The following is a 54,223-nucleotide window of genomic DNA, read 5'->3' as shown; positions in this document are numbered from 1 at the left end:
GCCGGTGACGGTGGCGTGCGCCGGGCTCGCCGCATGGGCCGTGCTGCGTGCGCTCCTGGACGGCTCGGTCGCCCGCTCCCTGCCCGCGGTCGCGGCCGTCGGCTGCCTGGCCGCGGCGGTGTCCGTGGTCCGGGGCGCGGACGCCAGGCAACGGGAGCTGTGCGCGTCGGTGCTGGTCGGGGTCGGTGCGCTGGTCGCGCTGACCGGCTGGGCAGCCGTCGTCTGGCGGATGCCGTCGTGGTCGGTGGTCGCCGACGGCCTGGCCCGCGCCGCCGCCACGCTCACCTACCCGAACGCCGCCGCGGCCCTGCTCGCCGCGCTCACCGTGCTGGCACTGGCCCTGCACACCGCCCGCCCGGACTCGGTGCCGCTCGCCGCCGCCGGGTACGCGCTGATCGTCGGGGTGGGCGCGACGCTCAGCCGCGCCGGTCTGCTCGCGTTGCTGGCGGGGCTGGTGGCGCTGGCCGTGTTCAACGGCGTCCGCGCCACGCTGCGGCACGCCGGGCCGGCCCTGGTCGGCGCGCTGATCGCCTTGGGCGCGCTTACGCCGTCGTTCCCGGCCGCCGAACCGGCCCACGTCGGCCTCGCCGTGGCCGGGCTCGTGGTCGGCCTCGCCGTCACCCTCGGCCTGAACCGGGTGCGATCTGTGTTCCGGCTGGTCGGCGTGGTGGCCGGGTTCGCCGCGGCCGTGCTCGGGGCGGTGCTGGTGCTCGACCTGGACCGGCTGCTCCACGGCCGGCTCTCGACCGGTTCGCCGGACCGCCACGGCGCGACGGGCGCGGCGCTGGACCTCGTCGCCGCGCGGCCGTTGACGGGCGTCGGACCCGGCAACGGGTGGTTCGCGTTCACCGGGCCCGCGGGCGAGTCCCGCGTGATGCGGTACGTGCACAACGAGTACCTGCAGGTGCTGGTCGAACTCGGCGCGATCGGGCTCGGCCTGGTGGTGCTGGTCCTGGCCGCGCTGGCCGTCACGGTGTGGCGTGGCCGCGCGGGGGCGCCGTGGCGTGGCCGCGCCGGGTCGCTGTGGGCGGGCGCCGCCGCCGGGCTGGTCGTGCTGCTCGTGCACAGCGGGTTCGACTTCCTGTGGCACCTGCCCGTGATCGTGCTGACCGCCGGGCTGCTCGCCGGCCTGGCCGCGCCCGAACCCGCGCCCGAACCCGCGACCGAACCCGCGCCCCAATTCGCGCCCACTCCCGAACCCGCTGCCGACACACCCGTGGACGCAGCAGCAGTCCCTACCGCAAAGGAGAACCCGTGAAGCTCCCATCGATCCGGAACGTGCGCCCGGCCAAGGCCGCGGCGGTGCTGGCCGTGGTGGCGGGCGCGATCTTCGCGTCCGTGCTGCCGTCCAGCGCCGACGTGAGCGCCCAGTCCCCGTCCCAGACGGGGATCCGCGTGCAGTCGCCCGCCGAGCGACTCGCGCGCGGCGCGGCCGTCAGAGTCGAGACCACGGTGACCTGTCCGGCCGGCTGGTCGAACTACGTCAACGTGCGGCTCACCCAGCGCGTCGGCCCGGCCATCGCCCACGGCCAGGGGTCCGCCTACATCACCTGCACGGGCGGGCTCCAGACCGTGGACGTCTTCGTGGCCGCGTACGAGGTTCCGTTCCGCGCGGGCACGGCGTTCGCGTCCGGTTCCATCAGCAGCGGCACCGGCACCCCGGCGTACGACGACCGCGAGATCGCGATCGTCAACCCGTGACGTGACGGGGGTGGGGTCTCACCTCGACGGGTGGGCCCCATCCCCGGGCACGGCCAGGCCGAACTCGTAGGCCGCGATCACGGCCTGCACCCGGTCCCGCAGGCCCAGCTTGCTCAGCACGTTGCTGACGTGCGTCTTCACCGTGTGCTCGGTGACCACCATGGCCCGCCCGATCTCCGCGTTGGACAGGCCGCGCGCGATCAGCGCCAACGTCTCCTGCTCCCGGGCCGTCAACGCCGGCACCCGCACCGGTGCGCGATCGGTCGACGTGAACCGGGCGATCAGCTTCCGCGTCACCGACGGCGCGAGCAGGGACTCGCCGGCCGCGATCACGCGGACCGCGTGCGCCAGGTCGTCCCGCCGCACGTCCTTGAGCAGGAAGCCGCTCGCGCCCGCGCGCAACGCGTCGTACACGTACTCGTCCACGTCGAACGTGGTCAGCATCAGCACCTTGGTCTCCCCGCTGACCTGCCGCGCGGCCTCGATGCCGTTCACCCCCGGCATGCGGATGTCCAGCAGCACCACGTCCGGCCGCAGCTCCCGCACCGCGGCGACGGCCGCCGCGCCGTCGCCGACCTCCCCGACCACCTCGATGTCCGGCTGGGCGTCGAGGATCATGGCGAACCCGGCGCGCACCAGCTCCTGGTCGTCGGCGACCACCACCCGGATGCTCATGCGGGCAGCCTGACCAGCACCTGGAACCCGGACCGGTCGGCACGCGGGCCTGCGCTCGCCGTGCCACCGCACGCGGCGGCGCGCTCGTGCACGCCGATCAGGCCGTGCCCGCCGCCGCGGGGCGCACCGCCGCGGCCGTCGTCGGTGATGCTGATCATGAGCGAGTCATCCTGCCAGTCGAGTCGGACGTCCACCCGGGCCGCGCCCGCGTGCTTGACGACGTTGGTCAGGGCTTCCTGGGTGATGCGGTAGGCGGCGACGGCCACGTCCGGTCGCAGCGCCAGCGGTTCGCCCGAGCCGGTGAAGCCGACGTCCAGCCCGGCGTTGCGCACCTGGTCGGCCAGACCGGGCAGGTCGTCGATCGTCGGCTGCGGGGCGTGCGGCCCGTCGTCGCTCTTCAGCACCGCGAGGATGCCCCGGAGCTGGACCATCGCGTCACGTCCCGCCGCCGCGATGGCGTCGAACGCGGCCTCGGCCCGCGCCGGGTCGGCCCGCAGCACCACCGGCCCGGCCTCGGCCTGCACCACCATCACGCTCACCGCATGGGACAGGATGTCGTGCATGTCCCGGGCGATCCGGGCGCGTTCGCGCTCGGCGGCGCGTTCGGCCTCGACCAGCCGCTCGCGTTCGAGCCGGGCGGCGCGCTCCTCGGACGCCGCGGTGGCCCGGCCGAGGCCGTAGGCGGCGGCGAACAGCACGACCGTCCGCAACGCCGTCTCCGACGACCCGACCAGCGCCAACGTGCCGCCGACCGACCCGACCAGCGCCACCGCCCGCGCCCGTCGGCCCGAGTGGGCGGCGACGGCGTGCAGCGCCACGATCCCGCCGTACCAGACGGGCTGGGCGGGCACGTCGCCGCCGAGGTCGTACAGGCCGGTCGCCACCAGGCTGGCCGCCAGCGCCGCCAACGGGGCCTCGCGCCGCCACAGCAGGGGCACGGCCGAGGCGATCACGACCGCGCAACCCCACCAGTGGTAGGAGTCGTCACGGGCCAGGAACGGCCACAGCTGCACCACCGCGACCAGCGCGGGCAGACCCAACCGGAGGAGCACGTGAGCCATCCTCACACGAGGGCCGTCTCGCGGGCCGGGCCGACTTCCCGCGCCCGGAGTGCCAGGGGCAGGAACGAGACGACCATCAGCACCGCGCCGACCGGAATGAGGTCCTTGTCGATGAACGGCATCGAGAGGTCGGCGAGCACCAGCACCGGCGTCCACGCCTTCACGTGCCGGTGCAGGGCGAGCTGGACGACCAGCACCAGTTGGCCGACGTAGAACAGGTACGGGCCGAAGTCGTAGATCACCGTCGCGACGCCGGGCAAGGTCCGGATCCCACGGGTCCACATCGCCATCGCTTCGTGGTCGTCGGCCACGAACCCGGCCACCACGTCCACCGAGAACTGCCCGAACAGCGCCAACGCGCCCAGCGTGGCGACCACGGCGGTGATCCGGGCCCGTGGCCCGATCAGCCGGCGCATGTGCCGGAAGATCACCACGAACAGGGCCAGCGCGGCCAGGAACGCGAGGTGCCCGATCGTCCAGGCCGGGCCGGGTCCGCGTTCGCCGTCGAACCCGTCGACGATCCGGCAGACGCCGTAGGTCAGGACGAGCAGCGGTGCGGCGACGAACTCCGGGTGCTTGATCGTTGTCATGCCGTGAATCCTGCGGATCCCGACGCCGGAACTGATCGCTCGCGCGAGCGGTCTTCCGCCTCCCTCTCAGGAGGGAGATGCCAGATAGGCCCGGGTCGAGGACTCCAGCGCGGTGACGCACGCGGCGACCACGGGATGGCCGCCCGAACCTCGGCGGTAGGCGATGCGGGTGCGGCGGTGGACGTCCAGCGGGACCAGGCGGACGTCGGCGGGCGGGCGCGTCGCGCCGAGTTCGGGCACGAGCGCGACACCTTGACCGGCGGCGACCAGGGCGAGCACGGCGGTGAAGTCGTCGGCGTGGTGGCGCACCCTGGCGGTGAACCCGGCCGCCTGGCAGACCCTCGTCGCCACGGTGTGGCACAGCGTGCCGGGGCTGCCGACGATCCACGCCGCGTCACGCGTGCTCGCGATCGTCGCGTCGGGCGGGCCGTCGGCGGGCACGGCGAGGAACACCTTCTCGTCCAGCAGCCGCACCGACTCGACGCCGGGATCGGGTTCGACCGGTGCGATGTCGTAGTCGTGCCACAGCGCCACGTCCAGCCGCCCGTCGCGCAACGCGTCCGGCATGTCGACCGGGTCCAACTCGGTGACCATGAGGTCGAGCGCCGGGTGGTCGCGGCCCAGCGCGACCAGCGCGGCGGGCAGCAGGGTCGGCACGGCGCTGGGGAACGCCCCGATCCGCACGGCGCCGGACAGGCCGGTGCGCGCGGCGGCCAGCGTGGCGGTCGCGGCTTCCAGGGCGGCGAGGATCGTCTCGGTGTGCTGGACGAGCGCGGTGGCGGCGGGCGTGAGGCTGACGCTGCGGCCGGTGTGCTCCAGCAGCGGCACGCCGGCTTCGCGTTGCAGGGCGGCGAGTTGCTGGGACACGGCGGACGGCGTGTAGGCGTGCGCCTGGGCGACGGCGGCGATCGTGCCCAGGTGGGCCAGGTCGCGCAGGAGCCGCAGGCGGCGGACGTCGAGCATCAGCTCAGCTTACGGTTGCGTTGAGGAACGCGGACTGGTCCTTCACGGTCCGGGCGGGCACCGTAGTGGTCATGACGCTCACCGGCTTGCACGTCCCGTTGATCACGCCGTTCGACCGGTCCGGCGCCGTGGCCCTGGACGCGCTGGAGGCCCTCGCCCACCAGGCGTTGGACGACGGCGCGCGTGGCCTGGTGGCGTTGGGCACGACGGCGGAGCCCTCGTCGCTCACGCCGGTCGAGCAGCAGGCGGTGCTGGGCGTGGTCACGCGGGTCAGCCGCGAGCGCCACGCGCCGCTGGTCGTGGGCGCGAACACGCCGCAGGCCCTTCAGGCCTTGGCCGACCACCCGGAGGTGGTGGCGTCGCTGACCGTGGTGCCGTCGTTCGTCCGCCCCGGCGAGGAAGGCGCGCTCGCCTACCTGACCCGGCTGGCCGCCGACAGCCCCGTGCCGCTGGTCGTCTACGACATCCCGTACCGGACGGGCCAGTACCTGTCCGCGGGCACGTTGCGGCGGTTGGCGGACGTGCCCGGTGTCGTGGGCCTGAAGTACGCGGCGGGCGGCATCAACGCGGACACGGTCGAGCTGTTCGCCGACCTGCCGGCCGACCTGGCGATCCTCGGCGGTGACGACGCGTTCATCTCGCCGCTGCTGGCGCTCGGCGCGCACGGCGGCATCCTGGCCTCGGCGCACGTCGCCACCGCCGAGTTCGCCCGCCTGATCGACGCTTGGCACGCCGGTGACGTGGCCGTGGCGCGGGCTCTGGGCGGGCGGCTGGGTCAGCTGTCGGCGGCGCTGTTCGCGGAGCCGAACCCGACCGTGGTCAAGGCCGTGCTGCACGCGCAGGGCCGCATCCCGACGCCGGACGTCCGCCTCCCGCTCCTGCCCGCCCACCCGGACAGCACGTCGGCCGCCCTCACCGCTGTCGAACGCCTGCCCGCCACACAGCGTGCGTGAGCGGGACACCCGGCCGGTACGCCAGGTGCGTGGCGGAGGGCGCGTCGAGCACGTGGACGTCGGCGCGGGCGCCCGGTGACAGGTGGCCGACATCGGTGCGCCGCAACGCCTTCGCGCCGTTCAGGGTGGCGGCGGTGACGGCTTCCTCGATGGTCATCCGCAGCTGGAGGACGGCCGTCGTGATGCAGTACGCCATCGAGGTGGTGTAGGAGCTGCCCGGGTTGCAGTTGCTGGCCAGGGCGACCGTCGCGCCCGCGTCGAGGAGGCGACGGGCGGGCGGCAGCGACTGGCGGGTCGACAGGTCGCACGCCGGGAGCAGCGTGGCGACGGTGTCGGAGCCGGCCAACGCGTCGACGTCGGCGTCCGAGAGGTAGGTGCAGTGGTCGACGCTCGCCGCGCCCAGCTCCACCGCCAGCCGCACGCCGGGGCCCTCCCCCAGCTGGTTGCCGTGCACCCGCAGCCCGAGGCCCTTGGCCTGGGCGGCCGTCAGCACGGCCCGCGACTGGTCGGCGTCGAACGCGCCCTGCTCGCAGAACACGTCCGCCCACCGCACGTGCGGCGCTACGGCGTCGAGCATCTCGCCGACCACCAGCGCCACGTACTCGTCCGCGTCGGCGCCCGGCGGCACGAGGTGCGCGCCCAGGAACGTGACCTCGTCGGCTTCGCGGGCCGCGATCCGCGCCGACCGCACCTCGTCGTCGACCGTCAACCCGTACCCGGTCTTGGTCTCGATCGTGGTCGTCCCCTGCGCCACGGCCTCGGCGACGTGCCGCCGAAGGTTCGCCGCGAGCGCGTCGTCGGACGCCGCCCGCGTCGCGTCGACCGTCACGGCGATGCCGCCGGCCGCGTACGCCTGACCGGCCATGCGCGCCTCGAACTCGGCCGTCCGGTCGCCCGCGAACACCAGGTGCGTGTGGCTGTCGACCCAGCCGGGGAGCACCGCCCGCCCCGCCACGTCGACCCGTTCGTCGGCGGCGGGCGCGGACGACGCGGGTCCGACCCACGCCACCCGGCCGTCGGCGAGGACGAGCGCGGCGTCGGCGAGGCGGCCCAGCTCGGGGTCGTTCGTGGTCAGCTCGCCGATGCCGGTGACGAGGGTGCTCATCGGTAGTACGCCCCGATCTGCTCGGTCAGCAGCTTCGCGACGTCGCCCAGCTGCTGGTGCACGCCGTCGCGCGCCACGACCTTCCCGCCCACCACGACGACGGCCACGTCGGACGCCGTGGCGGCCAGCACCACCTGCTCGGGCTCGGCGCCGGCGGTCCGGACCGAGTCCAGCCGGACGGCGACCAGGTCGGCCGGTGCGCCGACCTCCAGCCGACCGGCCTCGGGCCACCCGATCGAGGCGTGGTTCGTCAGCGCCCCGACGAGTTCCGCCGGGGTGAACCTGCCGCGTTGGCCCGTCCGCAGGCGTTCGTGGTGCTCCAGGGCGCGGGCTTCCGCCAACGGGTCGATCACCGCGTGCTGGTCGCTGCCCAACGACAACGGCGACCCCGCTTCCGCCAACTCCCGCGCCGGGCCGATGCCGTCCGCCAGGTCGGCCTCCGTCGTCGGGCAGAAGCAGACGCCGGTGCGCGTCGAGCCGAGCAGCCCGATGTCCTTTGTGGACAGGTGCGTCCCGTGCACGGCCGTCGTGCGCGGCGTGAGGGCGCCTGCCTCGGCCAGCAGCTCGGTCGGCGTGAGGCCGTACGACGCCAGGCACGCCTCGTTCTCGGCCGGCTGCTCCGACAGGTGCACGTGCAGCGGCCGATCCGGGAACGCGCCCGCCACCAGCGACAACGTCTCACGGGGCACCGCGCGGACCGAGTGGATCGCCGCGCCGATCCTGGTGTTCGCGTCACCGCGCAGCTCGGCGACCCGGTCCAGCCACCGGTCACCGGTGCCGTCGGAGAACCGCTCCTGCACCCCGCGCACGGGCTGCCCGATCCCGCCCGCGAGGTAGCAGGCGTCCAGCAGGGTGAGCCTGATCCCGGCGTCCCGGGCGGCCTGCCGGAGGGCCTCCGCCATCTCGTTGCCGCCGTGGTGCAGGTAGTGGAACTCGCCCACCGCCGTCACCCCCGCCACGGCCATCTCCGCGTACACCGCCGTGGCCAGCTTCAGGTACGAGTCGGGCGTCAACCGCTCCGCCACCGCGTACATCCGGTCGCGCCACGTCCAGAACGTGCCGCCGTCGGAGTTCGTGCGCCCGCGCAACGCCCGGTGGAACGCGTGCGAGTGCGCGTTCGCGAAACCCGGGAACACCAGGCCGTAGAGCCGTTCCACGCCAAGCGGGATGGTGTCCACAGTGGACACGGACGCGATGGCGCCCTGGTCCACGCGCACCAGCACCCGCGCCGCGATGCCGTCCGGCAACCACGCCCGCTCGCACCAGAAGCTCTTCATCGCGTCAAGTGCTCCAACGTCGTCGCCAGCGCCACCACGCCCGCCGCGCAGTCGTCCGCCTCGGCGAACTCCTCCGGCGCGTGGCTGATCCCGGTCGGGTTGCGCACGAACAGCATGGCGGTCGGCACGTGCGCCGCCAGGATCCCGGCGTCGTGACCGGCGCCGGTCGGCAACGCGGGCGTGTCCTCACCGAGCGCGGCCCGGACCCGGGACAGGAGACCCGGGTCGAAGTGCACCGTCCCGCCCCAGCTCTCCTCGGCCACGCGCACCTCGCAGCCCTCCTCCTCCGCCGCCTCACGGGCCGCCGACGTGATGTGCGAGACCACCTCACGGGTGCGCGGCTCGTCCTCGGCCCGCGCGTCCAGCCACACGTCCACCGACGACGCGATCACGTTGGTGCCGCCGGGGTTCGGCACGATCCGGCCGACCGTGGCCCGCGCGCCGGCCGTGGCCGCACGACGGGCGGCCAGCACCATCCGCGCGGCGGGCAGCATCGGGTCGCGCCGGTCCTCGATCAGCGTCGCCCCGGCGTGGTTGCCCTCGCCGCGGAACGTGTACCGCCACCGCCCGTGCGCCAGGATCGAGCTCGCCAGCCCCACCGGCACGTCCAGCCCGCGCCCCTGCTCGACGTGCAGCTCGACGAACGCGCCGACGGACGACAGGGCGCGGTCGTCGCGCCCCATCCGCAGCGGGTCGAACCCGGCGGCGTGGGCGGCCTCGCCGAACGTGACGCCGTCCGCGTCGACCAGCCGGCACGCGGCCTCGGCCGTGATCGCGCCCGTCATCAGCCGCGACCCCAGGCAGGCGACGCCGAAGCGCCCGCCCTCCTCCTCCACGAACACGACGATCGCCAGCGGCTTCGCCGGCGTGAACCCCTTCGCGCGCAGCAGGTCGAAGGCCTGCAACGCCGACACGACGCCCAGCGGCCCGTCGAACGCGCCGCCGCCCGGCACCGAGTCGAGGTGGCTGCCGGTGATCACCGCGTCCGGTCCCGGCGTGCCCCACCACGCCCAGATGTTGCCGTTGCGGTCGGGCCGGACGTCCAGCCCGCGGCGTTCGGCCTCCGCCACGAACCAGGCGCGCAGCTCGCGTTCCACGTCGTCGAACCCGTGCCGCGAGTAGCCGCCGCGCTTGGGGTCGCGCCCGACGTCGGCGATGTCCGCGAGGTCAGTCATCGGAAGCGCTCATCGGGATGTGGACGTCCTTCGAAGCCGCCACGTCGACCGCCCGCTGGTACCCGGCGTCCACGTGCCGGATCACGCCCATCGCGGGGTCGTTGGTCAGCACCCGTTCGATCTTCTGCGCGGCCAGCGGCGTGCCGTCCGCGACCGTCACCTGACCGGCGTGGATGGACCGGCCGATGCCGACGCCGCCGCCGTGGTGCAGCGACACCCAGGTCGCGCCGGACGCGGTGTTGACCAGGGCGTTCAGCAGCGGCCAGTCGGCGATCGCGTCCGAGCCGTCGGCCATCGCCTCGGTCTCCCGGTACGGCGACGCGACCGAGCCGCAGTCCAGGTGGTCGCGGCCGATGACGATCGGCGCGGACAGCTCGCCCGACGCCACCATCTCGTTGAACTTCAGGCCCGCGAGGTGGCGTTCGCCGTACCCGAGCCAGCAGATGCGGGCGGGCAGGCCCTGGAACTCGACGCGCTCGCCGGCCATCTTGATCCACCGCGCGAGCTGCTCGTTCTCCGGGAACAGCTCCAGGATCGCCCGGTCGGTCTTCGCGATGTCGGCCGGGTCGCCGGAGAGCGCCGCCCAGCGGAACGGGCCCTTGCCCTCGCAGAACAGCGGCCGGATGTAGGCGGGCACGAAGCCGGGGAAGTCGAACGCCCGCTCGCAGCCGCCCGCCTTGGCCTCGCCGCGGATCGAGTTGCCGTAGTCGAACACCTCCGCGCCGCGGTCCAGGAAGCCCACCATGGCCTCGACGTGGTCGGCCATCGACTCGCGGGCCCGGTCGGTGAACTCGTCGGGCTTCTTGGCGGCGTAGTCCGGCCAGTCCTCGACCGCGACGCCCTTCGGGCAGTACGCCAGCGGGTCGTGCGCGGAGGTCTGGTCGGTGACGATGTCCACCGGCACGTCCCGGCGCAGCAGCTCCGGCAGCACCTCGGCGGCGTTGCCGATCAGGCCGACGGACAGCGGGCGGCCCTCGGACTTCGCGGCCAGCACGCGGGCGATCGCGTCGTCGATGTCGTCGGCGACCTCGTCCAGGTAGCGGGTCTCCACGCGGCGGCGGGCGCGCTGCGGGTCGACCTCGACGCAGAGCGCCACGCCCTCGTTCATGGTGACCGCAAGCGGTTGCGCGCCGCCCATGCCGCCCAGGCCGGCCGTGACGGTGAGCGTGCCGCGCAGGGTGCCGTTGAACCGCTTGTTGGCCACGGCGGCGAACGTCTCGTACGTGCCCTGGAGGATGCCCTGGGTGCCGATGTAGATCCACGAACCGGCCGTCATCTGGCCGTACATGGTGAGACCTTCGGCCTCCAAGCGGCGGAACTCGGGCCAGTTCGCCCAGTCGGGCACGAGGTTGGAGTTCGCGATGAGCACCCGCGGCGCCCACTCGTGCGTGCGCATGACGCCGACCGGGCGGCCGGACTGCACGAGCAGCGTCTCGTCGTCCTTCAGCTCGGCCAGCTCGCGGCTGATGGCGTGGAAGCTCGGCCAGTCACGCGCGGCCTTGCCCGTGCCGCCGTAGACGACCAGGTCCTCGGGGCGTTCGGCCACGTCGGGGTCGAGGTTGTTGTGGAACATCCGCAGCGCGGCCTCGGTCGGCCAGCTCCGGGCGGTCAGTTCGGTCCCTCGGGCAGCACGCACCATCACAGCACTCCCTTTCGGATCAGGTCTTCGGCGGCGGCGATCTCGGGCGCGAGGTGGCGGTCCGGGCCGGGGCCGGGGACGTGCTCGCGGAGCTTCGCGACGGCCGCCGCGGTGGCGGGGGCGGGGTTGAGCGGTTTGCGCAGGTCCAGGGCGCGCGCGGCGGTCAGGAACTCGATCGCGAGGACCCGGCGCAGCCCGTCCACGGCCTGGCGGAGCTTGCGCGCGGCGGACCAGCCCATGGAGACGTGGTCCTCCTGCATCGCGCTGCTCGGGATCGAGTCGACCGACGCGGGCACGGCCAGGCGCTTCAGCTCGCTGACGATCGCGGCCTGCGTGTACTGGGCGATCATGTGGCCGGAGTCGACGCCCGGGTCGTGCGCCAGGAACGGCGGCAGGCCGTGCGACCGGTTCACGTCCAGCATCCGGTCGGTGCGCCGTTCGGCGATGCTCGCCACGTCCGCCGTCGGGATGGCGAGGAAGTCCAGCACGTAGGCGATCGGCGCGCCGTGGAAGTTGCCGTTGGACTCGACCCGGCCGTCGGCCAGCACGACCGGGTTGTCGATGGACGACGCCAGCTCGCGGTCGGCGACGGTCCCGGCGTAGGCGACGGTGTCCCGCGCCGCGCCGTGCACCTGCGGCGAGCAGCGCAGCGAGTAGGCGTCCTGGACGCGCGTGCAGTCCGGGCCGCGGTGGCTGTCCATGATCTCGGAGTCGCGCAGGATCTCCGCCATGCGCCGCGCGGAACGGCCCTGGCCGGGGTGCGGGCGCAGGGCCTGGAGGTCGGCGGCGAACACCCGGTCCGTGCCGAGGAGGGCTTCGACGCTCATCGCGGCGGTCAGGTCGGCGACGTCGAGCAGGTGGTCCAGGTCCTTGATCGCCAGGACCAGCATCCCGAGCATGCCGTCCGTGCCGTTGATCAGCGCCAGGCCCTCCTTCTCGGCCAGGCGCACGGGCGCGATGCCCGCCTCGGCGAGCGCGGCGGAGGCCGGGACCAGGTTGCCCGCGGCGTCACGCACGTCGCCTTCACCGGTGAGGGCGAGGGCGGCGGCGGACAGCGGCGCGAGGTCGCCCGAGCAGCCCAGCGAGCCGAACTCGTGCACGACCGGGGTGATGCCCGCGTTGAGCATCGCGGCCATCGCCTCGGCGGTCTCCAGCCGGACGCCCGTGTGGCCGCTCGCCAGGGTCTTGAGGCGGAGCAGGACGAGGGCGCGCACGACCTCGCGCTCGACCTCAGGGCCCGCGCCCGCGGCGTGCGAGCGGACCAGGGACTGCTGGAGGGCGGCACGGCGGTCCGGCGGGATGTGCCGCACCGCCAGCGCGCCGAAGCCGGTGGACACGCCGTAGGTCGGCTGATCGGCCGTGGCCAGGCGTTCGATGTGCGCCCGGGCGGTGGTGACCGCCTCGCGGGCCGCCTCCGTGATCTCCACGCGCGCGTCGCCTCGGGCCACGGCGTGGACGTCGTCGCGGGTCAGGGGTTTCGGACCCAGCTGCACGGGTTGCTGCATGTGCCCATCTCAACCCGGCGGCCCGCTCCGCACGACCCGACATCCGCCGATCGTGTCTGGTATCCGAGACGGCACGGCCAACCGAAATCGTTCCTCGCGCGTCCCGCCCCACCGGTAGCTTCAGGAATCCACCAGGGGGTGACCATGAGTGTCCGTGTGCAGAACCTGACCAGGACGTTCCGCAAGGGCAAGGGCTGGCGGCCCAAGGGCGACGAGGTGACCGCGCTCGACGGGCTCACGCTGGACGTGCCCACGAACGAGGTCCACGGCCTGCTCGGCCCGAACGGCGCGGGCAAGACCACGCTGTGCAAGATCCTGTCCACGATCCTGTTACCGACCTCGGGCTCCGCGGAGGTGCTCGGCCACGACGTCGTGGCGGACGCGGCCCAGGTCAGGCAGCACGTCGGCATCGTGTTCGGCGGCGAACGCGGCCTGTACGGCAAGCTCACCGCGCGGCAGACCCTGCGGTACTGGGCCTCGCTCCACAAGATCCCGGACGCGCGGGCCAAGGTGCGCGCCGGCGAGCTGCTGGCCCGCCTGGGCCTCACCGACAAGGCCGACGACCTCGTGGAGACGTTCTCGCGGGGCATGAAGCAGCGCGTGCATCTGGCCCGCGGCCTGATCGGCGACCCGAAGCTGATCCTGTTCGACGAGCCGACCACCGGCATGGACCCGGTGGCCGCGCGCGACTTCCGCAAGCTCATCGGCGAGCTGCGCGACGAAGGCCGCACCATCCTCATCACCACCCACGACATGGACGAGGCCGAAGAGGTCTGCGACCGCGTCACCCTCATCGACAAGGGCCGCGTGCTCGCCACCGAGTCGCCACGCGGCCTGGCCGCGATGTCCGGCCTGCACCGCTGGGTCGAGGCCGAGACCTCGCTGGACGTCACCGCCATCCCCGGCGTGGTCGACACCGAGACCCGCAACGGCGTGCTGCGCGTCAAGACCACCGACGACCAGGCGGCACGCGCGGTGCTGGACTTCCTGCTCGACCACGGCGTGCGCTCGGTGCACGCCGTGCCGCCCCGGCTGGAGGACGTGTACCTCGACCTCATCGGCCGCCGCGGCATGGAGGTCTGAGCCGTGGGCCTGTTCCTGTCCGGGGTCCGCACGCAGTTCTGGCTGCTCCGCAGGCAGCCCGACGAGCTGCTGACGCTGTGCACGATCCCGTTCACCGTGGTGATGATGCTGTCGATCGTGATGCACGCGGCCCGGCCCGACCTGGTCGCCAACGCGTTCCTCGCGCCGACCCTGATCGGGCTGTGGGGCTTCGCCACGGGACTGGCGACGACCGTGCTGGTCGGCGAGCGCTGGACCTCGACGCTGGAGCTGGGCATGGCCGCGCCCAGGTCCCTGCACTCCGTCTACCTGGGGCGGATCTCGGCGGTGATGGTGCTGGGCGTCGTCCCGCTCGGCGAGACGTGGCTGCTGGGCGAGCTGCTGTTCGGCGTGACGCCGGCGGTGCACCACCCGTGGGTGTTCTGGGCGGCCATGGCGGCGTCGGTGTTCGCGATGATCGGCACGAGCCTGGTGCTGGCGGCGGCCATGCTGCTGTCCAAGAACAGCAACAACTACCTGAACTTCCTCAGCTTCCCGATCTACCTGCTGTCCGGCGTGATGGTGCCGGTGCAGTACCTGCCGGAGCCGCTGCAACCGCTGTCCCACGTGATCTTCCTGTCGTGGTCGGCGGACCTGATGCGGGACGCGATGGCCGCGCCGCCCGTCGCGGGCGTCGGCTGGCGGCTGCTGGCGATCGTCGGGCTCGGCGCCGCCGCCCTGGTCGGCGGGCGGGTGCTGCTGGCGGCCACCCTGCGCCGGGCGCGCGAGCTGGGCGCGGTGACGTATGCGTGACCAGCTGCGCGTGCTCAAGCACGGCCTCATCGCCTCGTGGACCATGTACTCGGCGTTCCAGACGTGGAAGACGTGGACGTTCACCTGGCTGTCCCGCCTGCTGATCCAGGCGTGCTTCTACGCCCTGATCGGCCGGATGCTCGGGTCGCAGCAGCAGGTCGACTACCTGCTCATCGGCAACGTGGTCGCGATCATGGCCATCGACGCGACCGTCGTCATCCTGCTGACCGTCGGCGAGCGGCAGTCCGGCACGCTGGCGCTGATGGTGGCCGCGCCGTCCACCCACCTCACCGCGTACCTGGGTCGGGGGCTGGTGAACCTCGGCTCGGGCGTCGCGGCGTCCACCACCGCGTTCCTGGTGCTGCCGCCGCTGTTCGGGGTGCGGCTGCCGTGGCCCTCGGCGGCCGTCGTGCCGTTGATGATCTTCGTGGTCGGGTTGTCGTGCTACTGCTACGGGACGTGCGTGGCGTCGTTCGTGCTCGGGTTCCCGTCCGCGCGGTGGCTGGCGCTGAACCTGAGCTACCTGGTGCTGATGACGTTCTGCGGGGTGAACGTGCCGACGTCGTTCTGGCCGGACTGGCTGCGCGCGGTCACGTCCGTGCTGCCGATGACGCACGGGCTGGCCGCGATCCGGGCGTTCATCGCGGAAGGGCAGGCGTCGACCGTGCTGGTGCAGCTCGGGTTGGAGGTGTGCGTCGGCGTGGCGTGGTTCGCGGTGGCGGCGGTGAGCTTCGACCGCATGGTGCGCCGCGGCCGCCGTGACGGCACGATCGAGTTCGGCGGCTGAGGTGTGGTGGGCGCCCGGTTCGCCCGAGCGCCCACCACCGTCACGTCAGCCGGTCAGCCAGGACGGCGCCGCGGCCATGTCGACCGTGACCGCCTCGGCCACCGCGATCAGCTCCTGCGCCGACGCGGTGTTCCCGCCCTGGCCGATGATCAGCAGGTGCAGGTCCGGCCCGAGGTCCACCCGCAGGTAGCCGCCCCGCTCGCCCAGGTACTCGGCGGACGCGCCGCGGGCCGTGACGGCGACCGGCGCGGTGCTCGGGTTGCCGACCGGGTCGTCGACGTAGTTGCTCAGGTTGGCGCCGTAGGTGACGCCGTTGACCTCGCCGGTCGTGGACACGAGCCAGCCCTGGCCGTTCACCCTGGCCTGGTGGCCGACCGCGCCGCCGATCGACACGGGTCCGCGCAGCGGCGTCGGGTCCGGGCGCACCGATTCGGCGATCCGGATGGCCTCGGCCCGGGCTTCCGCCGAGTTCGATAGGACGAGCTGGACGTAGCGGCCCGGCTCCGGGGCGAAGACCACCTTCGCGTCCGGCGGCGTCCCGTCCGGCACGGCCGGCTCCTTGGTCTCGCCGCTGCGGGGCGGCCCGCCCACCGTCGGGTCCACCACCAGGGCCTCCGCACCGTTGATCGTCACCTTGTCGGCCGCGGCCCCCTCGGCGATCTGCCGGCGCAGCTGGTCCTGGCCCGGGGCGTCCTTCGGCGTCAGCATCTCGAAGCTCGGCGAGTGCACCTGCCCGCCGGAGTGCTTCCACACGCGCTGGACGCTCCCGGCCGCGTCCGCGAACCGGTGCCGTTCGACCAGGCCGTCGGGCAGCCACGACGGGCTGTAGCCCGTGGTGAGCGGATCGAGCGGCGCGGCGGCCGTGGTGGTGGTCGTCGGCGCGGTGGTCGTCGTGAGGGACGAGTTGCCCGCTGGCGGCGCCTCGGCGCTCGGTCGCCCGACGGTCGTGGCGACCACCGCGACGGCCGCGACGGCGGCAGCGGCGGTGACGGCCAGGAACAGCGGCTTGCGGCTGCGGCGCGGCCGGTGCAGCGCGGCCAGCACGCGGCCCGGCGGCGGGGTCTGCTCGGCCCGCGCCCGCAGCGCGTCCTGGATCAGGTCTTCCGTTCCCATCACAGGGCCTCCTTGACGCGGACGTTCGCGCGCAGCGTCGCCAGCGCGCGGGAGATGTGGCTGCGGACCGTGACCTGGGAGCAGTTCAGGGTCTCGGCGATCTCGGCGTCGTCGTAGCCCTCGTAGTAGCGGAGGACGACGGCGGCCTTCTGCTTGCGCGGCAGCTTGTCGATGCGCTGGAGCATCGCTTCGCGCTCGTCGTAGTGGGCGGACACGTCCGGGCCGGGTGGGTCGACCGCGTGCAGCGGCGTGTGCGTCTTGCGGCGGCGGCGCCAGCTCAGGAACTCATTGGTGACCATCCTCTTCAGGTAGGCGGCGGGCGCGTCGACCTCGGAGATGCGGGCCCAGCGCTGCTGGGCGCGCAGCAGGCACTCCTGCACGACGTCCTGGGCGAGGTGCGGGTCGCCGGTCAGCACGGTGGCGTAGCGCAGCAGCGGGGTGACCTGCCCGGTGGCGAAGTCCTCGAAGCTGTCCGTCATGCCCCTCCAATGCGCCCGGCCGCGGATTTGTTGAGAATGGGATCCGTGGGAGGCAGCAGCGACGTGCCGGCGTTGCGCCGAGGGCTCGCGGTGCTGCGCCTGCTGGCCGGCAGGCCCGGGCCGCTGTCGGCGGCGGCGGTGGCGCGCGAGCTGGCCCTGCCGAGGTCGACGACCTACCACCTGCTGTCCGAGCTGACCGCGGCCGGGTTCGCCACCCACTTCCCCGAGGAGCGACGGTACGGGCTGGGCGTGGCGGCGTTCGAGCTCGGGTCGGCCTACCTGCGGCACGACCCGCTGGAGCGGTTGGCGCGGCCCGTGCTGCGGCGGTTGGTGGACGCCGTCGGGCGGACCGCGCACCTGGGCGTGCTGCACGGCTCGGAGGCGCTGTACCTGGTGCGCGAACAACCGCGCCGGCCGACCACGATCGTGTCCGACGTCGGCGTGCGGCTGCCCGCGCACCTCACCGCGTCGGGTCGGGCGATCCTGGGCCGGCTGCCCGCCGCGCAGGTGAGGGCCCTGTTCCCGGGCCCGTTCGTGGACCGGACGGGGCGGGGGCCGCGCAACCTGCCCGCGTTGCGCCGGTTGCTGGCGGTCGAGCGCAGGCGCGGGTGGGCGGTGGAGGACGGGTACGTGACGGCCGGGTTCGCGTCGGTCGCGGCCCCCGTCTTCGACCACGGTGAACGCCCGATCGCCGCGATCACGGTCACGTTCCGGCACGTGTGCGAGACGGAGTGCGGCGAGACGTGGCCGGAGCTGGCGGCGGAGGCGCGCCGTGCGGCGGACGAGCTGACCGGCCGGATCGGCGGACGCGGCTGACCGGGCTAGCGCTCGGGAACCTTGGTCAGCCGGTGCCGTTCGGAGGCCGGCGCGCAGCCGGGCAGTTCCTCCAGGTAGTTGTCCTCGTTCGCGAGGACGTCCATCTCGGCGACCTGCTCCCCGGTGCAGCGCAGGACGTAGAGCAGGTGCACGGAACCCACCGGCCACCCGGCCGTGTACCCGGAGAGGATCACCGGGTCCTGCCCCACGAACCCCGGGTGGTAGTCGCGCCGCCACAGGAACTTCCTGGACTCGTACCGACCCCAGTCACCGACGAGTTCCACGACGAGTTGGTAGCTCTCCCCCTCGGGCGGGGCGCACCGCGTGGTCAGGCGGTAGTCGTACCGGTCCCCGATGTCCGACGGCACGTCGATCTCCACGGCCTGACCCTCACCGCACCCCGGATCCGCCCCGGCGCCCGGGCCGCCGGCGGCGAACAGCCCGCTGAGCCCGGGAACCACGACCACCGCGCCGACGACCGCCAGGACCACGGCGAACACCACGGCGGCGATGAACAGCGGCTTGGGCACGGCCCTGGCGGGCGGGGCGTGCAGGTGGACGTCCCCGTGGACGGCGCCCACCTGCAACGACGTCCCTGACACCGCGCCGTCGACGGCGTTGCGCGTGTCGCCCGGCACGGCGTCGGCCTCGTCCGCTCCCATCGACCGATCATCCCGCCGGAGCGGACGTGCCGGCTTGCGTTCCGCCCGGTATCCCCGTCTTGGAGCAGTCCCCCGTGCCGCTCCCGGACAGCACAACGGCCCGGCTCCGCCGAATGCCGTCGGTGCGGAGCCGGGCCGTGCGAGAGCGGTGGGACTACAGGGTGACGGTCTTCAGGAAGTCGGCAGCCACGTTCGCGATCGTCTCCTTGTCCACGTCGACCCGCTTGACCAGGTCGGCCAGCTTCTCCGTGGTCAGCGCCGCGGACACCTTGTTCAACGCCTCCTTGCCCTTGGCGTCGACCGCGTCCGACCGCAGCAGCGGCACGACGTTCTGCGCCGGGTACATCACCTTCGGGTCTTCCAGCTCCACGAACCCGTTCGCCTTGATGTCCGCCGACGTCGTGTACAGGTTCGCCACCTGCACCGTGCCGTCCTTCAGCGCGTCCACCGTGATCGGGCCACCCGCGTCGGTGGTCTTGATCTCCGTGAACGTCACCCCGTACAGCTCCTGGACCTTGCTCTGCCAGCGCTGCGCCCACTCGCCGGCCGCGCCCAGCGCGTACTTGCCCGCACCGAGGTCCGCGATCGACTTCACGCCGCCGTCCGCGGTCGCCTTGGTGACGACCAGGACGTCCTTGTCCTCCGCGTCGGACTTCTCCAGCACCTCCAGGCCCGACGGCGTCTTGGCCTTCAGCGCCGTGTAGACCTCCTCGGCCTCGGTCGTGGTGTTGGCCTTGTCGAAGTAGTTGAGCAGGTTGCCCGAGTACTCCGGCACGACGCCGAGCGACTTGTCCTGCAACGCCTTCACGACCAGCTCGCGCGCTCCGATGCCGGCCTTCACCGTCACCTTCGCCCCGGTCGCCTTCAACGCACCGGCGTAGATCTCGGCCAGGATCTTGTTCTCGGTGAAGTCGGCCGAACCGACCACGACCTCACCCGACGCGGCCTGCTGGCCACCCCCGCCCAGGTCCTCTTTGGACCCGCACGCGGAGACGACCAGGGCGGTCGCCGCGACGACAACGGCCAACGTGCGCTTCATGCCGTGCTTCCTCCAGACTCGACGGGCGCCGGCTCTCCCCGACGCCTCGACTGCGCCCCGCTCGACCGCGCTTTCCCACTGCCCGCGCGACGAGCCTTGGCCGCCAGCCTCAAACCCGCGGGCACGACCAGCCTGCCGACGCCCGCGAGCACCACGTCCAGCACGACCGCGAGCAGCGCGATCAGGATCGCGCCGCCGACGAACTGCCCGTAGTCCAACACCCGCAGGCCGTCCAGCAGGGGACGTCCCAACGTCTCGATACCCACGTACGCCGCCACCGACGCGGTCGCGACCACCTGCAACATGGCGTTGCGCAGACCGCCGACGAGCAGCGGCAGCGCGTTGGGCACCTCGACCCGCCACAGCCGCTGCGCGCCGGTCATGCCCATGCCGCTCGCCGCGTCCACGACACCGCGGTCCACGTCCTGGATGCCGGCGTAGGTCCCGGCCAGGATCGGCGGCACGGCCAGCACGATCAGGCCGATGAGCACACCGGCCGTGCCACCGCCCGCGACCAGGTACAGGAACGTGACCAGGCCCAGCGTCGGCAGCGCCCGCAGCGCGTTGCTGCCGCCGACCAGCACCACACCGCCACGCCCGGTGTGCCCGACGTACAGGCCGAGCGGCACGGCGATCAGGGCGGCGCCGAGCACCGCGCCGAGGCAGTAGAGCAGGTGGATGCCGACCCGCACCGGGATCGACTTGCCGCCCGACCAGTTGACCGGGTCGAGCAGCCAGGCCACCGCGTCCGCGAAGATCACGGCGCACCACCCGCCCGGACCCACGGCGTCAACCGGTTGCGCAGCAGCACCAGCAGCAGGTCGACCACGAGCGCCAGCACCAGCGTCAGCACGATGCCGACGATGATCGGCGCCAGGTACCGCTGCCGGAACCCGTCGGTGAACAACGTGCCCAGACCGCCCGTGCCGATCAGCGCGCCGACGCTGACCAGGCTGATGTTGCTGACCGAGCCGACCCGCACGCCGGCGGCCAGCACCGGCACGGACAGCGGCAGCTCGACGGTGAGGAACCGGCGCAGCGGCCGGAAGCCCATCGCGGTGGCCGCGGCGGTCACGTGCGCGGGCACCGCGGCCAGCGCTTCGGCGACCGGCCGGACCAGCAGCGCGGTCGTGTAGACCGTCAGGGCGAGGATCACGTTGAACGGGTCGAGCACCTGCGTGCCGATGACCGCCGGGATGATCGCGAACAACGCCAGCGACGGGATCGTGTAGACCACGTTCGACAGCGCGATCAGCGTCGCGTTGACCTGGCGGAACCGGTGGCACAGCAACCCGAGCACGATCGCCAGCACCACCGACACGACCAGCGGCACCAGCGACAGGTAGACGTGGTCGAGCAGCATGTCCAGCAGCGCCGCCCTGGTGCCCGCGTCGCTGAGGTACTTCGGGATGTCACCCACGGCGGCTCTCGATCACGTCGAGCACCTGGCGCGCGGTCACCACGCCGGCCAGCCGTCCGTCGTCGTGGACGGCGACGCCCAGCCCGGACGGCGAGGACAGCGCGGCGTCCAGCGCGCCCCGGATCGACGCGCCCACCTCGTACAGCGAGCCGCCGGGCAGGACCGACGCGTCCGGCGCGACCCAGCCCTGCGGCCGCTTCTCCGCGTCCACCACGAGCCGCCAGTCCGAAGAGGACTCGACGGCGACGCCCTCGACGACCGTCGGCACCTCCGCCACCTCGACGCCCGAGGAGTCCACAAAGGACAGGCTGCGGTAGCCGCGGTCCTTGCCGACGAAGCTGGCCACGAAGTCGTCCGCGGGCCGGGTCAGCAGCTCGGCGGGCGGCGAGTACTGGGCGAGGAAGCCGCCGGTGCGCATCACCGCGACCTTGTCGCCGATGCGGATCGCCTCGTCGATGTCGTGCGTGACGAACACGATGGTCTTGTCCAGCTCGGCCTGCAGCCGCAGCAGCTCGTCCTGCAACCCCTCGCGCACCACCGGGTCGACCGCGCTGAACGGCTCGTCCATCAGCAGCACCGGCGGGTCCGCGGCCAGCGCCCGCGCCACGCCGACGCGCTGCTGCTGGCCGCCGGACAGCTGCACCGGGTAGCGGTGGCCCAGCTCGGCGGGCAGGCCGACCAGCTCCAGCAGCTCGGCGGCGCGCTGCCTGGCCTTGCGGCGGGTCCAGCCGATGAGCAGCGGCACGGTGGCCACGTTGTCCAGCACAGTCCGGTGCGGGAACAGGCCCGCCTGCTGGATCACGTACCCGATGCCGCGCCGCAACGTGGGCGGGTCCACGCCCAGCACGTCGTTGCCGTCCACCAGGACGGTGCCCGACGACGGGTCGATCATCCGGTTCACCATGCGCAGGGACGTGGTCTTGCCACATCCGGACGGTCCGACGAAGACCGTGATCGTGCCCGCCTCGACCACGAGGTCCAGGCCGTTCACCGCGGTGGTCCCGTCGTCGAACCGCTTGGTCACGTCGCGGAACTCGATCACCCGTGGGTCCTCCTGCCGGTGGGTATCAAGCGTCGAACGACCCTAGCCCGTCAGTCCGACCGTGGCACGGCGTTTCACGATCCGGTCAGTAGGCTGCACCGGTTGTGGCAACCGAAATGGTGCGAGCGCTCCTCGCTGAACGCGGCCCGCACGCCCGCAAGCTGCGGCGCGTGGTCGACCTGCTGTCCGGCGACTGGCACACGCTGGCCGAATTGGTTCGGCTTCCCGCTGTGCCGCGGCGCACCGTGCAGGAGCTGCTGACCGCGGTCGGCGACGACCTGGAGACCAGCCGCGACCGGTTCCGGCTCGCGCCGGCCAAGGTCGCCGACTACGCGGAGTTCGGCGCCGGTGACGATCCGGTGGACCCGCTGGACGCGCTGGTGTCCCGGCACGGCGAGCACCTGCGGTCGATCCTGGCCGACATCGCGGCCGTGCCGCCGCCGTTGGCCGCGCTGGACCACGTGCAGGCGACGGCGGAGACGGCGTTGAAGCGCGCGGTGTGGCTGGACACGACCTACGACCTGGCCGGGCGCACGCTGCTGTGCCTCGGCGACCACGACCTGACCTCGCTCGCGGTGTGCGCGGTGAACCCGGCCGTCGAGGTCGTCGTGGTCGATGTGGACGACCGGCTGCTGGAGTACATCTCGACGCGGGCCGGCGAGCGCGGGTGGTCGGTGCGGACGGTGCACGCGGACTTCCGGTTCGGCCTGCCGCCCGCCGTGCTGGAGTCGGCGGACCTGGTGTTCAGCGACCCGCCGTACACGCCGGAGGGCATGGCGCTGTTCGCCGCGCGGGCGGTCGAGTGCCTGGCCGACCTCGGTCGGGGCCGGGTGCTGCTCGCGTACGGGTTCAGCGACCGGACGCCCGCGCTGGGGCTGAAGGTGCAGCAGGAGTTGCAGCGGCTCGGGTTGGTGTTCGAGGCGATCCTGCCCGCGTTCCACCGGTTCGACGGCGCGCAGGCCATCGGCAGCGCGGCCGACCTGTACGTGTGCCGGCCCACGTCCCGCCGTTCGGTGTCACCCGCGTCGGCGAAGACGGCCATCTACACGCACGGTCCGCAGTCGGTGGAGGCGAGCGGGCCGGGTTCGACGGCGTTGGCGGCCCTGGTCGACCTCGCGCCGCGGCCGGAGTCCTCGCCGCCGCCGAAGCCGCGCGCGCCGGGGTGGGCGGAGCCGATCGGCAAGGGCGCGGCGTCGTTGGCGGTCGACCTGTCCGGCGACCCCGGGCCGTGGCTGCTGCGGACGCTGCTGGCGTGCTCGCCCGGCCGGATGGCGGCGCTCGTGCCCAACAACCACCCGAACGTGTCGTCCGCGGCGGGTCAGCAGGAGCTGAAGTCGTTGGTGGACACCAGGTTCGCGCTGCGGTTCCTGCGTTCCACCCCGGACGGCAAGCACTGCGTGGTGGTGGCGGACCAGGTGTTGGCGGGCACGCTGGACGTCGGCGGGCTGACCGTGCGGGAGGTGCTCACGCGCGCGCACGGCAAGCTGGGCAACGTGTGGCGCGAGGCGTTGGTCACGGCCACGCGCGGCGCGCTGACCAAGCGGGAGGCGCGGGAGCGGATCGGCGAGCACGACGACCTGGAGCTGAGGCTGATCGACCTGCCGCGGCACCGGATCGCCGAACTGCTGCCGCTGATCCGCGCGTCGGCGTCCCAGTAGCGGGGAGGTTTCCGCCGAAATGCGGCGAACCGGGCCGTACGGACCGCTTTCGACGGTAACTTTCAGCGTGAACCTGGAGGCGCGCGCATGACTCACCCCAACCCCGGTCAGCAGCCGGGTCCGCAGCAGTACCCCGGCCAACCGCAGTACCCGGGTCAGCCGCACCCCGGTCAGCAGTTCCCCGGCCAGCCGATGCCCGGCCAGCCCATGGGCCAGCCGTTCCCCGGCCAGCCGCCGTTCCCGGGTCAGCCGTTCCCCGGCCAGCCCTACCCCGGTCCGCCGGGCTACCCCGGACAACCGCGCCCGCCGCGCCCGCCGGGCAAGGGGATGGCCGTCTTCGCCGGGCTGCTGTACCTGCCGGGCATCATCCTCGCCCTCATCGGCGCGGCCGGGTTCGTGAGCCAGTCGGGGTTCGCGATGGAGCTCTGGGGCGCGATCGTCGTGCCGCCGTTCCCCCGCGGCTACGGGAGCTTCGGCGCCTTGGTCGTGGCCGTGTTCGCGCTGCCGGGGCTGGCGCTGATCCTGGTCGTGCTGCTCTTCAGCCGGGTGCCCGGCGTGCGCTGGGGACTGGTCGCGATCTCGTTGCTGGCCGTGGTGAACTTCGGGCTCGCCGTCGCGGACATCGCGCAGAACCTCCCGTTCACCTACGGGATCATGCCGGTGGTGGCACTGCTGCTGTGGCTCGTCGCAGGTCTGGTCGCCGCGCTGCCGCCGGTCGGCCGTGCGATGCGGGGCGCGAAGCCGAAGACGCCGCCACACCAGCAGGCCGGACCGCCGATGGGTGGACCGCCGATGCCAGGACAGCAGATGCCGGGGCAGCCGATGCCAGGACAGCCGATGGGTGGACCGCCGCCCGGTCCTCCTGGGCCGCCGCCACCCGCCCAGGGGCAGTGGGGCTGACCGGGAAGCTCACTCGCCGAAGCGCGTGATGGCCTTGAGCATGTCGCGCGCCGCGCCGAACAACGCCTTCAGCGCACGCAGGATTCGCGCCATCACGCGCGCGAGGTCCGCCAACCGCCGGTTGATCCGGTCGAGCACGACCGCGCCGCGCCCGACCGCCCACGCGGCGAACTCGGGCAGCGAGCCGCCCGCCGTGATCTCCGACGCCGCGAGCGCGACGGTGGCGTTGGCGAGGACTTCCCGGACGAACAGCGCGATCACGTCGCGGAACACGCCGTGGACCGCGGCGGTGATCGCGCGCACCTCCGCCACGTGCGCCGCCACGTCGACGCACAGCCGGCTCATCCCGGCGATCTCCGCGGTGAGCCACCCGCCGCCCGCCCGCCGCCGCGCGATGCCGTCCAACGTGGTGGCGACCTGCTTCCAGGTGGCGACCGCGTCCTCGAACCGGTCGCCGTGGCCCGCCAACCAGTCCAGCGGCTCGCGCAGGAAGTCGACGTGCTCGACCAGCCACCCGAGCCCCGCCTCGGCCAGCAGGCCCAACGGGTCGACGTCCGGCGTCGGCACGCCGAGGGCGACCTCGAGCGCGTCCGGCGCCGACCCGGTCAGCTCCAGCACGGGGAATCCGGTCACCGAGGCGCCGACCCCGGCTCGTCCTCGGGCGCACGCAGGCTCCGCGGCAGGGGCAGGTCGTCGTCACCGGCCTCCCGCGCGCCGTCCGCCGCCGAACCGGTCAGGAAGTCCATCGCCGCCGTGCCGCCGAACTGGGGCTCGACGATCGACGCCGCCTGCCGCGCGGCCTGCTCCTGCGCGCGCCGCACGGTGTCCATCACGACCTCGCCGAGCCGCGCGTGCGAGAACTCCCCGGCGTCGGGCGAGAACTCGATGTGCCGCAACGACCCGTTCGGCGCGACGGTCGCCGTCACCACGCCGTCCGGCGACCGCTGCGTGGCCTGCGCGCGCCGGATCCGCTCCCGCAGCTCGCGGGACCGCTCGGCCAGGTCCCGCGCCCTGGCTTCGAGGTCGGCGATCATCCGTTCCGGGTTCACCGGTCAGCACCTGACGTCGTCGCGTCCATCGGGACCCGAGTATCGCCGATCACCCGGCGCGGGGGATGTGCAACGGACCAAGTGCCAGCACCGCGCGGAACTCCTTGGGCGGCACGGGACGCGAGAACAGCCAGCCCTGGTAGGTGTCCACGCCGATGCCGCGCAGCACCTGGAACTGGGTCGCGGTCTCCACGCCCTCGGCCACGCACCGGCGGTCCATCGCGCGGGCCATGTCGACCACCGCCTTGGCGACGGCGAAGTCGGACGGGTCCTTGCCGAGGCCGGAGACGAACCGGCGGTCGACCTTGATGATCTGCGCGGGCAGGTCCTTGAGCCGGGCCAGCGACGAGTAGCCGGTGCCGAAGTCGTCCACGGCGAACCGGATGCCCCGCTCCACCAGCTCGTCCATCGTCTGGCGCACCCGTGACGGCAGGTCGACCAGCGCGGTCTCCACCAGTTCCAGCACCACCCGGTCCCACGGGATGCCCGCCTCGGCGATCGCGTCGGCCACGATGTCGGCGAACTCCGGGTCGCCCGGCACCAGCCCCGCCAGGTTCACCGCGACGGACACCGGCTTGCCGCCCGGTTCCGGCCAGGTCGACGCCTCCTTCAACGCGGTGCGCAGCACCCACCGGTCCAGCTCGCGCATCAGGTCGCCCTGCTCGGCCACGGGCAGGAACACGTCCGGCGGCAGCAGCCCCCGATCCGGGTGCGGCCACCGCACCAGCGCCTCCGCGGTCTGCACCACGCCGTCCACGCCGACCACCGGCTGGAAGTGCAGCGCCAACCCGTCGTGCTGCAACGCCTCCCGCAGCTGGCCCTCCAGGTGCACCTGCCGGTCGGCCGAGGCGATCAGCGCCGCGCTGGCCAGCGACACCCGGCCCGCGCCGGACCGCTTGGCCTCGAACATCGCCGCGTCGGCGAACCGCAGCAGGTCGTTGCCGGTGGCGCGGGAACCGTTCGGCACGGCCGCGCCGATCGACGCCGACACCCGGACCAGCTGCCCGTGCACCGGCACCGCGGTGCGCAGCAGCCCGGCCACCTTCGTGGCCAGCGCGTCGACACCGCCGACCTGGTCCAGGTTCTCGCAGATGATCACGTACTCGTCGCCGGACAGGCGGGCCGCCGTGCAGCCGTCGGGCAGGCCGCCCTCGAGCCGCCGCGCCAGCGCCACCAGCAGCTCGTCGCCCGCGTCGTGGCCGAGCGAGTCGTTGACCCGCTTGAAGTTGTCGATGTCGCAGAACAGCACCGCGACCTTCGACCGGGCCGGCGACTCCAGCAGCTCGCCGAGCATCTCCTTGACCAGCGCCCGGTTCGGCAGGCCGGTCAGCTCGTCGTGCGTGGCCTGGTGCCGCAACGCCTCGGCCGTGCGGCGGCGCTCGGTGATGTCCTGGAACACGATCAGCCAGAACCGGCGGCCGTCGTCCTGCACGGACAACGCGATGTGCAGCTCGCAGTACACCTGGACGCCGTCGCTGCGGACCAGGATGCGCTGCGGGACCTTGTGCGTGCGCTCGGCGTCCGGCGCGGACATCTCGTCGATCGACGGCAACCGGGGGTCGTGGTCGTCCGGGTGGGTGAGCTGGCTCGCGGTCATGCCGCGCAATTGCTCCAGGTCCATGCCGAGCAGGTCGCACAGCGCGTCGTTGGCGTCGACGAGCCGCTCGCCCTCGTCGAACAGGCCGATGCCGACCGGCGTGAGCGACACCAGGTCCGCGAAGCGCTGGCTGGACCGTTTCATCCTCGTCTCGGCGGCGCGCTGCTCGGTGATGTCCTGCGCGGTGCCGACCGCGAGCGGCAGGCCGTCCGGGCCCTTGACCACCACGCCGTAGCAGCGGAACACGCGCTGCTTGCCGTCACGGCGCACGATCCGGTGTTCGAGCTGGATCGGCACCTCCTCGGTGGCCAGCTGCTGCCACAGGTCGTCCACCCAGCCGCGGTCGTCGGGGTGCACGAGGTCGAGGTAGGTCTGGTAGCGGGTGTGCTCGTCGCGCGGCACGTCGAACAGCTCGGTCAGCATGTCCGACCACACCACGTCGCCGGTCTGGAGGTTCCACTCCCAGACGCCGAGCTGCGCGGCCTTCTGCGCGTCGGCGAGCCGGCGGCGGTCGTCGCGGAGTTGGCGCTCCAACGCGCGGGCCTCGGTGACGTCCTGGACGGTGCCGTGCAGGTGGCTGACCTTGCCGCCCTCGAACTCGGCCCGCGCGCGGCACACGTAGACGCGGTCGCCGTGCTCGCTGCGCACCTCGACCTCGACCGTGCTGCCGTCCTCCGCCCGCCCCAGCAGGTCCTGCAGCGCGGGGCGGTCGTCCGGGTGCACGGCCATCAGCGGGGCGCCGTCCGGGTCGACGCCCGCGGCGGTGCCCATCTCCCGCAGCACCTCGCTGCGGTGCAGCGCGCCGGACGCGACGTCGTAGCTCCAGCTGCCCATGCGCGCGATGCGCTGCGCCTCCAGCAGCCGGGCGCGTTCGGTCTCCAGGGCGCGATCGGACCGCCACTGGTCGGTGATGTCGCGGATGTAGCCGGTGATGAACTGGGTCCGGCCGTCCGATCTCAGCTTCGCCTCGGCCACGCCGCGGATCCAGCGCAGTTCCCCGTCGGGCCGGATGATGCGGTAGACGATGTCGATCGGGTTGCCGTCGAGCGCCCGGTTGGCCCAGTAGCTGGCGACCATGTCGTGGTCGTCGGGGTGCACGACGTCGAGCACGGCCTGCGCGCCGGGCACCACCTCGCCGGGCCGCACGCCCATCATCTCGTAGTGCGACTCGGACCAGACCGTGACGCCGGTGTCCGGGTCGTACTCCCACGAGCCTATCTGCGCCACCCGTTGCACGGTGCGCAGCCGGCGCTGCTCGTCGCGCAGGTCCTCGGCGGCTTGCGCGAGGTCGGAGACGTCGACCATCAGCACGGCGTGCAGGCCGGTGCCGGGCACCTGGGTGCGCACCACGCGGACCGGCACGAGCGCGCCGTCGGCCTGGTGCAGGCGCAGGTCGTCCGGGCCGCCGAGCAGCAGTTCGCCCAGTGATCGGCCGATGAGGTCGTCGGCGGAACGGGCCTTCGTCAACGCCACCGCGGCGGGGCTGGCCCGCATGACGACGCCCTTGGGGTCGCACAGCAACGTGGGCGCCTCGGGCAGCGCTATGCCGTCCAACGCCACGTCGCCGTTCTGCGGACGCGCTGGGTCGAGCACCACCGGAGCGCGTCCAACCCGCTTGGGCACGGTCCCACCTTCCCGTGTCTACGGCAGGGATGACCGGCCCGACCGCACCCAAAGACGGCGTCCCTCTCCACGGGCAATATTCACCCGAGGAGAGGGACGGTAGCGCTTCGGAGCGTCATCGCCCACCCCTCAACGGGCTAACGAAACAACACGTTAGCGGTTTCGTTGCCTGCCGACGGGTACGGACGGATGCGGCCGGAGCTCTCCCAACTCCGACTTGGAGTCAGGCTACTCCGTCTTCGCGGGCTGCCAAGGCCACGGCGGCGGCCACTTCCGGGCCGACCCGCGGGTCGAGGGCGCTCGGCACGATCCGGTCGACCGAGAGGTCGTCGGCGGCGACCGCCGCGATGGCCTCCGCGGCGGCGAGCTTCATGCCCTCGGTGATCCGCTTCGCGCCCGCGTCCAGCGCGCCGCGGAAGATGCCGGGGAACGCGAGGACGTTGTTGATCTGGTTCGGGAAGTCGCTGCGGCCGGTGGCGACCACGGCGGCGTGCCGACGGGCCACGTCCGGGTGCACCTCGGGGTCCGGGTTGGACAGGGCGAACACGATCGACCCGTCGGCCATGCTCGCGATCAGCTCCTCGGGCACCTTGGACGACGAGACGCCGACGAACACGTCCGCGCCCCGCAGCGCCTCGGCGATGCCGCCGCGCAGGCCGCTCGCGTTGGTGACCTCGGCCAGCTCCGCCTTGACCGGGTTCAACGCGTCCCGGCCGACGTGCACGATGCCGCGCGAGTCGACCACGGTGACCTCGCCGATGCCGGCGGCCAGCAGGATCTTCGCGCACGCCACACCGGCCGCGCCCGCGCCGGAGATCACCACGCGCTGGTTCGCCACGTCCTTGCCGAGCACGGTGTTGGCGCCGCGCAGGGCGGCCAGCACCACGACCGCGGTGCCGTGCTGGTCGTCGTGCATGACCGGCACGTCCAGGGCCTCGATGAGCCGGGCCTCCAGCTCGAAGCAGCGCGGCGCGGCGACGTCCTCCAGGTTGACCGCGCCGAACGACGGGCGCAGCCGGACCAGCGTCTCCACGATCTCGTCCACGTCCGTGGTGTTCAGCACCAGCGGGATGGAGTCGAGGCCGCCGAAGGTCTTGAAGAGCGCGGCCTTGCCCTCCATCACCGGCAGCGACGCGCTGGGGCCGATGTCGCCCAGGCCGAGCACTGCGGTGCCGTCGCTGACCACGGCGACGAGGCGGTGGGCCCACGTGTACTTGGCGGCCAGGCTCGGGTCGTCCGCGATGGCCCGGCTGACCCTGGCCACGCCGGGCGTGTAGGCGATGGAGAGGGCGCGCGGGTCGGCCAACGACGCGGTCGCGCCGATCGCCAGCTTTCCGCCTTCGTGCGCGCGGAAGATTTCCTCGTCGCTCAATTCGGTGGTCGTCTGGGGCTGGTCGTTCAAAGCGGTCACGGAAGTCCTCCTGCGGTGCGCGATACCTGCGGCGCACCGGGACCGGCGTTGTCACGCGGGTCGACGGGGCCTGTCTGGGAGTCGTCCGCGCGGTCTGCGGGACTGCTCTCGGTGGCGGTGTGCGGGCAAGCATGGCAGCGTCGCCGGCCGCTGTCTGCGGCGGGGATCACAGTTATTCCGCAGGTCAGAGGTAGTGCCACAGAACGTACGTCCGGTTTTCTGGACCGACCGGTCAGTTTCCGCAGGCAGGATCGGTCAAGAACCGGCGGGACCTAGGGTGTTCGCCATGCAGGCACGTGAGTTGAAAATTTCCGGCGCATTCGAGTTCACCCCTTCGGTGTTCCCCGATGACCGCGGTTTGTTCGTCGCGCCGTACCAGGAAGCGGTGTTCGCGGAAGCCGTCGGGCACCCCCTGAAGGTCGTCCAGACGAACCACAGCGCGTCCAAGCGCGGCGTCGTGCGCGGCCTCCACTACGCCGACACGCCGCCGGGGCAGGCCAAGTACGTGCACTGCCCGCGCGGGCGGCTGCTGGACGTCGTCGTGGACCTCCGCGTCGGCTCGCCCACGTTCGGCGAGTGGGACGCGGTGGAGCTGTCGGAGGGGGTGTTCAACTCCGTGTACCTGCCCGAGGGGATGGGGCACGCGCTGATGGCGCTGGAGGACGGCACGGTCGCGTCGTACCTGTGCTCGGAGGGCTTCAACCCGAAGGCCGAGCACGCCGTGCACCCGTTGTCGATGGACCTGCCGTGGCCCGCCGACGTGACGCCCCTGCTGTCGCCGAAGGACGCGGCGGCGCCGACGTTCGAGGAGGCGCGCGACGCCGGCCTGCTGCCGTCGTACGACGACTGCGTGGCCTGGTACGCGAAGCTGCGCGGCTGACCTCGCGCGCCGGCGGTTCAGCCGTTCGCCGGCGGTTCAGCCGTTCGCGGCGGGCCGCCGGCGCAGCAACCGGGGCCGCGGCCAGAGCCGGACGCGGATCACCCCCACCACTTCCGCGGGCCCCAGCGTGCGCGAGTCCGTGGACGCGAACGGGTTGTCGCCCTCCACGTGCCAGCCGACGCCGGCGGGCCGGACCGCCCGCTTCACCGACAGCTGCCCGGGCCGGGCCGCCCACCTGACCAGCACAAGATCGCGCGGACGCGGCGGCTTCCCGAAGTGGATCAGCACCACGTCCCCCGTCCGGAGGGTCGGCGCCATCGAGGGTCCGACCACCCGAACCAGCGGCAACGGGTTGGCTTCCGGCCGTGCCAACGATCACCTCCACCTGCTCGCGGCGGGGCCCCGGAGTAGGGTTCCCCACGTCGGAGCATCCACTGTCAGGGAGGAAAGATGCGACTTCTGTCGCGCATCCGTTCACTCCGCCGCCCGCTCCTGGAGGCCACCGCGCACTGCGACCTCCCGTGCGGTGTTTACGACCCGGCCCAGGCCCGGATCGAGGCCGAGTCGGTCAAGGCGATTCAGGAGAAGTACCAGGCGAACGAGGACCCCGAGTTCCGCTCCCGCGCCATCCTGATCAAGGAGCAGCGGAGCGAGCTCGTCAAGCACCACCTGTGGGTGCTGTGGACCGACTACTTCAAGCCGCCGCACTTCGAGAAGTACCCGGAGCTGCACGACTTGTTCAACCGGGCCACCAAGGCAGCCGGCGCGTCCGGCGCGAAGGGCTCCATGGACCCCGCCAAGGGCCAGGAGTTGCTCGACCTGATCGCCCAGATCGACAAGATCTTCTGGGAGACCAAGGCCGCGGCCTGATCACCTGCTCGACAACGGCGCCGACCGGCGGGATCCGTCCCACCGGTCGGCGCCGTTTCGCGATCAGCCCCTCAGGTAGTGGAACACCCACCGTTGGTTGTTGCTCTCGTAGTCGGGGTTCGTGTAGACCTCACCGGAATCCCTGGCGTCCAGGTACATGCCCGTGGCCACGTTCTGCACCTTGAACCCGCGCCCATCCTCGTCGCCGATCCACCACAGCTGGTTCCTGCTGTCGCCGAAATCGGGGTTGGTGTAGACCTCGCCGGTCCCCCGGCTGTCCAGCACCATGCCCGTCTCCACGTTGCGGATCTTGACCGCCCCGTTCTGCGGGTCGACCAATTCCCACTCCTGATTCCGGCTGTCGTAGTACGGGTTGGTGTACACCTCACCGGTTCCGCGACTGTCGAGGAACTGATCAGTGGCGTAGTTCCGGATCTTGTAGTCGGCGTTCAGCCGTTCGCCCGACTGGGCGATCGCCGCTCCGGACTGCGAGACCAGGGCCAGCATCATGCCGCCGACCACCGCCAAGGTCAGGAAAGGTCGCCTCATTTTCTGCTCCGATCACAGCTCGTGTTCACTTTCACCGCGTGAAATGGATGTCGTGAGCCGTCGCCACCGCAAGAAGGGGCGAGGGTCGCCGAAAGACGTTCGAGCGCGGACATCCCGGACTTACCCATACATGGCAACACACCGCGGGCGGGCTCACCAGGCACCTCACCTGAGAGGACAAACGGTGCATACCAACGTGGGTCGCATGAGAACAAACATCGGCGCTGCGCTGGAGAACCCGTGGTTTACCCGGGTAATCGTCCGCCGGGCGCGGCCGGCCGCATTACCCGACCGTGGGGTAGGCGTGACGGTTCGTCGTCCCGATCACGCCGGCCGCGGTGAGCAGGGAGGCCGGCCCGCGGGTTTCGACGGTCGGGTCAGGCGCCGCAGCTCCTCCGCCGCGCTGTCGCAGCCGCCCGTTCCACCCCGGCCCGGCGACGGGGTGCGGCGTCCGTAAGCTCGGGCTCGTGACCTCACACGTCTACCTGCTCCGGCACGGTCAAACCGAGTGGTCCGAGAGCGGTCGGCACACCGGGCTGACCGACGTTTCCCTGACCGAGACCGGGGTGCAGCAGGCGCGGCGCGCCGGTGCCGTGCTGGCCCGGCTGCGCGCCACCGACCTGCCGCCCGCGCTGGTGCTGTCGAGCCCTCGCCAGCGCGCTTGGCGGACCGCCGAGCTGGCCGGGCTGCACGACGTCGAGCGCACCGAGGAGCTCGCCGAGTGGAACTACGGCGACTACGAGGGCCTGACCACCCCCAAGATCAGGGAGACCGACCCGGGCTGGACGGTCTGGACCCACGCCGTGCCCCGGGGCGAGACGCACGACGAGGTGCACGCGCGCGCCGCCAAGGTGCTGGACCGGGCCCGCCAGGCGCTGCTCAGCGGTGACGTGGTGCTGGTCGGGCACGGGCACTTCAGCCGCGTGCTCATCGCCACCTGGCTGAACCTGCCGCCGAGCGAGGGTGTCCACTTCGGACTGGACCCGGCCGGCACGACGGTGCTCGGCGACGAGCGCGGCGACCCGCAGGTCCGGCGGTTGAACGTGCCCGCCTGGGAAGTCGACGTTGACTGATCCCCGCGTCCGCCGGATCCGCGAGGAGGACGTGCCCGCCGTCGTCGCCCTGGTCGAGGAGCTGGCCGAGTACGAACGCGCCCGGCACGAGTGCCACCTGACCGTCGAGCAGCTGCACGACGCGCTGTTCCGCCCCTCGCCCGCCCTCTTCGGCCACGTGGCCGAAGTGGACGGTCGGGTGGTCGGCATGGCCTTGTGGTTCCTCAACTTCTCCACCTGGCGCGGCACGCACGGCATCTACCTCGAAGACCTCTACGTCCAGCCGGATCAGCGCCAGAGCAGGCTCGGCCGGGCGCTGCTGCAGGCCCTCGCCGAGGAGTGCGTCACCCGCGGCTACGCGCGCCTGGAGTGGTGGGTGCTCGACTGGAACGCGCCCGCGATCGGCTTCTACAAGTCGCTCGGCGCGCTCCCGATGGACGAGTGGACCGTCTTCCGCCTCACCGACGACTCGCTCACCGAACTGGGACGGCACGGCTGACGGCCACCTGCCGGATCAGCCCGACCCACCACACGAACGTGAACGCGATGACGGTCGGGTTCTTCGCGAACAGCAGCACGGCCAGGTAGGTCTGCCGCGCCGACTCGGGCAGCAGCCCGCCGACCACCTGCTCGGCGACGACGTCGAACACCAGGAACGCCACCGCCAGCAGCACGCCCTGCCACACCAGGCTGGGCCAGTGCCGCGTCGCGAACGACCGCGCGTCCGCCCACCCCAGCCGCTCTCCCCTGGTCGCCAACCGCCAGATCACGATGACCAGCACCACCCGCGCGGCCACCACGACGACCTCCGAGGCGACCGCGACCCCGCCCGGCACCAGGTCGCCCCAGTTCACCACCACGAGCCGCTGCACGGACGCCACCAGCGACAACCCGACGATCACCGCCCAGTGCCGCAGGTAGAACCGCCCGGCCCAGCGCGGCACCTCGACGGCGAGCCTCAACTCCGACATGCGCACCTCTCACTGGCCAGATATTTTAGTTCAGTGTACTGAAATATCGAGCGCGGTAAAGTGACGGCATGGACGCGCGGGACTTCGGACGTGAGCTGAGCACGGCGGTGGTCGCGTTCCACGAGGCCGTCGGCGCGCGGTTGGGCGTGACGGCCGTCGACCAGCGCGCGCTCGCGCTCATCGCGGGCAAGGGCCCGCTGTCGGCGGGCGAGTTGGCCAAGGAGATCAACCTGACCCCCGGCGCGATCACCGGCGTCGCCGACCGGCTCGAACGCGCGGGCCTGGTGCGGCGCGAACCCGATCCCGGCGACCGCAGGCGGGTGGTGATCACCGCGATCCCCGGCGCGTTCGGGCAGGTCTTCGCCGGGCTGGGCGCGGCCATGGGCGAGGTGGCCGCGCGCTACAGCCCGGCGGAGCAACAGGTCATCGCGGACTGGGTGGTCCGCACGGTCGACGTGCTGAAGGAGCAGACCCGCCTGCTCAGCGAGTCCGGACGGCCCGCTCCTGGTCGACCGTGATCCGGTGCACGACCACCGCCAGCGAGGCGGCGGCCAGCGCCAGGCACACCGAGTTGAGCCACGTCGCGCCGAGGTCGAAGCCGGCGTAGAACTCCGCCGACCTCGACGTGGCGGTGACCCTCTCCGTCATCGTCAGCCGGAAGGCGGTCACCCACGACAGCACCCAGCACGCCCACCACACGGCGACCGGCCAGGTCACCGTCGCCCGCCTGTCCGGCGCCACGGCGGCCCACCCGGTGTCGAGCACCACCCGCAGCGGGATGTAGACGTTGGCCAGCGGCACGAACCAGCCGCCGATCGCCCACCCCGGCCCGAACTGGTGCCGCACGGCCACCGCGTTGCGCCGCGCCCGGTGCAACCAGACCAGGAACACCACGGCGGTCACGAGGAACAGCAGGACGTGCAGCAGGCCGGCCAACGGCACGACGCTGATCACCAGCGCCAGCACCGCCTCCGCGCCCAGCAGCACCAGCAGCGGCAGCCGCAGGGACGAGACGTTCTCCCACCGCCGCGGCTCCGGCGACGCGTACGCGGGGTGACCCGGATACCCGGCCGGCCCATAAGGCGCCTGCACGGCCGGTGGCGCGTAGGGCATCTGCGGCGCGTGAAGCGGTGGTGGAGTTTGGTAGGACGGCGAGGCCTGCCGCTCCAACGAGGCCCCACACGCGCGACAGCTCGACACGCCGGACAAAACGGGCGTGCCGCAGTTCGGACAAGTCATGGTGATCCCCCCGGGCCACAACCACCGCGAACGCGGTTGCCGAACCCTAGACCAGCAGCCTGACCAGGGAAATCAGCCGTTCGGCCGCTTCACGCCCACCGCGCCGTAGGTCACGGCCCCGGCGCTGGTCGCCGGCTCGCCCTCGCCACGCCACTTCGTCGCCAGCACCAGCCCGGGGTCGAACAGGTCGAACCCGTCGAGCATCGACTCGACGTCCGGCTTGGACCGCGCCACGATCGGCGAGTCGGTCTCGGCGGCCACCCCGACCAGCTTGCGCACCAGCTCCGGCTGCTCGTCGGCGGTCAGGTGGCTGATCACCAGGTAGCTGCCGTCGGCGATCGCGTCCCGGTAGCGGCGGACCAGCTCGACCGGGCGGTCGTCGTCGGCGATGTACGGCAGGATCGCCACCATCAGCACGGCGATCGGCCGGGTCAGGTCGAGCAGCTCGCGGACCTCGGGCGCGCCGAGCACCGCGTCCACGTCCCGGATGTCGGCCTCGGCGATGGCCGCGCCCGCGTTGTCCCGCAACATGGTGCGGCTGTGCGCGACGGTGGCGGGCTCGTTGTCGACGTACACCACGCGGCACGTCGGGTCGGCCTGCTGGGCGACCTCGTGCACGTTGCCCGCGGTGGGGATGCCGGAGCCGAGGTCGAGGAACTGGCGGATGCCCTGCGCCACGCACAGCCGCACGGCCCGGCGCAGGAACGAGCGGGTGTGCTGGACCATGGCGGCGGTCGGGATCTCGTTCATGGACCGGTCGGCGAACTCGCGGTCGACCGCGAAGTTGTGCGCTCCGCCGAGGTAGTAGTCGTAGAGCCGGGCCACGTTGGGGCGCTCGACGTCACCGTTGGTCGACACCCACCTCGGGGGGTTCTGCACTGCGCACCTCACCCTGCCTGCACCCGGAGAGCGGCGTGAACGCCTGCCAGACCGTATCTGGCTACTCCGTTCGTGTCCATCCACCAAATGTGAACACGCAGGGTGATTGTGACTGGTGAGTGGCCCCGGATCAAACCGCGGTGCCCGGCCGAGGGGCGGCGCAGGGGGGAGAGGTGCCAGGCCCCCTCGGCCGGGGAGTCCCGCTCAGCGGCGGGGAGTTCCGCTCACACGCCGGCGTAGGAGCGGATCCAGTCGCGGTAGCGGGTGACGGCGGTGTAGTTCGAGCGGGTGGAGCGGTCGCTGGTGGAGGCCACCCCGACCTGGTAGCGGCGGCCGTCGACCGGGCTGGTGGCGAACATCGGGCCGCCCGAGTCGCCGCCGGCCGCGATGCCATCGATCCGGGACACCGAGATCGCGATGCCGCCGCGGTAGTCACGCCCGTTGACCGAGGTCACGCGCGTGTTGGCGTACTTGAGGTAGCGGGCCTGGCAGTTGATCTCCGGCTGGTTCGTGCAGGTCGCGCCCCAGCCGTAGAGCTGCACGGTCTGGCCGACGGCCACGGCGGTCGTGGTGCCCAGCGGCGCGTAGGTGCCCGAGACCGACCGGTCCAGCCGCGCCAGCGCCAGGTCGACCGACGGGTGCTGGATGATCTGGGTGGCGGTGGCCAGGGTGCCGCCGGTGGTCTGGTCGAGGCTGCCGATGCGGAACGTGTAGGTGCCCGAGCTCGCCACGCAGTGCTGCGCGGTCAGGACCCACGTCGGGGCGATGATCGTGGCCGAGCAGTTCTGCTGGCCGTTGCGGAACAGGCGGGCGGCCCAGGGGGCGTTGCTCGCCGTGCCGCCGCCGATGATGTACGGCTCGATGCCGCCGGCCTCCTGGGCCGATGCCGCCGGCGCGAACGCGGTCAGGGCGAACGCGGACAGCAGTGCGGTAGTGGCTCCGACCACCGCGGACAGGGCGCGATTGAGTCGCATGGAGTTGTCACCTCAACGAACGCAGGGAGTGGTGAATTCACCACTCACAGCGTCACCTGTCGGAGTGACGCCGGCCACCCGCCGTTAGTCGGCGAGCACCCAGACGATGGTCGCGCGGCCAAATGGCCCTGACCGACCTGGCGCCGACCTGGCGCCGACCGGCAGTGGCGCCGACCCGATGTGGCAGTGACCGACACGGCCTCGACCGCTGTGGCCGTGACCGCCCTAGGCGTCCGCTTCTTCCTCGTCCACGCCGAGCGCCCACCGCCGCACCGGGTTGGTGAACAGCAGCACGAGCGTCCCCACCACGTACACGCCCAGCAGCGCGCCCCACAGCTGGCGGTCGGACGGCCCGTACATGTACCAGGCGACACCCAGGAGGAGGAGCTGCACGACGATCGCGGGCGTGCGCCCCCAGTGCTTGCCGAGCACCAGCCCGACACCGGCCGCGAGCACGCCCGCCGACAGCACCGCGAAGTAGGCGGCCTCGCCGAGCACCTCGCCGGACTTCTCCGCGCTGAACGACCGCACCACCAGCGCGACCGCGAACGCCAGCCCGGCCAGGCCCTGCAACGCGGTCAGCGCACCGGCTGCCCGGACCGCCGGTGGGACCACGGGTTCGGTCGACACGCTGACCCTTTCGGCTGCGCCCTCAACTGGGCCATTCCTCACGGTGCGTACTCGTCACGCATCGTAGGCCACCCGGTTGGCGAGTCCCGTTCGACCGCCCCAGGAGCGATGATCACAGGAGTCTCTTCGGCGAGCCGGCGGTCGGGCCGGGGTGCACTTGTCGCGGGACGCGGTACGACGCAGACCCAGGGAAGTGGGACGCGAAAGGAGACGTCGACCACTATCGTGCGCTCTGAACCCTCCTACCGGGTGACACGCAACCTGTCCGAGGTCACGCGCTGTCTTACCCTGCAGTAGTGCGCGCACTTCTGGTGGTCAACCCACAGGCGACGGCAACCACGCCTGCCGGTCGGGACGTGCTCGCGCACGCACTGGCCAGCGATGTGAAGCTCGACATCGTCGAGACGGACTACCGCGGTCACGCGGCGAACGCCGCCGCGCAGGCCGTCGTGGACGGGTACGACCTGGTCGTGGCCCACGGCGGCGACGGCACGGTGAACGAGGTGGTCAACGGCGTGCTGCGCGAGGGCGCGCAGCCGGGCCTGCCCATGCTCGGCGTGGTGCCCGGCGGCTCGGCGAACGTGTTCGCGGGCGCGCTCGGCCTGCCGCGCGACCCGGTCGAGGCCACCTACCGCCTGCTCCAGGCCATCGAGCACGGCACCAGCCGCAAGGTGAGCGTCGGTCACGTCTCGGCCACCGGCGCGGGGCTCGACCACGACCGCTGGTTCACCTTCAACGCGGGCGTCGGCTGGGACGCCGACGTGGTCGCCGCCGTCGAGCACCAACGCGCCAGAGGTCGCCAGGCGTCACCGACCCTCTACGCGCGCACCGCGCTGACCAGCTACTTCACCCAGCGCAGACAGCCTCCGACGCTCACCGTGCACATCCCGGAGGAACCGCCGTTCGAGGACGTGCGGCTGGCGTTCGTCTCGAACACCGACCCGTGGACCTACCTCGGCGACAAGGCGATCCGGCTCAACCCGAGCACCTCTTTCGACGGCGGCCTCGGCTTGTTCGCGCTGCACGGGATGGGATTGCCGACAGTTCTTCGCTATCTCGCGCATCTCTTGGCCACGGATGGGAACCCCAAGGGCGGGAACCTGCTCCGGCGCGACGACGTCGAGTTCGTCCGGGTGACTAGTCCGGAACCCGTCAACCTGCAGGTTGACGGTGACCTGCTCGGCGCCTGCACCGAGGTCGAGTTCACCGGGGTGTCGAGCGCGCTCACGGTCGCCGTGTGACCGGGGTGTGACCGGCTCGGTACCCATCCGCGATGTTGTGACCTGGTGTGACACCTCTCCGTGAAACCCCAGGTGAACCCAGTCGATCTTTCGGGTGAGTTCACTCACCGGGTTGGGGCTAAACCCTTGACATCCCCGCCGTTCGTGAAAGCATTCACAAGCACCCCAAAACCGACCGCTGACGAGTGGCGCGCCTTCGCGCGCGCCTAGCTGAGGAGTAGTTCCAATGGACTGGCGCCACCGCGCGATCTGCCGCGACGAGGACCCCGAGCTGTTCTTCCCCGTGGGGAACAGTGGTCCTGCGCTCCTGCAGATCGCCGAGGCGAAGACCGTCTGCCGCCGCTGCCCCGTCGTCTCCGACTGCCTCTCGTGGGCGCTCGAGAGCGGCCAGGACGCCGGCGTGTGGGGCGGGATGAGCGAAGACGAGCGTCGCGCCCTCAAGCGCCGCAACGCTCGCACCCGGGCTCGCAGCAACGCCTGAGCCACCTACAGCAAGCACACGAAAGGCCCGACACCGTGCCAGGTGTCGGGCCTTTCGCTTGTGTTGCACACCCTCCCGCATGACCACGTGACTCCGCTGAGGTAGGTCGTCACGTGTGCACGGGGAGCAGTCTAACGCCGGGCTCTGAGCGGTACGCGCAGGACCGCCTCTGTACCGCCTCGGGGCCGCCTCCGCAAGCTCAACGAGCCCCTGAGTTCGGACTCCACCAGCGTCCGGACGATCTGCAGGCCGAGCCGGTCGGTGCGCTCCAGCGAGAAGCCCTGCGGCAGGCCGCGGCCATCGTCCGAGATCACGACGTCCAACCACTTCGCCGAGCGCTCCGCGTGCACCACGACCTCGCCGCGCTGGCCCGCCGCGTACGCGTGCTCGAACGCGTTCTGCACGAGTTCGGTCAGCACCATCACCAGCGGGGTGGCGAGCTCGGCCTGGACGATGCCGAACTTCCCGTCCCGGCGCACCACCACCTGCGACTCGGTGGCCGCCACGTCGGACATCATCGGGATGACCTTGTCCACGACGTCGTCGAGGTCGACCCGCTCGTCCACCGACATGGACAGCGTCTCGTGCACCAGCGCGATCGACGTGACCCGGCGCACCGACTCGGCCAACGCCTCGCGGGCCTCCTCGCTGCTGGTCCGCCTGCTCTGCAGGCGCAGCAGCGCGGCCACGGTCTGGAGGTTGTTCTTCACCCGGTGGTGGATCTCGCGGATCGTCGCGTCCTTCGACATCAGGGCGCGGTCGCGGCGGCGGACCTCCGTGACGTCGCGGCACAGCACCAGCGCGCCCGCCGCGCTGCCACGCGGTCGCAGCGGCAGGGCGCGGAACAGCACCGCCGCGCCACGCCGCGACTCGGCCTCGATGCGCATGCTCGGCTGGCCGTCCAGGGCGGCCCGGATGCGCTGCGCCACCTCGGTGGCGTCGAACGGGTCGCCGATCAGGGACCTGGTCAACGGCGCCAGGTGCACGCCCACCAGGTCGGACGCGTGGCCCATGCGGTGGTAGGCGCTCAGCGCGTTCGGGCTGGCGAACACCACCGCACCCGAGGCGTCCAGCCGGATCAGGCCGTCACCGACGCGGGGGCTGGTGTGCACGTCCGGCGACGGCTCGGTGGTCGGGAACGTGCCGTCCGAGATCATCTGGCACAGGTCGGCGGCGCTGCCCAGGTAGGAGATCTCCAACGGGCTCGGCACGCGCGGCACGGCCAGGTTCGTGTTGCGGCTGAGCACCGCGATGACCTCGTCGTTCCGCTTGACCGGGATCGCCTCGCGGCGGACCGGCACGCCGAGGTGCCAGCGCGGGTCCTCCTCGCGGCAGATCCGGGCCTCGGTCATGGCGCGGCGCAGCTGGGGGTGCTCCTCGACGTCCACCATGCTGCCGACGACGTCCTCGGGGTGCGCGGTGGGCGCGGTCGTCGGCCGGGCCTGCGCGACGCACAGGAACGTGGTGTCGTCCAGCGGCACCCACATCAGGAAGTCGGCGAAGCTGAGGTCGGACAGCAGCTGCCACTCGGCGACCACCAGTTGCAGGTGGTCGACGGCGCCGCCGGAGAGCTTGGTGTGCTCGGCCAGGAGGTCGGTGAGGGTGGACAGCTACTCCACCACCGCGATGAGGTCGCCCTCTTGGACCACGTCGCCGGCGGACACGGCGATGCGGGTGATCCGGCCCGCGCCCTCGGGGAGGACCGGGATTTCCATCTTCATGCTCTCGAGCACCACGACCGTGGTCTCGTGCGTGACCTCGTCGCCTTCCTGGACGGCGATCTGGGCCACGTTGGCCACGATCTCGGCCCGGATCTCCTCGGCCATGGTCCTCCTTCGTTCCGGTTCATCCAACCACGATTCAGACCCGGTGCCGTGCCCAGGTGACCGCGTGACACACTGGGTTGAAGCATGACGAGCACTAGGAGAACCCCATGTCGAAGCGTGCCCGCAAGCGCCGCGACCGCAAGAAGGGTGGCGCCAACCACGGGAAGCGCCCCAACGCCTGATCACGAAGTCACGGCGTGCGAAGGCCCCGGAGCAACCGCTCCGGGGCCTTCGACTTCCACGGGGTCTTCTGGTAGCCCTGACGGTGTCAGGTGCTGGACGTCTCGATCCTCGTCACCGTGGTGGTGACCTCGACCTCCAGCGTCGTCTGGTCCGACGTCTGGTAGAGCCGGGCGCGCAGGCGCCGCCGCAGTTCCTCGGGCGCGTGCTCGCCGCCGCACTTGCGGGCCAGCAGCGCCTTCAGGTGCTCCTCCAGGCCGTACTGCTCCAGGCACGGGTGGCACTCCTCCAGGTGGGTCTGGAGCAGGGCCTTGCGCCTCTCGTCGCACTCGTGGTCGAGGAAGAGGTAGACCTCGGACAGGACCTCGGAGCAGTCCGTCTCGTGCGGTTCGCCGCAGCTCATCGGCCCGCCACCTCCTGGTGACCGTCGCGGATGATGCCGCGCTCGCGCGCGGTGTCCGCCAACTGGTCGCGAAGCTGCCTGCGGCCCCGGTGCAACCGGGACATCACGGTTCCGATGGGGGTGCCCATGATGTCTGCGATCTCCTTGTAGGCGAAGCCCTCCACGTCCGCGAGGTACACCGCGATCCGGAACTCCTCCGGCAGGCGCTGCAAGGCTTCCTTGACGTCTGAGTCCGGCAGCCGGTCCATCGCCTCGACCTCCGCCGACCGCAGCCCGGTCGACGTGTGGCTCTCCGCCTGCGCCAACTGCCAGTCGGTGATCTCGTCCGTCGGCTGCTGGATCGGCTGGCGCTGCTTCTTGCGGTAGCCGTTGATGTAGGTGTTGGTGAGGATGCGGTACAGCCAGGCCTTGAGGTTCGTGCCCTCCGAGAAGGACGCGAAGGCGGCGTACGCCTTGAGGTAGGTCTCCTGGACCAGGTCCTCGGCATCGGCCGGGTTGCGGGTCATCCGCAGGGCCGCCGAGTACAACTGGTCGAGCATCGGCATAGCGTCGCGCTCGAACCTGGCGGCGCGCTCGGCCGTTGTCTCGTCAGTCGGCGTGTCCTGCGTTCGCGTGGCTGGCACCGCGCTCCCTTCCCACCGGCTGGTCAGCGCGGTGGATGGAACTGTCTGGGACGCAGTCGAGGATACGCGGCGGTCCCCGGGTCGGCAGTGAGCCGAGCCACGCGGCGGGCGCGCCTTGACCTGCCTGCCGACCTGCTGGTCCATCACCTCGGTAGCCACGCTCGCACCAACGCGACGACGTCGCCGCGCATTCCCTCGACTATCGTGCGCGATCATGGCCGGACGTGGGACGCCCGCCACCGCGTTGCTGGACAAGCAGAAGGTGGCCTACACGCTGCACGCCTACGAGCACGACCCCCGGCACGAGTCGTACGGGCTGGAGGCCGCGGAGGCGTTGGGCATCGCGCCCGAACGGGTGTTCAAGACGCTGGTCGCGGACGTGGACGGCCGGTTGGCCGTGGGTGTGGTTCCGGTCACGGGCCAGTTGGACCTGAAGGCGCTGGCCGCCGCCGTCGGCGGGAAGAAGGCGAAGATGGCCGACGTCGCGGCGGCCGAGCGCGCCACCGGGTACGTGGCGGGCGGCATCTCGCCGTTGGGGCAGAAGAAGCGGCTGGCGGTGGCGCTGGACGCCTCGGCGGAGGCCTTCGCGACCGTCTACTGCTCGGCCGGGCGGCGTGGGCTCGAGGTCGAGATCGCGCCTGCCGACCTGGTCCGGCTCACGCAGGCGGTCATCGCGCCGATCTCGGCCTGACCCGACCTCCGGGTCAGACCTCCAGCGGGCGCAGCACGCGGTCCAGCCACTCGCCGACGGCCCGGCCCACCGCGGCCACGTCGGCCTTGAGGTTGTGGTCGCCGGGCAGCAGCACGACGTCGCGGTGGTGCGCCGCCTCCGGCCTGCCGAACGGGTCGTTCTCCCCCTGCACCACCAGCGTGGCGACCTCGACGCCGTCCAGCTCGGGCATCCGGGACTTCTCCGGCTTGCCCGGCGGGTGCACGGGGAACGCCAGGCACAGCACGGCCACCGCCTGCCCCTCCGACGACGTCCGGCACGCCACCCGCGCGCCGGACGACCGGCCGCCGAACAGCAGCGGCAGGTCGTCGAACCAGGTCTCGCCCAGCGCGTCCGCCACCGCGAGCCACGCCGCGTCGAGCTGGTTGGCGGGCGCGGGCGCGCGGCGGCCGGCCACCCGGTACGGCTGCTCGACCAGCGCCACGTGCACGCCGACGTCCACCGCCGCCCGGGTCGCCGCCACCAGGTCGGGCGCCGCGATCCCGCCGCCCGCGCCGTGCCCGAGCAGCAGCGCGGCGCGGCTCTCCGAGGCGCAGTGCAGCTCGGCCCGCGCGGGGCCGTAAGGGGTGTCGACCACCCGCGAGGTCATTTCAGCTCGAACAAGGTGGGCTCCGGCTTCTCGGACTCCCCCAGCGGAACGGCCGCCATCAGCGACGGGTCGTTGTTCTTGATGCTGTTGACCTTCATCGACACCGGGCGCAGCTCCAGCGCGTCCACCAGGCCGAGGTCGGGTTCGAGCAGGTCCTTCGGGTCCGCGTTGTCCGGGTCGAGCCACGCCGCCCAGCGGTCCTTCGGCAGCACCAGCGGCATCCGGTGGTGCACGGACGTCATCTCGCCGATCGCGTCCGTGGTGAGCACGGCGCACGTGATGATCGGCTTGCGCTCGTCGCCCTCCTGCTGCCACCACACCGACCAGATGCCGGCCATGGCGATGCTGGAGTCGTCGCCGGGGTTGATGAAGTACGGCTGCTTGCGGCCCTCGCCGGGCTGCCACTCGTACCAGCCCGCGGCGGGCACGATGCACCGGCGCTTGGCCGCCGAGTCGCGGTAGGCGGGCTTGGCCAGCACGCTCTCCGCCCGCGCGTTGATCATCTTCGCGGCGCCGGACAGGTCCTTGGCCCAGTGCGGCACCAGGCCCCAGCGCATCACGCGGACGCTGCGCTCGGTGGTGTCCGGGTCGGGGTTGCCCTCGTCGTCGCGCGGGTGCCGTTCGACCACGGCGAGCACCTGCTTGGTCGGCGCGACGTTGTAGTCCGGCCCGGGCGCGACGCCCTCGGTGCCGTCGACCGCGTCGAACTCCGCCGCGAGCAGCGCGGGGTTCTTGGTGGACGCGTACCTGCCGCACACACCGATCACCTCTCCACAGATCACCCTCGGGCGGTGCCATCGTCGCACGTCGGAAAGCCCGGTGCGAGCTGTCGACCACCCGATGCGGAATCATCAAGCCATGACTCAGCAGTGGTCCGCTCCCACCGCCGACGGCCCGGTCGACGCGACGGTACCCGTGCCAGGCTCCAAGTCGATCACCAACCGCGCGCTCGTGCTCGCCGCCCTGGCCGACGGCCCGTCCACCCTGCACGCGCCGCTGCGCAGCCGCGACACCACGCTGATGGTCGACGCGCTGCGGTCGCTCGGCGTCGACGTCGCCGACGGCCCGGACGGGTCCTGGCTGGTCACACCCCACGAGCTGCACGGACCGACGCAGGTCGACTGCGGTCTGGCGGGCACCGTCATGCGGTTCCTGCCGCCCGCCGCCGCGCTCGCCGTCGGCGACATCACGTTCGACGGCGACCCGCACGCGCGCAACCGGCCGATGACCACGATCCTGCACGCGCTGCGGGCGTTGGGCGCGGACGTGGCGGGCGACGCGCTGCCGTTCACGTTGCACGGCAAGGGCGGTGTGCCGGGCGGCGCGGTCACCATCGACGCGTCGGCGTCGTCCCAGTTCGTGTCCGGGCTGCTGCTGTCGGGCGCGCGGTACGAGAGCGGCGTGACGATCCGGCACGACGGCAAGCCGGTGCCGTCGCTGCCGCACATCGAGATGACCGTGGCGATGCTGCGCGAGGCGGGTGTCGTGGTGGACGACTCGACGCCGAACGAGTGGCGGGTCGAGCCGGGCCCGGTGCGGGGCCGCGACTGGCACGTCGAGCCGGACCTGTCCAACGCCACGCCGTTCCTGGCAGCGGCGGCCGTGACCGGCGGTCAGGTGACCATCCCCGGCTGGCCGGCGGAGACCACCCAGCCCGGTGGCGCGGCGGGCGACCTGTTCGAGCGCATGGGGTGCACGGTGACGCTGACCGACGCGGGCCTCACGCTGCGCGGCCCGGACCGGTTGACCGGGATCGACGTCGACCTGCGCGACGAGAGCGAGCTGACGCCGACCGTCGCCGCGCTGGCGGCGCTCGCCGAGGGCCGGACCTGGATCCGCGGCGTCGCGCACATCCGCGGCCACGAGACGGACCGGCTCGCCGCGCTCGTCACCGAGATCAACCGGCTGGGTGGCGACGCGGAGGAGACCGAGGACGGCCTGGTCATCACGCCCCGGCCGCTGCACGGCGACGTGTGGCGCGCCTACGCCGACCACCGGATGGCCACCGCGGGCGCGATCATCGGCCTGGTGGTCGAGGGCGTGTCGGTGGACGACATCGGGTCGACCACCAAGACGATCCCGGACTTCCCGGGCATGTGGGCGGCCATGCTGTCGCTGCCGGGGGCGCGCTGACGTGGCACGCGGCGACTGGCGGCGGTTGGACGAGTCCGACGTGCGGGTGCGGCCGGGCAAGGGCACCCGGCCGCGCAGCAAGCGCAGGCCCGAGCACGCGGACGCGGTGCCCGCCATGGTCGTCGGGGTGGACCGCGGGCGGTGGACGTGCGCGATGGACGACGACCCGAAGCGGTTGGTCGTCGCCATGCGGGCGCGGGAGCTGGGCCGCACGCCGGTCGTCGTGGGCGACCACGTGGGGCTGGTCGGCGACACGTCCGGGCAGCCGGACACGTTGGCGCGGATCGTGCGGGTGGAGGAGCGGCGCAGCGTGCTGCGGCGCACGGCGGACGACACGGACCCGTTCGAGCGGGTCGTGGTGGCCAACGCCGAGCAGCTGGTGATCGTGTCGGCGCTGGCGGACCCGCAGCCGCGCCGGGGTTTCATCGACCGCTGCCTGGTGGCGGCGTGGGCGGGCGGGCTGGAACCGCTGCTGTGCCTGACGAAGTCCGACCTGGCGTCGCCGGACGAGCTGCTCGCCGCCTACGCCGAGCTGAACCTGCCGGTGGTGGTGACGCGGTCCGACCAGGACCCGGACGAGCTGCGCGAGCGCCTGGCGAACCGGCTGTCGGCGTTGATCGGGCACTCGGGCGTTGGCAAGTCGACGTTGGTGAACAAGCTGGTGCCGGACGCGCACCGGGCGGTGGGCGTGGTGAGCGGGGTGGGCAAGGGCAGGCACACGTCGACCCAGACCGTCGCCCTGCCGCTGCCCGAGGGCGGCTGGGCGGTGGACACGCCGGGCATCCGCTCGTTCGGCCTGGCGCACATCACGCCGGACGACATCGTGGGCGCGTTCCCCGACATGAAGGCGATGGCCGAGGAGTGCCCGTCGGGCTGCGGTCACCAGGGCGCGCCGGACGACCCGGACTGCATGCTGGACGAACTCGTCCGCACGGGCGAGGCCTCCCCCGGCCGCTTGGCCTCACTGCGCCGCCTCCTGGCGTCCCGCGGCAAACTGGAGGAATACGACTGAGCCCTTTGCCCGCCCATTGAGACGGTCAAGCTCGCCCTGTTGACCTCAAGGCCTTGCGCACTCCATTCTGGGAACAGATCAACCGCTTAACTGCCGGTAGCGTCGTCGTGCCCGGAAGGTGCCCATGAGAACGCGCTCAAATATTTAGCACTATCGCTAAAACATTTAGCGACGTGCTGGTCGCCCGGCCATATCGACACTCGGCCGAGCGCGCCGACTTCTTGAGCCGATGGCCGTTCTCGTCGACTACCGCGATCGCGGGCGGCCACCGTTCGAAAATTTGCGCAAAGTCCGCAGAGGAGACGTCATGTCAATGCAACGACGCAGCTTCATGACCAGGTCCAGAACAGCCACTGTCGGCGCCGCGGTGGCGAGCGCCGCACTGCTGGCTTCGGCGGCGACCCTCGTGGCGCTGCCGGCCGGCGCCGCGGCAGCGGGCTGTTCGGTGAACTACGCCGTGGCTTCGCAGTGGCAGGGCGGGTTCACCGGCAACGTGTCGATCACCAACCTGGGTGATCCGCTGACCGGGTGGACGTTGACGTGGTCGTTCGGCGCCGGCCAGGCCGTGACGCAGTCGTGGAACACGTCGTTGACGCAGAGCGGCGCCGCGGTGACCGCGAAGAACGTGAGCTACAACGGTTCGATCGCCACCGGCGGTTCGGCGTCGTTCGGTTTCAACGGGTCGTGGACGGGCAGCAACCCGATTCCGACGAGTTTCGCCCTGAACGGCGTGGCGTGCACCGGCAGCACGACCACGACCACGACGACCAGCACCACTTCCACCAGCACGTCCACCACTACTTCCACGACGACGACCACCACCACGCCCGTCACGTGCGCTCTGCCGTCGAGGTACCGCTGGTCCTCCTCGGGCGCGCTGGCGAACCCGAGGTCGGGTTGGGTCTCGCTCAAGGACTTCACCTACGTGCCGTACAACGGCAAGCACCTCGTCTACGGCACGACGCACGACTTCGGGACGAGTTGGGGCTCGATGAACTTCGGGCTCTTCAGCAACTGGTCCGAGATGGCGTCGGCGCCCCAGCAGGCCATGAATTCCGGCACCGTCGCGCCCACGCTGCTCTACTTCGCCCCGAAGAACATCTGGGTGCTCGCCTACCAGTGGGGTGGGACCGCGTTCAGCTACCGGACGTCGACCGACCCCACCAACCCGAACGGGTGGTCGGCGCAGCAGGTGCTCTCCACGGCGAGCATCACCGGTTCCGGCACGGGTCCCATCGACCAGACGCTCATCGGTGACGGCCAGAACATGTACCTGTTCTTCGCCGGTGACAACGGCAAGATCTACCGCCAGGTCATGCCGCTCGGGAACTTCCCGAGCAGCTTCGGCTCGTCCTACACCACGATCATGAGCGACACGACGAACAACCTGTTCGAAGCGGTCGAGGTGTACAAGCTCCAGGGCCAGAACCAGTACCTGATGATCGTCGAGGCGATCGGCGCGAACGGCCGCTACTTCCGCTCGTTCACGTCCAGCAGCCTCAGCGGTTCGTGGACGCCGCAGGCCGCCACCGAGAGCAACCCGTTCGCGGGCAAGGCCAACAGCGGCGCCACCTGGACCAACGACATCAGCCACGGCGACCTGCTCCGCACCAACCCGGACCAGACCAAGACCGTCGACCCCTGCAACCTGCAACTGCTCTACCAAGGCCGTGACCCCCGCTCCGACGGCGTGGACTACGGCCTCCTGCCCTACCGGCCGGGCCTGCTGACCCTGCAGCGCTGACCGGGGGGTCGAACCACACGGGAGCCGGACGTCCAGACCGAAATCTGGACGTCCGGCTCCCGTTCGGCGTGGCGAACCGCGGCTACATCAGCTCCAGCAGGAACGGCAGCTCCTGCGGCGCGTACCAGGCCAGCTCGTGGTCCTCCGCACCGCCCAGCGCGAACTCCGCGTCCGGATCACCGAGGTCCGCCGCGTCGATCACGTCGGCCGCCGCGCGCACGTCGTCCTCCGCCTCCAGCGTGTCCAGGTGGATCGCGGCGATCAGCTCCAGCGGCACCGGACCCGACAGCTTCACCACCGAGAAGTCCAGGTCGGGCCGCAGCTTCACGTCCGGCACGTCCGCCGACACCACCGCACGCCTCGGCACGGCCTTCTCGTCGCCCGCGATCAGCCGCAGCGAACCGCGAGCGGCGTCGAGCATGGCCGAGTACTCCAGCTCCTCCGTGTCACCGGTCGCGTACGACTCGCGCAACGCGGGCGTCAGGGCGAACCCCGTCCCGCCCACGGCGGCGAACTCGCCGTTCTCCACGAGGTCGCGCAGCATCGCGACGGTCGCCGGGAGGTACACCCTCATGTGGACACCGTTCCCATCAGTTCCTCCACCGACTCCTCGACCATCGCCGCCAGCACGTCCACATCGGACATCGCGTCGCGGTCGGCGTTCAGGCCGAAGTACACGCCACCGTCATAAGACGTCACGCCGATCGACAACGCCTGGTTCTTCGCCAACGGCACAACCGGGAACATCTCGATCATCTTCGCCCCCGCCGCGTACAGCGGCACCTGGGGACCGGGCACGTTCGTCACCACCACGTTGAACAACCGCCGCGAGAACGACGACGCCGCCCGCGCGCCCAACGCGTGCAACGTGGGCGGCGCGAAGCCGGAGAACCGCACCAACGTCTGCGCCGCCACCGACTGCCCCGACTCCTGGTGCGCGCGCATCGCGTGCGACACGTGGTGCAGCCGCACGACCGGGTTCGACTCGCCGACCGGCAGGTCGACCAGGTACGCCGACACCTGCGTCTCGTCGTCGCGCACCGACATCGGCGCCATCGCCCGGATCGTGGTGCCCGCCGTCACGACCTCGCCGCGCGACAGCAGCCAGTTCCGCAGCGCGCCGGACAGCACCGCGAGCACGCCGTCGTTCACCGTGCCGCCGTGCGTCCGCCGGATGGCGCGGAACACGTCCAGCCGGGTGCGCGCCACCGCGAACCGCCGCTGCGGCGAGATCCGCACGTTCAACGGGCTGCCGGGAGCGGGCGTCGCGGCGGTCCGCACCGCGGACACCAACCCGCCGAACACCCCGGCGACCTTGCGCACCGTCGCCACCGTGTCCATCGCCGCCGAACGGGCGTTCTCCACCACCTCGCCGGGCCGCTGCACGGCCTCCGCGACCGCGTCGGCCACCAGCTGCAACCCGCTCGGCTCCGGCGACGGCATCCACAGCGACTCGACCGGCGGCCGCGGCGTGGCGGACACGTCCAGCATCACCTGCCCGATCTCCGGCGCGCCGATGCCGTCCACCATCGCCTGGTGCGTCTTGGTGATCACCGCGGTCCGGTTCCGGGCCAGGCCCTCCACCAGGTAGACCTCCCACAACGGCCGGGTCTGGTCCAGCGGGCGGGACATCAGCCGCGCCACCAGGTCGTGCAACTGCTGGTCGCTGCCCGGTTTCGGCAACGCCGACCGCCGCACGTGGTAGGTGACGTCGAAGTCCGCGTCGTCCACCCACACCGGCCGCGCGAGCCGTCCGGGGACGTGCACGACCTTCTGCCGGTACCGGGGCACCAGCGACAGCCGCTGCTCGATCAGGTCGACCAGCCGGTCGTAGTCGAAGCCCGTGCGCGGTCGCCGGAACACCGCCACCCCACCGACGTGCATCGGCGTCGTGGAGTCCTCCAGGTACAGGAACGAGGCGTCCAGCGCGGACAGGCGGTCGGGCATGCGGTCCAGGCTAGTCGGTGCAGTCCCGCACCAGCCTGCGAACGGCGCTGACCTCGGCTTCGTCGCGCTCGTGCCGGGCCAGCCTGATCGCCGCGGCGGCCGGCATGGCGCGCCTGGCCTCGACCCGCACCGAGCCGTCGACCCCGGACAGGAACCCGCGCACCATCCGCGACCGGGCGAACCGCTTGAACGGCCGCAGCGGCGCCACCGCGATCGCCAGCCAGCTCAGCGCCACGTCGACCTTCCGGTCGCCCCTGCGCGCGCTGCCCCAGTCGACCACCACCGCGCCCTCGGGGCCCATCACCACGTTGCCGGGGTGCAGGTCGAGGTGCAGCAGGTCGCCGTCACCGTGCAGGAACGCCGGCGCGGGCACCTCGTCCAGCTTGCGGTGCAGCTCGGCCAGCTCACGGCCCAGCGCGCCCGCCCGCCACGGCTGGGCGTCCAGCTCCTGCGACATGCGCGGACCGGGGACGTACTCCATGACCAGGTCCGTCTCCGAGGCGTCCGCCACCCTCGGCACCGGTATGCCGTGCCGGCGCAGGTAGCGCATCAGCTCGGCCTCGGGCCGCAGGTCGCGGCCCGACCGGCTGCGCTTGAGCAGCAGGCCGTCCGGACGCAGGTAGACGTCCGCCTCCCGGCCGCTGGCCAGCAGACGGTGCGCCTCGTCGCGCGATGTCATGTGACGATCATCATGATTGACAGCGCGAAAGCAAGCCCCAAACGGGTAGTGGACACTGACGCCGTGGATGTGTCACCCAAGGACAAGTTCGTCACCGTGTACGGCCGCAAGCCCGTGCTGGAGGCTCTGGACGACCCGCGGCTCGAGGTCGACAAGGTCGTGCTCGCCGACACGGCTCGCGGTCCGGCCGCCCGGGAGATCCTGGACGCGGCCGGTCGCCGCGGCGTCGCGGTGCAGCGGGCTTCCGCGCAGCGGGTCAAGGTGCTGGCCGGGAACGGCAAGCAGGACCAGGGCGTGCTGGCGGACGTCGTCGCGCCGCGGATGCGTCCGCTGGAGCTGGGGTTGCGCGACGGGCCGCGGTTCGTGCTGGTGCTCGACGGGATCACCACGCCGGCGAACGTCGGCATGATCCTGCGCACCGCGACCGCGGCGGGTGTGGACGGCATCGTCGTGCCCCGGCGTGGTGTCGCGTCGATCGACCCGATGGTGGTCAAGGCGTCGGCGGGGGTCGCGTTCCGGGCGCCGGTGCTGCGGTGCGCGACGGCGGCGGAGGCGGCGGTCGCGCTGCGGGGCGCCGGTTACCCGATCTTCGCGCTGGACGCCCAGGCCCGGTCGTCGGTGTACGCGGCCGACCTGCCGCCGCGGGCGGCGTTCGTGCTGGGCAGTGAGTCGGCGGGCATCTCGGACGACGTGCGGCCGCACGTGACCGGGTGGTTGTCGATCCCGATGGCGGCGGGGGTGGAGTCGTTGAACGTGGCCAGCGCCGCGGCCGTGCTGTGCTTCGAGGTCGTCCGCCGTCGCTCGTGACTGCTCTTGATTCTTGCGATGCGCAGCGCGGGTGCCGGAGGGCCGCTCAGACACCCGCGCTGCCTAACCCGGCTGGTCGGCGGCTCACCACAGCCACCCGACGCGGTACCCGTCGGGCCGTCCCGACCAGCCCTCGGCGTCCCGCACCCGCGCCCCTCGTATGGCATCGGATGCGGAACCGGGGCATTCGGCCATGCTCGTCATGGCTGTACATCGCGTGATCTTCGCCGGTGAACGCTTAGAACGTACGAGGGAAGTCGAGTGAGCGGCAATTCACCGGCCAGGTGGATTCTCCGTGGCCGTTCGTGACCGGTTAACTCTGCAGGGGGACCTGGAGCAGTATTTCCAGTTCCTCGAGTGTGGATTGCACGGACTGGTGGTGCACACCGACCATTCCGGCTGCCGCGGCGCCCCGGACGTTGACCGCGAGGTCGTCGACGAAGACGCACTCGGCGGCGGGGAGGCCGAGCCGTTCGGCGGCGAGCAGGTAGATGCGGCGGTCGGGTTTGGCCAGGCCGACCTCGCCGGAGGTGATGACGGCGTCGAACAGGTCTTCCCAACCGGCCGGCGGGTGCCACAGGAAGTCGGCGTTCGAGAGCATCGCGGTGAGGATGCCCTGGTGGCGAGCCTGGCGGGTGGCGGTGAGCAGCGGCGGCTCGGTCGCCGCGTGATCGTCACCGAGGTCCGTGAGCACACCGCCGAAGTCGAGAACCAGTCCCCGCACCGTGCCTCCATCGGGTGATCTTGGTACGAAACCCCGGCCGTCCGCCCTCGGTTCAGCATGCCACCTCAACTCCGCACCCTGTCGTCGACGAAGCCCGATGGCCCCGAGGACACCCCCACCGGCCCCCTGCACGCCACCACACCCCCACCAACCGCCGCCGCACCTCTGGACGCCCGCCACTTCCTGTTCCCGTTGGTCGAGGCCCTCAGCGGTCGACGACCACCCCGCCAACTGTCAGCCACCTTCGCCCCACGCGCCCTGACCACCGTCACCGAAGCCGCCACCACCACCCAAACCCGCCTCGGCCGCTACCGCTTGTGCCACGTGTCGCCGGATGCGGCGGAACTGGCGGGCACCCTCCACATGCCGACCAAGGTCCGCGCTTTCGCCGCCCGAGTAGAACGCCAAGGCTCACGCTGGCACTGCACCGAATTCCACCTCCTCCCCTAACCCGCGGGTTCACCGGCGGGCAAGCCCCTCAACCCCTTGCCCGCCGCACCCGCCCACAGCCTTTCCGCCAACACGATCGAGTGACATTCGCCCAAAAATGTACGGAAACACCGTTACCGCACCTCGGTTGAAAACCAGCGGAACGCCTCGACCACCCCCCACCCCAAACCACCCCCCCCCGCCCCCCCCCCCCCAGCCCACCCGCCGCGATCCGCCGCCGTAAGCCGCCTCCAGCCCGGAAGGAATCGCACACACGGAAACCCGCCGCGACACGCCAGCAACGGGGAGCCCGCCGGCGCGGCGCGGAGGGGTGCGGCAGCTGGGGCGCGCGAGGTAGAGGCGCGGCGGCGGGCGTGGGATGCGGCGAGCGCGGCGACCACGAGCGAGTGGGCGCGCGAGCGGCGGCGCGGCGTTGCGGGTCTGAGGGCCACGGCGGGTTAGAGAGGGCACGGCGGGCGTCGGCCCGGTAGGCGGCGTCGGCCCGGTAGGGCGCGGTAGGGGGCGCGGCGGGGGGTG

At 72.1% G+C, this 54,223-nt stretch carries 60 protein-coding genes and 1 pseudogene (1 of these 61 cut by a window edge); 23 read left to right on the top strand and 38 right to left on the bottom strand.

The features are described from left to right. Both ADK67_RS28355 and ADK67_RS28350 read left to right on the top strand, forming a co-directional pair. A protein-coding gene (locus tag ADK67_RS28355) for an O-antigen ligase family protein (protein ID WP_053719576.1) crosses the window boundary here: on the top strand, positions 1 to 1,258 show its 3' portion. 194 nt of this gene lie to the left of the window's left edge; 1,258 of the gene's 1,452 nt are visible here — the last part of the coding sequence; its start codon lies off the left edge, out of view; the stop codon is at positions 1,256 to 1,258. After that, the gene (locus tag ADK67_RS28350) at positions 1,255 to 1,701 is read left to right on the top strand and encodes a hypothetical protein (protein WP_053719575.1); all 447 of its coding nucleotides are present in this window, start codon (positions 1,255 to 1,257) and stop codon (positions 1,699 to 1,701) included. The genes ADK67_RS28355 and ADK67_RS28350 overlap by 4 nt, the downstream gene beginning before the upstream one ends. Positions 1,702 to 1,719: 18 nt before the next feature. On the opposite strand, the gene ADK67_RS28345 is transcribed toward ADK67_RS28350, so the two are convergent. The 4 genes from ADK67_RS28345 to ADK67_RS28330 form a co-directional block, all read right to left on the bottom strand. Further along, positions 1,720 to 2,376, bottom strand: a complete 657-nt coding sequence (locus ADK67_RS28345; protein ID WP_053719574.1) for a response regulator — start codon at positions 2,374 to 2,376, stop codon at positions 1,720 to 1,722. After that, positions 2,373 to 3,428 (bottom strand): sensor histidine kinase, encoded by a 1,056-nt coding sequence (locus ADK67_RS28340; RefSeq protein ID WP_197289653.1) that lies wholly within the window; start codon positions 3,426 to 3,428, stop codon positions 2,373 to 2,375. The genes ADK67_RS28345 and ADK67_RS28340 overlap by 4 nt, the downstream gene beginning before the upstream one ends. Positions 3,429 to 3,439: 11 nt before the next feature. Beyond that, positions 3,440 to 4,027, bottom strand: coding sequence for a hypothetical protein (locus ADK67_RS28335; RefSeq protein ID WP_053719572.1), 588 nt, complete (start codon positions 4,025 to 4,027; stop codon positions 3,440 to 3,442). A 66-nt stretch (positions 4,028 to 4,093) separates the two neighbouring features. Next, complete coding sequence (locus ADK67_RS28330; protein WP_053719571.1) at positions 4,094 to 4,990, bottom strand: LysR family transcriptional regulator; 897 nt, start codon at positions 4,988 to 4,990, stop codon at positions 4,094 to 4,096. A 71-nt stretch (positions 4,991 to 5,061) separates the two neighbouring features. Between ADK67_RS28330 and ADK67_RS28325 the strand changes: the two genes are divergently transcribed. Next, positions 5,062 to 5,943 (top strand): dihydrodipicolinate synthase family protein, encoded by an 882-nt coding sequence (locus tag ADK67_RS28325; protein ID WP_053719641.1) that lies wholly within the window; start codon positions 5,062 to 5,064, stop codon positions 5,941 to 5,943. Here the strand turns inward: ADK67_RS28325 and hutI are convergent. From hutI to hutH, 5 genes are read right to left on the bottom strand one after another with little or no spacing between them, the layout of a single operon-like run. Beyond that, positions 5,903 to 7,048, bottom strand: a complete 1,146-nt coding sequence (gene hutI, locus ADK67_RS28320; RefSeq protein ID WP_053719570.1) for an imidazolonepropionase — start codon at positions 7,046 to 7,048, stop codon at positions 5,903 to 5,905. The genes ADK67_RS28325 and hutI overlap by 41 nt on opposite strands. After that, positions 7,045 to 8,325: a formimidoylglutamate deiminase gene (locus ADK67_RS28315; RefSeq protein WP_053719569.1), complete on the bottom strand. Its 1,281-nt coding sequence runs from the start codon at positions 8,323 to 8,325 to the stop codon at positions 7,045 to 7,047. The genes hutI and ADK67_RS28315 overlap by 4 nt, the downstream gene beginning before the upstream one ends. Next, a complete protein-coding gene (locus tag ADK67_RS28310; RefSeq protein WP_053719568.1) occupies positions 8,322 to 9,500 on the bottom strand; it encodes an allantoate amidohydrolase in 1,179 nt (392 codons plus the stop codon). The genes ADK67_RS28315 and ADK67_RS28310 overlap by 4 nt, the downstream gene beginning before the upstream one ends. Further along, complete coding sequence (gene hutU / locus ADK67_RS28305; protein WP_053719567.1) at positions 9,493 to 11,139, bottom strand: urocanate hydratase; 1,647 nt, start codon at positions 11,137 to 11,139, stop codon at positions 9,493 to 9,495. Before hutU ends, ADK67_RS28310 begins: the two co-directional genes overlap by 8 nt. Next, on the bottom strand, positions 11,139 to 12,644 hold the full coding sequence (hutH, locus tag ADK67_RS28300; RefSeq protein WP_053719566.1) for a histidine ammonia-lyase: 1,506 nt from the start codon (positions 12,642 to 12,644) through the stop codon (positions 11,139 to 11,141). The genes hutU and hutH overlap by 1 nt, the downstream gene beginning before the upstream one ends. 144 nt (positions 12,645 to 12,788) lie before the next feature. On the opposite strand from hutH, the gene ADK67_RS28295 reads away from it, so the two are divergent. Genes ADK67_RS28295 through ADK67_RS28285 form a run of 3 tightly spaced genes read left to right on the top strand, consistent with a single transcriptional unit; the run spans position 12,789 to position 15,285 of the window. Then, positions 12,789 to 13,727: an ABC transporter ATP-binding protein gene (locus tag ADK67_RS28295; RefSeq protein ID WP_053719640.1), complete on the top strand. Its 939-nt coding sequence runs from the start codon at positions 12,789 to 12,791 to the stop codon at positions 13,725 to 13,727. Positions 13,728 to 13,730: 3 nt separating this feature from the next. Continuing rightward, positions 13,731 to 14,498 carry an ABC transporter permease gene (locus ADK67_RS28290; protein WP_053719565.1) on the top strand — a complete coding sequence of 256 codons (768 nt, stop codon included), beginning with the start codon at positions 13,731 to 13,733 and terminating at the stop codon, positions 14,496 to 14,498. Continuing rightward, positions 14,491 to 15,285: an ABC transporter permease gene (locus tag ADK67_RS28285; protein ID WP_053719564.1), complete on the top strand. Its 795-nt coding sequence runs from the start codon at positions 14,491 to 14,493 to the stop codon at positions 15,283 to 15,285. The genes ADK67_RS28290 and ADK67_RS28285 overlap by 8 nt, the downstream gene beginning before the upstream one ends. 45 nt (positions 15,286 to 15,330) lie before the next feature. Here ADK67_RS28285 and ADK67_RS28280 read toward each other — a convergent pair whose 3' ends face one another. Both ADK67_RS28280 and ADK67_RS28275 read right to left on the bottom strand, forming a co-directional pair. Beyond that, positions 15,331 to 16,398 (bottom strand): hypothetical protein, encoded by a 1,068-nt coding sequence (locus tag ADK67_RS28280; protein WP_053719563.1) that lies wholly within the window; start codon positions 16,396 to 16,398, stop codon positions 15,331 to 15,333. Then, positions 16,398 to 16,877: a SigE family RNA polymerase sigma factor gene (locus ADK67_RS28275; RefSeq protein ID WP_053719562.1), complete on the bottom strand. Its 480-nt coding sequence runs from the start codon at positions 16,875 to 16,877 to the stop codon at positions 16,398 to 16,400. The genes ADK67_RS28280 and ADK67_RS28275 overlap by 1 nt, the downstream gene beginning before the upstream one ends. A gap of 45 nt (positions 16,878 to 16,922) precedes the next feature. Here ADK67_RS28275 and ADK67_RS28270 point away from each other — a divergent pair, with 45 nt between their 5' ends. Next, positions 16,923 to 17,693 carry an IclR family transcriptional regulator gene (locus ADK67_RS28270; protein ID WP_053719561.1) on the top strand — a complete coding sequence of 257 codons (771 nt, stop codon included), beginning with the start codon at positions 16,923 to 16,925 and terminating at the stop codon, positions 17,691 to 17,693. Positions 17,694 to 17,698: 5 nt separating this feature from the next. On the opposite strand, the gene ADK67_RS28265 is transcribed toward ADK67_RS28270, so the two are convergent. The 5 genes from ADK67_RS28265 to ADK67_RS28245 form a co-directional block, all read right to left on the bottom strand. Continuing rightward, on the bottom strand, positions 17,699 to 18,355 hold the full coding sequence (locus ADK67_RS28265) for a hypothetical protein (RefSeq protein ID WP_053719560.1): 657 nt from the start codon (positions 18,353 to 18,355) through the stop codon (positions 17,699 to 17,701). A gap of 154 nt (positions 18,356 to 18,509) precedes the next feature. Continuing rightward, entirely contained in the window at positions 18,510 to 19,394 is an 885-nt protein-coding gene (locus ADK67_RS28260) for an ABC transporter substrate-binding protein (protein WP_082403936.1), read from the bottom strand. Further along, positions 19,391 to 20,152 carry an ABC transporter permease gene (locus ADK67_RS28255; protein ID WP_442974197.1) on the bottom strand — a complete coding sequence of 254 codons (762 nt, stop codon included), beginning with the start codon at positions 20,150 to 20,152 and terminating at the stop codon, positions 19,391 to 19,393. Before ADK67_RS28255 ends, ADK67_RS28260 begins: the two co-directional genes overlap by 4 nt. After that, entirely contained in the window at positions 20,152 to 20,757 is a 606-nt protein-coding gene (locus tag ADK67_RS28250) for an ABC transporter permease (RefSeq protein WP_197289657.1), read from the bottom strand. The genes ADK67_RS28255 and ADK67_RS28250 overlap by 1 nt, the downstream gene beginning before the upstream one ends. Positions 20,758 to 20,806: 49 nt before the next feature. Next, a complete protein-coding gene (locus ADK67_RS28245) occupies positions 20,807 to 21,856 on the bottom strand; it encodes an ABC transporter ATP-binding protein (RefSeq protein ID WP_053719558.1) in 1,050 nt (349 codons plus the stop codon). Between the two features lie 116 nt (positions 21,857 to 21,972). Between ADK67_RS28245 and ADK67_RS28240 the strand changes: the two genes are divergently transcribed. Further along, positions 21,973 to 23,514 carry a bis-aminopropyl spermidine synthase family protein gene (locus ADK67_RS28240; protein WP_053719557.1) on the top strand — a complete coding sequence of 514 codons (1,542 nt, stop codon included), beginning with the start codon at positions 21,973 to 21,975 and terminating at the stop codon, positions 23,512 to 23,514. An 87-nt stretch (positions 23,515 to 23,601) separates the two neighbouring features. Further along, positions 23,602 to 24,414 (top strand): hypothetical protein, encoded by an 813-nt coding sequence (locus tag ADK67_RS52785; RefSeq protein ID WP_082403934.1) that lies wholly within the window; start codon positions 23,602 to 23,604, stop codon positions 24,412 to 24,414. A gap of 9 nt (positions 24,415 to 24,423) precedes the next feature. Here the strand turns inward: ADK67_RS52785 and ADK67_RS28230 are convergent, their stop codons facing one another. The 4 genes from ADK67_RS28230 to ADK67_RS28215 all read right to left on the bottom strand — a co-directional run bounded on the left by ADK67_RS28230 (position 24,424) and on the right by ADK67_RS28215 (position 30,094). Then, positions 24,424 to 25,047 carry a hypothetical protein gene (locus tag ADK67_RS28230; protein WP_053719555.1) on the bottom strand — a complete coding sequence of 208 codons (624 nt, stop codon included), beginning with the start codon at positions 25,045 to 25,047 and terminating at the stop codon, positions 24,424 to 24,426. Further along, positions 25,044 to 25,463 carry a YbaB/EbfC family nucleoid-associated protein gene (locus tag ADK67_RS28225; protein WP_053719554.1) on the bottom strand — a complete coding sequence of 140 codons (420 nt, stop codon included), beginning with the start codon at positions 25,461 to 25,463 and terminating at the stop codon, positions 25,044 to 25,046. Before ADK67_RS28225 ends, ADK67_RS28230 begins: the two co-directional genes overlap by 4 nt. 49 nt (positions 25,464 to 25,512) lie before the next feature. After that, positions 25,513 to 28,683: a bifunctional diguanylate cyclase/phosphodiesterase gene (locus ADK67_RS28220; RefSeq protein ID WP_082403932.1), complete on the bottom strand. Its 3,171-nt coding sequence runs from the start codon at positions 28,681 to 28,683 to the stop codon at positions 25,513 to 25,515. Positions 28,684 to 28,906: 223 nt separating this feature from the next. Further along, positions 28,907 to 30,094, bottom strand: a complete 1,188-nt coding sequence (locus tag ADK67_RS28215; protein ID WP_053719553.1) for an NAD(P)-dependent malic enzyme — start codon at positions 30,092 to 30,094, stop codon at positions 28,907 to 28,909. A gap of 286 nt (positions 30,095 to 30,380) precedes the next feature. On the opposite strand from ADK67_RS28215, the gene ADK67_RS28210 reads away from it, so the two are divergent. Then, positions 30,381 to 30,974 carry a dTDP-4-dehydrorhamnose 3,5-epimerase family protein gene (locus tag ADK67_RS28210; RefSeq protein ID WP_053719636.1) on the top strand — a complete coding sequence of 198 codons (594 nt, stop codon included), beginning with the start codon at positions 30,381 to 30,383 and terminating at the stop codon, positions 30,972 to 30,974. Between the two features lie 36 nt (positions 30,975 to 31,010). On the opposite strand, the gene ADK67_RS28205 is transcribed toward ADK67_RS28210, so the two are convergent. Continuing rightward, positions 31,011 to 31,346: a S26 family signal peptidase gene (locus tag ADK67_RS28205; protein WP_082403930.1), complete on the bottom strand. Its 336-nt coding sequence runs from the start codon at positions 31,344 to 31,346 to the stop codon at positions 31,011 to 31,013. Between the two features lie 78 nt (positions 31,347 to 31,424). On the opposite strand from ADK67_RS28205, the gene sodN reads away from it, so the two are divergent. Then, positions 31,425 to 31,844, top strand: a complete 420-nt coding sequence (gene sodN / locus ADK67_RS28200) for a superoxide dismutase, Ni (protein WP_053719552.1) — start codon at positions 31,425 to 31,427, stop codon at positions 31,842 to 31,844. Between the two features lie 63 nt (positions 31,845 to 31,907). Here sodN and ADK67_RS28195 read toward each other — a convergent pair whose 3' ends face one another. Further along, the gene (locus tag ADK67_RS28195; protein WP_082403928.1) at positions 31,908 to 32,393 is read right to left on the bottom strand and encodes an RICIN domain-containing protein; all 486 of its coding nucleotides are present in this window, start codon (positions 32,391 to 32,393) and stop codon (positions 31,908 to 31,910) included. Between the two features lie 467 nt (positions 32,394 to 32,860). Here ADK67_RS28195 and ADK67_RS28190 point away from each other — a divergent pair, with 467 nt between their 5' ends. Next, on the top strand, positions 32,861 to 33,466 hold the full coding sequence (locus tag ADK67_RS28190; protein WP_053719550.1) for a histidine phosphatase family protein: 606 nt from the start codon (positions 32,861 to 32,863) through the stop codon (positions 33,464 to 33,466). Further along, on the top strand, positions 33,459 to 33,944 hold the full coding sequence (locus ADK67_RS28185; protein ID WP_053719549.1) for a GNAT family N-acetyltransferase: 486 nt from the start codon (positions 33,459 to 33,461) through the stop codon (positions 33,942 to 33,944). The genes ADK67_RS28190 and ADK67_RS28185 overlap by 8 nt, the downstream gene beginning before the upstream one ends. Here the strand turns inward: ADK67_RS28185 and ADK67_RS28180 are convergent. Further along, positions 33,919 to 34,416 carry a hypothetical protein gene (locus ADK67_RS28180; protein WP_053719548.1) on the bottom strand — a complete coding sequence of 166 codons (498 nt, stop codon included), beginning with the start codon at positions 34,414 to 34,416 and terminating at the stop codon, positions 33,919 to 33,921. The two genes, ADK67_RS28185 and ADK67_RS28180, sit on opposite strands and share 26 nt — an antisense overlap. 68 nt (positions 34,417 to 34,484) lie before the next feature. On the opposite strand from ADK67_RS28180, the gene ADK67_RS28175 reads away from it, so the two are divergent. Continuing rightward, positions 34,485 to 34,934: a MarR family winged helix-turn-helix transcriptional regulator gene (locus ADK67_RS28175; RefSeq protein ID WP_053719547.1), complete on the top strand. Its 450-nt coding sequence runs from the start codon at positions 34,485 to 34,487 to the stop codon at positions 34,932 to 34,934. On the opposite strand, the gene ADK67_RS28170 is transcribed toward ADK67_RS28175, so the two are convergent. The 5 genes and pseudogenes from ADK67_RS28170 to ADK67_RS28155 all read right to left on the bottom strand — a co-directional run bounded on the left by ADK67_RS28170 (position 34,897) and on the right by ADK67_RS28155 (position 38,138). After that, on the bottom strand, positions 34,897 to 35,529 hold the full coding sequence (locus ADK67_RS28170) for a DUF4328 domain-containing protein (RefSeq protein ID WP_053719546.1): 633 nt from the start codon (positions 35,527 to 35,529) through the stop codon (positions 34,897 to 34,899). The genes ADK67_RS28175 and ADK67_RS28170 overlap by 38 nt on opposite strands. 60 nt (positions 35,530 to 35,589) lie before the next feature. After that, positions 35,590 to 35,655: pseudogene (locus ADK67_RS55430) on the bottom strand (zinc-ribbon domain-containing protein); the annotation flags it as partial. 72 nt (positions 35,656 to 35,727) lie between these two features. Further along, positions 35,728 to 36,513, bottom strand: coding sequence for an SAM-dependent methyltransferase (locus ADK67_RS28165; protein ID WP_231648388.1), 786 nt, complete (start codon positions 36,511 to 36,513; stop codon positions 35,728 to 35,730). A gap of 245 nt (positions 36,514 to 36,758) precedes the next feature. Continuing rightward, the gene (locus tag ADK67_RS28160) at positions 36,759 to 37,508 is read right to left on the bottom strand and encodes a S1 family peptidase (protein WP_053719544.1); all 750 of its coding nucleotides are present in this window, start codon (positions 37,506 to 37,508) and stop codon (positions 36,759 to 36,761) included. A 225-nt stretch (positions 37,509 to 37,733) separates the two neighbouring features. Continuing rightward, complete coding sequence (locus tag ADK67_RS28155; RefSeq protein ID WP_197289652.1) at positions 37,734 to 38,138, bottom strand: hypothetical protein; 405 nt, start codon at positions 38,136 to 38,138, stop codon at positions 37,734 to 37,736. Positions 38,139 to 38,434: 296 nt separating this feature from the next. Between ADK67_RS28155 and ADK67_RS28150 the strand changes: the two genes are divergently transcribed. Together ADK67_RS28150 and ADK67_RS28145 are read left to right on the top strand one after the other, a co-directional pair. Continuing rightward, complete coding sequence (locus ADK67_RS28150) at positions 38,435 to 39,379, top strand: diacylglycerol/lipid kinase family protein (RefSeq protein WP_053719542.1); 945 nt, start codon at positions 38,435 to 38,437, stop codon at positions 39,377 to 39,379. 226 nt (positions 39,380 to 39,605) lie between these two features. Beyond that, positions 39,606 to 39,860: a WhiB family transcriptional regulator gene (locus tag ADK67_RS28145; RefSeq protein ID WP_053719541.1), complete on the top strand. Its 255-nt coding sequence runs from the start codon at positions 39,606 to 39,608 to the stop codon at positions 39,858 to 39,860. A 131-nt stretch (positions 39,861 to 39,991) separates the two neighbouring features. Here the strand turns inward: ADK67_RS28145 and ADK67_RS28140 are convergent, their stop codons facing one another. Further along, on the bottom strand, positions 39,992 to 41,470 hold the full coding sequence (locus ADK67_RS28140) for a PAS domain-containing sensor histidine kinase (RefSeq protein ID WP_053719540.1): 1,479 nt from the start codon (positions 41,468 to 41,470) through the stop codon (positions 39,992 to 39,994). Beyond that, the gene (locus tag ADK67_RS28135) at positions 41,471 to 41,686 is read right to left on the bottom strand and encodes a biotin/lipoyl-binding carrier protein (protein ID WP_053719539.1); all 216 of its coding nucleotides are present in this window, start codon (positions 41,684 to 41,686) and stop codon (positions 41,471 to 41,473) included. It abuts the gene before it with no gap. Positions 41,687 to 41,793: 107 nt separating this feature from the next. On the opposite strand from ADK67_RS28135, the gene ADK67_RS55425 reads away from it, so the two are divergent. Continuing rightward, complete coding sequence (locus tag ADK67_RS55425; protein ID WP_096498094.1) at positions 41,794 to 41,868, top strand: 50S ribosomal protein bL37; 75 nt, start codon at positions 41,794 to 41,796, stop codon at positions 41,866 to 41,868. Positions 41,869 to 41,954: 86 nt separating this feature from the next. Here ADK67_RS55425 and rsrA read toward each other — a convergent pair whose 3' ends face one another. Both rsrA and ADK67_RS28125 read right to left on the bottom strand, forming a co-directional pair. Then, a complete protein-coding gene (rsrA, locus tag ADK67_RS28130) occupies positions 41,955 to 42,269 on the bottom strand; it encodes a mycothiol system anti-sigma-R factor (RefSeq protein ID WP_053719538.1) in 315 nt (104 codons plus the stop codon). Next, on the bottom strand, positions 42,266 to 42,892 hold the full coding sequence (locus tag ADK67_RS28125) for a sigma-70 family RNA polymerase sigma factor (RefSeq protein WP_053719537.1): 627 nt from the start codon (positions 42,890 to 42,892) through the stop codon (positions 42,266 to 42,268). Before ADK67_RS28125 ends, rsrA begins: the two co-directional genes overlap by 4 nt. A 214-nt stretch (positions 42,893 to 43,106) precedes the next feature. Here ADK67_RS28125 and ybaK point away from each other — a divergent pair, with 214 nt between their 5' ends. Then, positions 43,107 to 43,583 carry a Cys-tRNA(Pro) deacylase gene (ybaK, locus tag ADK67_RS28120; RefSeq protein ID WP_053719536.1) on the top strand — a complete coding sequence of 159 codons (477 nt, stop codon included), beginning with the start codon at positions 43,107 to 43,109 and terminating at the stop codon, positions 43,581 to 43,583. Between the two features lie 13 nt (positions 43,584 to 43,596). On the opposite strand, the gene ADK67_RS28115 is transcribed toward ybaK, so the two are convergent. Together ADK67_RS28115 and ADK67_RS28110 are read right to left on the bottom strand one after the other, a co-directional pair. Then, positions 43,597 to 44,211, bottom strand: a complete 615-nt coding sequence (locus ADK67_RS28115; protein WP_053719535.1) for an alpha/beta hydrolase family protein — start codon at positions 44,209 to 44,211, stop codon at positions 43,597 to 43,599. Then, entirely contained in the window at positions 44,208 to 44,969 is a 762-nt protein-coding gene (locus ADK67_RS28110) for an SOS response-associated peptidase (protein ID WP_053719634.1), read from the bottom strand. Before ADK67_RS28110 ends, ADK67_RS28115 begins: the two co-directional genes overlap by 4 nt. Before the next feature lie 100 nt (positions 44,970 to 45,069). Here ADK67_RS28110 and aroA point away from each other — a divergent pair, with 100 nt between their 5' ends. The 3 genes from aroA (at position 45,070) to ADK67_RS28095 (ending at position 49,100) form a co-directional block, all read left to right on the top strand. Further along, the gene (aroA, locus tag ADK67_RS28105) at positions 45,070 to 46,344 is read left to right on the top strand and encodes a 3-phosphoshikimate 1-carboxyvinyltransferase (RefSeq protein WP_053719534.1); all 1,275 of its coding nucleotides are present in this window, start codon (positions 45,070 to 45,072) and stop codon (positions 46,342 to 46,344) included. A gap of 1 nt (position 46,345) precedes the next feature. Then, a complete protein-coding gene (gene rsgA / locus ADK67_RS28100) occupies positions 46,346 to 47,356 on the top strand; it encodes a ribosome small subunit-dependent GTPase A (RefSeq protein ID WP_053719533.1) in 1,011 nt (336 codons plus the stop codon). 313 nt (positions 47,357 to 47,669) lie between these two features. Next, positions 47,670 to 49,100, top strand: coding sequence for a non-reducing end alpha-L-arabinofuranosidase family hydrolase (locus ADK67_RS28095; protein ID WP_197289656.1), 1,431 nt, complete (start codon positions 47,670 to 47,672; stop codon positions 49,098 to 49,100). 82 nt (positions 49,101 to 49,182) lie between these two features. Here ADK67_RS28095 and ADK67_RS28090 read toward each other — a convergent pair whose 3' ends face one another. From ADK67_RS28090 to ADK67_RS28080, 3 genes are read right to left on the bottom strand one after another with little or no spacing between them, the layout of a single operon-like run. After that, positions 49,183 to 49,674 carry a DUF6912 family protein gene (locus tag ADK67_RS28090; RefSeq protein ID WP_053719531.1) on the bottom strand — a complete coding sequence of 164 codons (492 nt, stop codon included), beginning with the start codon at positions 49,672 to 49,674 and terminating at the stop codon, positions 49,183 to 49,185. After that, the gene (locus ADK67_RS28085; protein WP_053719530.1) at positions 49,671 to 51,047 is read right to left on the bottom strand and encodes a WS/DGAT/MGAT family O-acyltransferase; all 1,377 of its coding nucleotides are present in this window, start codon (positions 51,045 to 51,047) and stop codon (positions 49,671 to 49,673) included. Before ADK67_RS28085 ends, ADK67_RS28090 begins: the two co-directional genes overlap by 4 nt. A 10-nt stretch (positions 51,048 to 51,057) precedes the next feature. Continuing rightward, a complete protein-coding gene (locus ADK67_RS28080; RefSeq protein WP_053719529.1) occupies positions 51,058 to 51,726 on the bottom strand; it encodes a phosphotransferase in 669 nt (222 codons plus the stop codon). 12 nt (positions 51,727 to 51,738) lie between these two features. On the opposite strand from ADK67_RS28080, the gene ADK67_RS28075 reads away from it, so the two are divergent. Beyond that, positions 51,739 to 52,533 carry a TrmH family RNA methyltransferase gene (locus ADK67_RS28075; RefSeq protein WP_053719633.1) on the top strand — a complete coding sequence of 265 codons (795 nt, stop codon included), beginning with the start codon at positions 51,739 to 51,741 and terminating at the stop codon, positions 52,531 to 52,533. A gap of 313 nt (positions 52,534 to 52,846) precedes the next feature. Here the strand turns inward: ADK67_RS28075 and ADK67_RS28070 are convergent, their stop codons facing one another. Further along, the gene (locus ADK67_RS28070; RefSeq protein WP_053719528.1) at positions 52,847 to 53,257 is read right to left on the bottom strand and encodes an HAD-IA family hydrolase; all 411 of its coding nucleotides are present in this window, start codon (positions 53,255 to 53,257) and stop codon (positions 52,847 to 52,849) included. 57 nt (positions 53,258 to 53,314) lie between these two features. Here ADK67_RS28070 and ADK67_RS51285 point away from each other — a divergent pair, with 57 nt between their 5' ends. Beyond that, positions 53,315 to 53,707 (top strand): Rv3235 family protein, encoded by a 393-nt coding sequence (locus tag ADK67_RS51285; RefSeq protein ID WP_157620903.1) that lies wholly within the window; start codon positions 53,315 to 53,317, stop codon positions 53,705 to 53,707. Positions 53,708 to 54,223: the final 516 nt, after the last annotated feature.

Origin of the sequence: Saccharothrix sp. NRRL B-16348, assembly GCF_001280085.1 — a bacterium.
In the GTDB taxonomy this organism is placed as follows: Bacteria; Actinomycetota; Actinomycetes; order Mycobacteriales; family Pseudonocardiaceae; genus Actinosynnema.
This window is presented reverse-complemented; position numbering and strand designations above follow the sequence as displayed.

Coding starts and splice junctions, on each gene's coding strand:
- ADK67_RS28250 (WP_197289657.1), bottom strand. CDS start 20,757: ATGCTGCTCGACCACGTCTACCTGTCGCTGGTGCCGCTGGTCGTGTCG.
- ADK67_RS28310 (WP_053719568.1), bottom strand. CDS start 9,500: ATGACTGACCTCGCGGACATCGCCGACGTCGGGCGCGACCCCAAGCGC.
- ADK67_RS28240 (WP_053719557.1), top strand. CDS start 21,973: ATGGTGCGAGCGCTCCTCGCTGAACGCGGCCCGCACGCCCGCAAGCTG.
- ADK67_RS28115 (WP_053719535.1), bottom strand. CDS start 44,211: ATGACCTCGCGGGTGGTCGACACCCCTTACGGCCCCGCGCGGGCCGAG.
- ADK67_RS28285 (WP_053719564.1), top strand. CDS start 14,491: ATGCGTGACCAGCTGCGCGTGCTCAAGCACGGCCTCATCGCCTCGTGG.
- ADK67_RS28160 (WP_053719544.1), bottom strand. CDS start 37,508: ATGCGACTCAATCGCGCCCTGTCCGCGGTGGTCGGAGCCACTACCGCA.
- rsrA (WP_053719538.1), bottom strand. CDS start 42,269: ATGAGCTGCGGCGAACCGCACGAGACGGACTGCTCCGAGGTCCTGTCC.
- ADK67_RS28195 (WP_082403928.1), bottom strand. CDS start 32,393: ATGAGGCGACCTTTCCTGACCTTGGCGGTGGTCGGCGGCATGATGCTG.
- ADK67_RS28210 (WP_053719636.1), top strand. CDS start 30,381: ATGCAGGCACGTGAGTTGAAAATTTCCGGCGCATTCGAGTTCACCCCT.
- ADK67_RS52785 (WP_082403934.1), top strand. CDS start 23,602: ATGACTCACCCCAACCCCGGTCAGCAGCCGGGTCCGCAGCAGTACCCC.
- ADK67_RS28085 (WP_053719530.1), bottom strand. CDS start 51,047: ATGCCCGACCGCCTGTCCGCGCTGGACGCCTCGTTCCTGTACCTGGAG.
- ADK67_RS28345 (WP_053719574.1), bottom strand. CDS start 2,376: ATGAGCATCCGGGTGGTGGTCGCCGACGACCAGGAGCTGGTGCGCGCC.
- ADK67_RS28325 (WP_053719641.1), top strand. CDS start 5,062: ATGACGCTCACCGGCTTGCACGTCCCGTTGATCACGCCGTTCGACCGG.
- ADK67_RS28170 (WP_053719546.1), bottom strand. CDS start 35,529: ATGCCCTACGCGCCACCGGCCGTGCAGGCGCCTTATGGGCCGGCCGGG.
- ADK67_RS28315 (WP_053719569.1), bottom strand. CDS start 8,325: ATGAAGAGCTTCTGGTGCGAGCGGGCGTGGTTGCCGGACGGCATCGCG.
- hutH (WP_053719566.1), bottom strand. CDS start 12,644: ATGCAGCAACCCGTGCAGCTGGGTCCGAAACCCCTGACCCGCGACGAC.
- ADK67_RS28095 (WP_197289656.1), top strand. CDS start 47,670: ATGCAACGACGCAGCTTCATGACCAGGTCCAGAACAGCCACTGTCGGC.
- sodN (WP_053719552.1), top strand. CDS start 31,425: ATGCGACTTCTGTCGCGCATCCGTTCACTCCGCCGCCCGCTCCTGGAG.
- ADK67_RS28265 (WP_053719560.1), bottom strand. CDS start 18,355: ATGGGAGCGGACGAGGCCGACGCCGTGCCGGGCGACACGCGCAACGCC.
- ADK67_RS28275 (WP_053719562.1), bottom strand. CDS start 16,877: ATGACGGACAGCTTCGAGGACTTCGCCACCGGGCAGGTCACCCCGCTG.
- ADK67_RS28180 (WP_053719548.1), bottom strand. CDS start 34,416: ATGTCGGAGTTGAGGCTCGCCGTCGAGGTGCCGCGCTGGGCCGGGCGG.
- ybaK (WP_053719536.1), top strand. CDS start 43,107: ATGGCCGGACGTGGGACGCCCGCCACCGCGTTGCTGGACAAGCAGAAG.
- ADK67_RS28090 (WP_053719531.1), bottom strand. CDS start 49,674: ATGAGGGTGTACCTCCCGGCGACCGTCGCGATGCTGCGCGACCTCGTG.
- ADK67_RS28335 (WP_053719572.1), bottom strand. CDS start 4,027: ATGACAACGATCAAGCACCCGGAGTTCGTCGCCGCACCGCTGCTCGTC.
- hutI (WP_053719570.1), bottom strand. CDS start 7,048: ATGAGCACCCTCGTCACCGGCATCGGCGAGCTGACCACGAACGACCCC.
- ADK67_RS28280 (WP_053719563.1), bottom strand. CDS start 16,398: ATGGGAACGGAAGACCTGATCCAGGACGCGCTGCGGGCGCGGGCCGAG.
- ADK67_RS28295 (WP_053719640.1), top strand. CDS start 12,789: ATGAGTGTCCGTGTGCAGAACCTGACCAGGACGTTCCGCAAGGGCAAG.
- ADK67_RS28080 (WP_053719529.1), bottom strand. CDS start 51,726: ATGACATCGCGCGACGAGGCGCACCGTCTGCTGGCCAGCGGCCGGGAG.
- ADK67_RS28260 (WP_082403936.1), bottom strand. CDS start 19,394: ATGAAGCGCACGTTGGCCGTTGTCGTCGCGGCGACCGCCCTGGTCGTC.
- aroA (WP_053719534.1), top strand. CDS start 45,070: ATGACTCAGCAGTGGTCCGCTCCCACCGCCGACGGCCCGGTCGACGCG.
- ADK67_RS28330 (WP_053719571.1), bottom strand. CDS start 4,990: ATGCTCGACGTCCGCCGCCTGCGGCTCCTGCGCGACCTGGCCCACCTG.
- ADK67_RS51285 (WP_157620903.1), top strand. CDS start 53,315: ATGCCACCTCAACTCCGCACCCTGTCGTCGACGAAGCCCGATGGCCCC.
- ADK67_RS28075 (WP_053719633.1), top strand. CDS start 51,739: ATGATTGACAGCGCGAAAGCAAGCCCCAAACGGGTAGTGGACACTGAC.
- ADK67_RS28175 (WP_053719547.1), top strand. CDS start 34,485: ATGGACGCGCGGGACTTCGGACGTGAGCTGAGCACGGCGGTGGTCGCG.
- ADK67_RS28135 (WP_053719539.1), bottom strand. CDS start 41,686: ATGGCCGAGGAGATCCGGGCCGAGATCGTGGCCAACGTGGCCCAGATC.
- hutU (WP_053719567.1), bottom strand. CDS start 11,139: ATGGTGCGTGCTGCCCGAGGGACCGAACTGACCGCCCGGAGCTGGCCG.
- ADK67_RS28145 (WP_053719541.1), top strand. CDS start 39,606: ATGGACTGGCGCCACCGCGCGATCTGCCGCGACGAGGACCCCGAGCTG.